The organism is Neobacillus niacini NBRC 15566, assembly GCF_001591505.1.
Lineage (GTDB): Bacteria > Bacillota > Bacilli > Bacillales > Cytobacillaceae > Neobacillus > Neobacillus niacini.
The window spans coordinates 1-57,671 of sequence record NZ_BCVA01000027.1; the positions used below are offsets into that span (position 1 = coordinate 1).

The 57,671-nt window shown below is 37.7% G+C and carries 62 protein-coding genes and 1 other annotated feature (1 of these 63 running past the window's edge); of the genes, 14 read left to right on the top strand and 48 right to left on the bottom strand.

The features are described from left to right. Positions 1 to 174: 174 nt before the first annotated feature. From metG to BANA01_RS18070, 5 genes are all read right to left on the bottom strand, one after another. Positions 175 to 1,809: a methionine--tRNA ligase gene (gene metG, locus BANA01_RS18055; RefSeq protein ID WP_063254229.1), complete on the bottom strand. Its 1,635-nt coding sequence runs from the start codon at positions 1,807 to 1,809 to the stop codon at positions 175 to 177. Positions 1,810 to 1,870: 61 nt separating this feature from the next. After that, positions 1,871 to 2,147 (bottom strand) — a binding site (T-box leader). A gap of 50 nt (positions 2,148 to 2,197) precedes the next feature. Next, positions 2,198 to 2,344 carry a hypothetical protein gene (locus BANA01_RS29605; RefSeq protein WP_157411826.1) on the bottom strand — a complete coding sequence of 49 codons (147 nt, stop codon included), beginning with the start codon at positions 2,342 to 2,344 and terminating at the stop codon, positions 2,198 to 2,200. An 84-nt stretch (positions 2,345 to 2,428) separates the two neighbouring features. Next, the gene (locus BANA01_RS18060; protein ID WP_034674377.1) at positions 2,429 to 2,863 is read right to left on the bottom strand and encodes a GNAT family N-acetyltransferase; all 435 of its coding nucleotides are present in this window, start codon (positions 2,861 to 2,863) and stop codon (positions 2,429 to 2,431) included. A gap of 21 nt (positions 2,864 to 2,884) precedes the next feature. Next, entirely contained in the window at positions 2,885 to 3,754 is an 870-nt protein-coding gene (locus BANA01_RS18065) for an NAD-dependent epimerase/dehydratase family protein (RefSeq protein WP_034674376.1), read from the bottom strand. Between the two features lie 133 nt (positions 3,755 to 3,887). Then, positions 3,888 to 4,172, bottom strand: coding sequence for a YggT family protein (locus BANA01_RS18070; RefSeq protein WP_034674374.1), 285 nt, complete (start codon positions 4,170 to 4,172; stop codon positions 3,888 to 3,890). Between the two features lie 323 nt (positions 4,173 to 4,495). Here BANA01_RS18070 and BANA01_RS18075 point away from each other — a divergent pair, with 323 nt between their 5' ends. Genes BANA01_RS18075 through BANA01_RS18085 form a run of 3 tightly spaced genes read left to right on the top strand, consistent with a single transcriptional unit; the run spans position 4,496 to position 8,042 of the window. Then, complete coding sequence (locus BANA01_RS18075; protein ID WP_034674372.1) at positions 4,496 to 5,245, top strand: DeoR/GlpR family DNA-binding transcription regulator; 750 nt, start codon at positions 4,496 to 4,498, stop codon at positions 5,243 to 5,245. Then, positions 5,242 to 6,168 (top strand): 1-phosphofructokinase, encoded by a 927-nt coding sequence (gene pfkB / locus BANA01_RS18080; RefSeq protein WP_034674371.1) that lies wholly within the window; start codon positions 5,242 to 5,244, stop codon positions 6,166 to 6,168. The genes BANA01_RS18075 and pfkB overlap by 4 nt, the downstream gene beginning before the upstream one ends. A 2-nt stretch (positions 6,169 to 6,170) precedes the next feature. Further along, complete coding sequence (locus BANA01_RS18085) at positions 6,171 to 8,042, top strand: PTS fructose transporter subunit IIABC (RefSeq protein ID WP_034674369.1); 1,872 nt, start codon at positions 6,171 to 6,173, stop codon at positions 8,040 to 8,042. Positions 8,043 to 8,094: 52 nt separating this feature from the next. Here BANA01_RS18085 and BANA01_RS18090 read toward each other — a convergent pair whose 3' ends face one another. The 3 genes from BANA01_RS18090 to BANA01_RS18105 form a co-directional block, all read right to left on the bottom strand. After that, positions 8,095 to 8,910 (bottom strand): Cof-type HAD-IIB family hydrolase, encoded by an 816-nt coding sequence (locus BANA01_RS18090; RefSeq protein ID WP_034674367.1) that lies wholly within the window; start codon positions 8,908 to 8,910, stop codon positions 8,095 to 8,097. Between the two features lie 116 nt (positions 8,911 to 9,026). After that, the gene (locus BANA01_RS18095; protein WP_235847175.1) at positions 9,027 to 9,407 is read right to left on the bottom strand and encodes a hypothetical protein; all 381 of its coding nucleotides are present in this window, start codon (positions 9,405 to 9,407) and stop codon (positions 9,027 to 9,029) included. A gap of 931 nt (positions 9,408 to 10,338) precedes the next feature. Beyond that, positions 10,339 to 10,527: a hypothetical protein gene (locus tag BANA01_RS18105; RefSeq protein ID WP_034674365.1), complete on the bottom strand. Its 189-nt coding sequence runs from the start codon at positions 10,525 to 10,527 to the stop codon at positions 10,339 to 10,341. Between the two features lie 139 nt (positions 10,528 to 10,666). Here BANA01_RS18105 and BANA01_RS18110 point away from each other — a divergent pair, with 139 nt between their 5' ends. Then, a complete protein-coding gene (locus BANA01_RS18110) occupies positions 10,667 to 10,873 on the top strand; it encodes a zinc ribbon domain-containing protein (RefSeq protein ID WP_034674363.1) in 207 nt (68 codons plus the stop codon). Positions 10,874 to 10,899: 26 nt separating this feature from the next. Further along, positions 10,900 to 11,169 (top strand): DUF3949 domain-containing protein, encoded by a 270-nt coding sequence (locus BANA01_RS18115; RefSeq protein WP_034674361.1) that lies wholly within the window; start codon positions 10,900 to 10,902, stop codon positions 11,167 to 11,169. 66 nt (positions 11,170 to 11,235) lie between these two features. On the opposite strand, the gene BANA01_RS18120 is transcribed toward BANA01_RS18115, so the two are convergent. After that, on the bottom strand, positions 11,236 to 11,643 hold the full coding sequence (locus BANA01_RS18120; RefSeq protein ID WP_034674358.1) for an NUDIX hydrolase: 408 nt from the start codon (positions 11,641 to 11,643) through the stop codon (positions 11,236 to 11,238). Positions 11,644 to 11,741: 98 nt separating this feature from the next. On the opposite strand from BANA01_RS18120, the gene BANA01_RS29610 reads away from it, so the two are divergent. Further along, positions 11,742 to 11,891 (top strand): hypothetical protein, encoded by a 150-nt coding sequence (locus BANA01_RS29610; protein WP_157411828.1) that lies wholly within the window; start codon positions 11,742 to 11,744, stop codon positions 11,889 to 11,891. Positions 11,892 to 11,977: 86 nt separating this feature from the next. Here the strand turns inward: BANA01_RS29610 and BANA01_RS18125 are convergent, their stop codons facing one another. The 8 genes from BANA01_RS18125 to BANA01_RS18160 form a co-directional block, all read right to left on the bottom strand. After that, a complete protein-coding gene (locus BANA01_RS18125; protein ID WP_052106334.1) occupies positions 11,978 to 13,246 on the bottom strand; it encodes an anaerobic sulfatase maturase in 1,269 nt (422 codons plus the stop codon). Positions 13,247 to 13,314: 68 nt separating this feature from the next. Next, entirely contained in the window at positions 13,315 to 14,691 is a 1,377-nt protein-coding gene (locus tag BANA01_RS18130; protein ID WP_034674357.1) for a sulfatase family protein, read from the bottom strand. A gap of 37 nt (positions 14,692 to 14,728) precedes the next feature. Then, the gene (locus tag BANA01_RS18135; RefSeq protein WP_034674355.1) at positions 14,729 to 15,553 is read right to left on the bottom strand and encodes a carbohydrate ABC transporter permease; all 825 of its coding nucleotides are present in this window, start codon (positions 15,551 to 15,553) and stop codon (positions 14,729 to 14,731) included. Further along, positions 15,553 to 16,518, bottom strand: a complete 966-nt coding sequence (locus BANA01_RS18140; protein ID WP_034674353.1) for a carbohydrate ABC transporter permease — start codon at positions 16,516 to 16,518, stop codon at positions 15,553 to 15,555. Before BANA01_RS18140 ends, BANA01_RS18135 begins: the two co-directional genes overlap by 1 nt. Positions 16,519 to 16,529: 11 nt before the next feature. After that, entirely contained in the window at positions 16,530 to 18,023 is a 1,494-nt protein-coding gene (locus tag BANA01_RS18145) for an ABC transporter substrate-binding protein (RefSeq protein ID WP_052106333.1), read from the bottom strand. Positions 18,024 to 18,213: 190 nt separating this feature from the next. Then, positions 18,214 to 20,103 carry a beta-N-acetylhexosaminidase gene (locus BANA01_RS18150; protein ID WP_034674351.1) on the bottom strand — a complete coding sequence of 630 codons (1,890 nt, stop codon included), beginning with the start codon at positions 20,101 to 20,103 and terminating at the stop codon, positions 18,214 to 18,216. Between the two features lie 79 nt (positions 20,104 to 20,182). After that, positions 20,183 to 23,554 carry a discoidin domain-containing protein gene (locus tag BANA01_RS18155; RefSeq protein WP_052106332.1) on the bottom strand — a complete coding sequence of 1,124 codons (3,372 nt, stop codon included), beginning with the start codon at positions 23,552 to 23,554 and terminating at the stop codon, positions 20,183 to 20,185. A 163-nt stretch (positions 23,555 to 23,717) separates the two neighbouring features. After that, positions 23,718 to 24,563 carry an AraC family transcriptional regulator gene (locus tag BANA01_RS18160; protein WP_052106331.1) on the bottom strand — a complete coding sequence of 282 codons (846 nt, stop codon included), beginning with the start codon at positions 24,561 to 24,563 and terminating at the stop codon, positions 23,718 to 23,720. A gap of 365 nt (positions 24,564 to 24,928) precedes the next feature. Here BANA01_RS18160 and BANA01_RS18165 point away from each other — a divergent pair, with 365 nt between their 5' ends. The 3 genes from BANA01_RS18165 (at position 24,929) to BANA01_RS18175 (ending at position 27,603) form a co-directional block, all read left to right on the top strand. Next, the gene (locus tag BANA01_RS18165; RefSeq protein ID WP_034674350.1) at positions 24,929 to 26,182 is read left to right on the top strand and encodes a dicarboxylate/amino acid:cation symporter; all 1,254 of its coding nucleotides are present in this window, start codon (positions 24,929 to 24,931) and stop codon (positions 26,180 to 26,182) included. A gap of 236 nt (positions 26,183 to 26,418) precedes the next feature. Next, positions 26,419 to 27,042, top strand: a complete 624-nt coding sequence (locus BANA01_RS18170) for a chromate transporter (RefSeq protein ID WP_034674348.1) — start codon at positions 26,419 to 26,421, stop codon at positions 27,040 to 27,042. 18 nt (positions 27,043 to 27,060) lie between these two features. Then, on the top strand, positions 27,061 to 27,603 hold the full coding sequence (locus BANA01_RS18175) for a chromate transporter (protein ID WP_034674346.1): 543 nt from the start codon (positions 27,061 to 27,063) through the stop codon (positions 27,601 to 27,603). A 475-nt stretch (positions 27,604 to 28,078) separates the two neighbouring features. Here BANA01_RS18175 and BANA01_RS18180 read toward each other — a convergent pair whose 3' ends face one another. The 6 genes from BANA01_RS18180 to BANA01_RS18210 form a co-directional block, all read right to left on the bottom strand. Next, positions 28,079 to 28,792, bottom strand: a complete 714-nt coding sequence (locus BANA01_RS18180; protein WP_034674344.1) for a response regulator — start codon at positions 28,790 to 28,792, stop codon at positions 28,079 to 28,081. After that, positions 28,785 to 30,395: a DcuS/MalK family sensor histidine kinase gene (gene dcuS / locus BANA01_RS18185; RefSeq protein WP_034674343.1), complete on the bottom strand. Its 1,611-nt coding sequence runs from the start codon at positions 30,393 to 30,395 to the stop codon at positions 28,785 to 28,787. Before dcuS ends, BANA01_RS18180 begins: the two co-directional genes overlap by 8 nt. Before the next feature lie 160 nt (positions 30,396 to 30,555). Next, complete coding sequence (locus BANA01_RS18190; protein ID WP_034674341.1) at positions 30,556 to 31,083, bottom strand: DUF3231 family protein; 528 nt, start codon at positions 31,081 to 31,083, stop codon at positions 30,556 to 30,558. Positions 31,084 to 31,173: 90 nt separating this feature from the next. Further along, positions 31,174 to 31,794: an FMN-binding negative transcriptional regulator gene (locus tag BANA01_RS18195; RefSeq protein ID WP_034674339.1), complete on the bottom strand. Its 621-nt coding sequence runs from the start codon at positions 31,792 to 31,794 to the stop codon at positions 31,174 to 31,176. A 140-nt stretch (positions 31,795 to 31,934) separates the two neighbouring features. Then, a complete protein-coding gene (locus BANA01_RS18200; protein WP_063254230.1) occupies positions 31,935 to 32,867 on the bottom strand; it encodes an LCP family glycopolymer transferase in 933 nt (310 codons plus the stop codon). Between the two features lie 977 nt (positions 32,868 to 33,844). Then, the gene (locus BANA01_RS18210) at positions 33,845 to 34,555 is read right to left on the bottom strand and encodes a CAP domain-containing protein (protein WP_063254232.1); all 711 of its coding nucleotides are present in this window, start codon (positions 34,553 to 34,555) and stop codon (positions 33,845 to 33,847) included. A gap of 391 nt (positions 34,556 to 34,946) precedes the next feature. On the opposite strand from BANA01_RS18210, the gene BANA01_RS18215 reads away from it, so the two are divergent. Next, positions 34,947 to 35,807 carry an AraC family transcriptional regulator gene (locus tag BANA01_RS18215; protein WP_034673074.1) on the top strand — a complete coding sequence of 287 codons (861 nt, stop codon included), beginning with the start codon at positions 34,947 to 34,949 and terminating at the stop codon, positions 35,805 to 35,807. A gap of 147 nt (positions 35,808 to 35,954) precedes the next feature. Then, positions 35,955 to 36,146, top strand: a complete 192-nt coding sequence (locus BANA01_RS29975; RefSeq protein ID WP_169803719.1) for a helix-turn-helix domain-containing protein — start codon at positions 35,955 to 35,957, stop codon at positions 36,144 to 36,146. A 201-nt stretch (positions 36,147 to 36,347) separates the two neighbouring features. Here the strand turns inward: BANA01_RS29975 and BANA01_RS18220 are convergent, their stop codons facing one another. The 6 genes from BANA01_RS18220 to BANA01_RS18245 form a co-directional block, all read right to left on the bottom strand. Continuing rightward, complete coding sequence (locus BANA01_RS18220; protein WP_235847176.1) at positions 36,348 to 37,619, bottom strand: FtsW/RodA/SpoVE family cell cycle protein; 1,272 nt, start codon at positions 37,617 to 37,619, stop codon at positions 36,348 to 36,350. Between the two features lie 7 nt (positions 37,620 to 37,626). After that, positions 37,627 to 38,034 carry a PadR family transcriptional regulator gene (locus BANA01_RS18225; protein WP_063254233.1) on the bottom strand — a complete coding sequence of 136 codons (408 nt, stop codon included), beginning with the start codon at positions 38,032 to 38,034 and terminating at the stop codon, positions 37,627 to 37,629. Between the two features lie 2 nt (positions 38,035 to 38,036). Next, positions 38,037 to 38,561, bottom strand: a complete 525-nt coding sequence (locus BANA01_RS18230; RefSeq protein ID WP_082799588.1) for a sigma-70 family RNA polymerase sigma factor — start codon at positions 38,559 to 38,561, stop codon at positions 38,037 to 38,039. A gap of 283 nt (positions 38,562 to 38,844) precedes the next feature. Beyond that, positions 38,845 to 40,041: an MFS transporter gene (locus tag BANA01_RS18235; protein WP_063254235.1), complete on the bottom strand. Its 1,197-nt coding sequence runs from the start codon at positions 40,039 to 40,041 to the stop codon at positions 38,845 to 38,847. 191 nt (positions 40,042 to 40,232) lie between these two features. Then, positions 40,233 to 40,625, bottom strand: coding sequence for a VOC family protein (locus tag BANA01_RS18240; RefSeq protein ID WP_063254236.1), 393 nt, complete (start codon positions 40,623 to 40,625; stop codon positions 40,233 to 40,235). Positions 40,626 to 40,707: 82 nt separating this feature from the next. After that, positions 40,708 to 40,995 (bottom strand): putative quinol monooxygenase, encoded by a 288-nt coding sequence (locus BANA01_RS18245; protein ID WP_063254237.1) that lies wholly within the window; start codon positions 40,993 to 40,995, stop codon positions 40,708 to 40,710. A 323-nt stretch (positions 40,996 to 41,318) separates the two neighbouring features. Here BANA01_RS18245 and BANA01_RS30660 point away from each other — a divergent pair, with 323 nt between their 5' ends. Next, complete coding sequence (locus BANA01_RS30660; protein WP_268875097.1) at positions 41,319 to 41,441, top strand: hypothetical protein; 123 nt, start codon at positions 41,319 to 41,321, stop codon at positions 41,439 to 41,441. A gap of 151 nt (positions 41,442 to 41,592) precedes the next feature. Here the strand turns inward: BANA01_RS30660 and BANA01_RS18250 are convergent, their stop codons facing one another. Together BANA01_RS18250 and BANA01_RS18255 are read right to left on the bottom strand one after the other, a co-directional pair. Next, on the bottom strand, positions 41,593 to 42,402 hold the full coding sequence (locus BANA01_RS18250; protein WP_063254238.1) for an inositol monophosphatase family protein: 810 nt from the start codon (positions 42,400 to 42,402) through the stop codon (positions 41,593 to 41,595). 26 nt (positions 42,403 to 42,428) lie between these two features. Further along, a complete protein-coding gene (locus BANA01_RS18255) occupies positions 42,429 to 42,929 on the bottom strand; it encodes a YbaK/EbsC family protein (RefSeq protein ID WP_063254239.1) in 501 nt (166 codons plus the stop codon). Positions 42,930 to 43,072: 143 nt separating this feature from the next. On the opposite strand from BANA01_RS18255, the gene BANA01_RS18260 reads away from it, so the two are divergent. Then, positions 43,073 to 43,297, top strand: coding sequence for a winged helix-turn-helix transcriptional regulator (locus BANA01_RS18260; protein ID WP_268875098.1), 225 nt, complete (start codon positions 43,073 to 43,075; stop codon positions 43,295 to 43,297). 262 nt (positions 43,298 to 43,559) lie between these two features. On the opposite strand, the gene BANA01_RS18265 is transcribed toward BANA01_RS18260, so the two are convergent. Beyond that, positions 43,560 to 44,624, bottom strand: coding sequence for a Gfo/Idh/MocA family protein (locus tag BANA01_RS18265; RefSeq protein WP_063254241.1), 1,065 nt, complete (start codon positions 44,622 to 44,624; stop codon positions 43,560 to 43,562). 296 nt (positions 44,625 to 44,920) lie between these two features. Between BANA01_RS18265 and BANA01_RS18270 the strand changes: the two genes are divergently transcribed. Beyond that, the gene (locus BANA01_RS18270; protein ID WP_063254242.1) at positions 44,921 to 45,682 is read left to right on the top strand and encodes an IclR family transcriptional regulator; all 762 of its coding nucleotides are present in this window, start codon (positions 44,921 to 44,923) and stop codon (positions 45,680 to 45,682) included. A gap of 58 nt (positions 45,683 to 45,740) precedes the next feature. Here the strand turns inward: BANA01_RS18270 and BANA01_RS18275 are convergent, their stop codons facing one another. From BANA01_RS18275 to rpiA, 16 genes are all read right to left on the bottom strand, one after another. Beyond that, complete coding sequence (locus BANA01_RS18275; RefSeq protein ID WP_063254243.1) at positions 45,741 to 46,373, bottom strand: FMN-dependent NADH-azoreductase; 633 nt, start codon at positions 46,371 to 46,373, stop codon at positions 45,741 to 45,743. A 271-nt stretch (positions 46,374 to 46,644) separates the two neighbouring features. Then, complete coding sequence (locus tag BANA01_RS18280) at positions 46,645 to 46,878, bottom strand: PAS domain S-box protein (protein ID WP_063254244.1); 234 nt, start codon at positions 46,876 to 46,878, stop codon at positions 46,645 to 46,647. A gap of 51 nt (positions 46,879 to 46,929) precedes the next feature. Beyond that, positions 46,930 to 47,400 carry a CBO0543 family protein gene (locus tag BANA01_RS18285; protein WP_063254245.1) on the bottom strand — a complete coding sequence of 157 codons (471 nt, stop codon included), beginning with the start codon at positions 47,398 to 47,400 and terminating at the stop codon, positions 46,930 to 46,932. A gap of 158 nt (positions 47,401 to 47,558) precedes the next feature. After that, positions 47,559 to 48,170 (bottom strand): NAD(P)H:quinone oxidoreductase, encoded by a 612-nt coding sequence (wrbA, locus tag BANA01_RS18290; RefSeq protein WP_063254254.1) that lies wholly within the window; start codon positions 48,168 to 48,170, stop codon positions 47,559 to 47,561. A gap of 101 nt (positions 48,171 to 48,271) precedes the next feature. Continuing rightward, entirely contained in the window at positions 48,272 to 48,694 is a 423-nt protein-coding gene (locus BANA01_RS18295) for a DoxX family protein (protein ID WP_063254246.1), read from the bottom strand. Between the two features lie 26 nt (positions 48,695 to 48,720). Continuing rightward, entirely contained in the window at positions 48,721 to 49,335 is a 615-nt protein-coding gene (locus BANA01_RS18300; RefSeq protein WP_063254247.1) for an alpha/beta hydrolase, read from the bottom strand. Between the two features lie 20 nt (positions 49,336 to 49,355). Next, the gene (locus BANA01_RS18305) at positions 49,356 to 50,294 is read right to left on the bottom strand and encodes a ring-cleaving dioxygenase (protein ID WP_063254248.1); all 939 of its coding nucleotides are present in this window, start codon (positions 50,292 to 50,294) and stop codon (positions 49,356 to 49,358) included. Positions 50,295 to 50,381: 87 nt separating this feature from the next. Then, the gene (locus BANA01_RS18310) at positions 50,382 to 50,780 is read right to left on the bottom strand and encodes a DoxX family protein (protein WP_063254249.1); all 399 of its coding nucleotides are present in this window, start codon (positions 50,778 to 50,780) and stop codon (positions 50,382 to 50,384) included. Positions 50,781 to 50,833: 53 nt separating this feature from the next. Then, a complete protein-coding gene (locus BANA01_RS18315) occupies positions 50,834 to 51,259 on the bottom strand; it encodes a MarR family winged helix-turn-helix transcriptional regulator (protein WP_063254250.1) in 426 nt (141 codons plus the stop codon). An 86-nt stretch (positions 51,260 to 51,345) separates the two neighbouring features. Continuing rightward, positions 51,346 to 51,750 carry a transcriptional regulator SpxA gene (gene spxA, locus BANA01_RS18320; protein ID WP_063254251.1) on the bottom strand — a complete coding sequence of 135 codons (405 nt, stop codon included), beginning with the start codon at positions 51,748 to 51,750 and terminating at the stop codon, positions 51,346 to 51,348. 357 nt (positions 51,751 to 52,107) lie between these two features. Continuing rightward, positions 52,108 to 52,347 (bottom strand): spore germination protein, encoded by a 240-nt coding sequence (locus BANA01_RS18325; protein ID WP_063254252.1) that lies wholly within the window; start codon positions 52,345 to 52,347, stop codon positions 52,108 to 52,110. A 337-nt stretch (positions 52,348 to 52,684) separates the two neighbouring features. After that, positions 52,685 to 53,725 (bottom strand): pirin family protein, encoded by a 1,041-nt coding sequence (locus BANA01_RS18330; RefSeq protein ID WP_235847177.1) that lies wholly within the window; start codon positions 53,723 to 53,725, stop codon positions 52,685 to 52,687. Between the two features lie 320 nt (positions 53,726 to 54,045). Continuing rightward, complete coding sequence (locus BANA01_RS18335; protein ID WP_034675800.1) at positions 54,046 to 55,023, bottom strand: ring-cleaving dioxygenase; 978 nt, start codon at positions 55,021 to 55,023, stop codon at positions 54,046 to 54,048. A gap of 19 nt (positions 55,024 to 55,042) precedes the next feature. Next, on the bottom strand, positions 55,043 to 56,011 hold the full coding sequence (locus tag BANA01_RS18340) for a ring-cleaving dioxygenase (protein WP_034675803.1): 969 nt from the start codon (positions 56,009 to 56,011) through the stop codon (positions 55,043 to 55,045). Between the two features lie 505 nt (positions 56,012 to 56,516). Beyond that, positions 56,517 to 57,299: an SDR family oxidoreductase gene (locus BANA01_RS18345; RefSeq protein ID WP_034675806.1), complete on the bottom strand. Its 783-nt coding sequence runs from the start codon at positions 57,297 to 57,299 to the stop codon at positions 56,517 to 56,519. 135 nt (positions 57,300 to 57,434) lie between these two features. Then, positions 57,435 to 57,671: the final stretch of a ribose-5-phosphate isomerase RpiA gene (gene rpiA / locus BANA01_RS18350; RefSeq protein WP_034675809.1), read on the bottom strand. Its footprint extends 432 nt past the window's final position; the window shows 237 of its 669 coding nt (coding positions 433-669); its start codon lies off the right edge, out of view; its stop codon occupies positions 57,435 to 57,437.

Sequence of the window (57,671 nt, forward strand, 5' to 3'; positions counted from 1 at the left end):
ATGATTTTCGGTCATCATGAAACCCTCATGATGACCACTTTTCACTTTTTGGATGATTTTCGGGCCTCATGGGACCTTCATGATAACCACTTTTCACTTTTTCGATGATTTTCGGGCTTCATGAAACCTTCATGATGACCACTTTTCAGATGACTTTCGGTCATCACAGAACCTTTAAACAGTTTGTTTATTTAACCTCTCTAGCTCTACTTCAATTCTGCTAGGATCTATACGTTCAAATAACGGTTCAACGTCGGAAAGAACGATTGGTTTAACTAAAAAAGGTTTCCAGTTTGTCTCTGAAATATTGAGCAGATTCTTAACCTTTTCGCTTGAAAACGGAAGAAACGGTGTTAAGATATGAGCAATGTTAGCAATTAAATAAATGCAATCGGCCAGTGTTTGCTTGCAAGACTCTTCGTTTTCGTGAATCTGCTTCCACGGCTGTTGTTCATCAAAGTATTTATTTGAAAACCGCACCAGCTCAAATACTTTTTCCAACCCTTGTTTGAAGGATGCCTCTTCAATTAGCTGCCCAGTTACCTCATACAGAGCATTCACTTTATCCTGTACGACAGAAGATATCGTCTTTTCTGGTAAAACCCCATCAAACGATTTTGCAATAAACTTCAATGTTCGATTTACTAAGTTTCCATACGCCCCTAATAATTCACTGTTATGACTATAAATAAATTCCTTCCAGGAAAAATCAGCGTCCCGGCTCTCGGGTGCGTTAATCGTTAGAAAATATCGGATAGAATCAGGATCATACCTATCTAAAATATCAGGTACCCATACAGCCCAATTTCTGCTGGTTGATAATTTCTTTTTTTCCAAGGTCAAATACTCATTGGAAACGATATGTGTCGGTAATGGTTCCTTTCCAAGTCCAGCCAGGATTCCCGGCCAAATAAGGGAGTGGAATGGAATATTATCCTTTCCGTGAACGTAATAGGATCTAGCAGAAGCCTCCCAAAACAATGAATCATCTTTGCCAGATTCCTTTGCCCAAAGCTTGCTGGCGGTATAGTATCCAGAAACAGCCTCAATCCAAACATAGATTTTCTTTTCCTCATATCCAGCAACAGGCACACTTACTCCAATAGGCAAATCCCGCGAAACGGCTCGATCCTGCAAACCTTCCTTTAAATATCTCTTTGTAAGCGAAACAGCATTCTCTCGCCAAAGCTTGTTAGTCTCCGCTGTTTGTACATAGTTCTCCAACTGACCTTGGAATGAGCTTAAGGCAAAATAGAAATGCTCTGTGAAGCGTGTAGTAGGCGGATGTCCACATAGTTTGCACCTGCTATTCAACAACTCAAAAGGTTCTAAAATAGTCGAACAATGATCGCATTGGTCCCCTCGAGATGGCTCTTTGCATACAGGGCAGGTTCCTTCTACATAACGTTCCGGCAAGAATTGAGCGCATTCCTCGCAATAAGTTTGCTCAATTTCTTTTTTATAGACATGCCCTTTATCAAGCAGCTCTAAAAAAATCTCCTGAACCAATTTGTGGTGATGTTCGGTATCGGTACGTGTATAGCAATTATATGAAAACCCTAATTTTGAAAAACAATCTTGGAATTCCTGGTGATATCGGTCTGTAATAACTTGCGGCTGTACTCCCTCCTGCCTTGCGCGAATCGTAATAGGCGTTCCATTACAATCGCTGCCTGAAACATAAAGTACCTGTTCTCCCTTTAAACGATAATATCTTGCCAAAATATCCCCTGGCAGTAAACTCGAAATATGCCCTAAATGCAAGGAACCATTCGCATAGGCCCATGCCCCACCAATAAAAATACTCATTCAATAAAACCTCCTATTTTCTTTTGAAAAAACAAAAAAACCCCGACCTTAAACTTTAAAAGTTAAGGACGAGGTTTGATAATCCACGTGATACCACCTTATTTCGCAAATAGCTCACACTATTTGCCTTAGCAAGTACGGAGTACCCAAAATATACTCTTATACTGTGACATGGATAACGAGTGCCAAAACTCGTCGCAGCCTACTAATACCTTTCAGTATGTTCAGTACGAAGCTCAGAGACCATTGTTCAAATGAGTGTTTTTGCTTCTTTTCAGCTGCCGAAGCTCTCTGTGAAAAAACCATGTCATTTTACTTTTTCTCTTCTTTGCCTTTATTTGTTAAATTAACCATATAGTATTCGAATAATTTCTAAAAGTCAATTAAATCATTCTTCCGTACTACCCTGATCATTATTATGATAAATGGAACCACGCGCGTTACCTTCTGTAATCACACGGTCAATATCCAGATAAGGTTTCCCTCGTAATGCATCATTTGAAATAATGGTTGTATTCTCTTCATTATTATTCATTCAAACTACCTCCTAATTGAAATGAAATATTAATTTCTTTCTAGGAGTAGTTTGTGTTATTTCCTATAATTTACTACTTATCCTTTAAAGTGAAAAATAATAAAAATAATTAGTTTCCTTTTTAAAACCGATTTTTTCATAGAGGCTCTGTGCCGTTACATTATCATGACCTGTCTCTAACGCCACACCTTTTGCCCCGGTTTCCTCTGCAAATTCAATCGCCTTTTTTATTAACTTCTCCCCAAATCCCTTCTTGCGGGCAGACGCATTGACATATAAATCATTTAGTACCCATGAACGTTTCATACTAACTGAGGAAAAGGTCGGATATAGCTGAACAAAACCAACCGGATTGCTGTCTTCATAAGCAAGAAAAATGACTGATTCCTCGTTTACTAATCTTTCTTTTAAAAAAGACACTGCACCTTCAAGGTTTGATTCTTGCTTATAAAAGATTCGGTATGAATCAAACAGCTCCGCCAAAGAATGTAACTCATTTATTGTTGCTCTTTCTATCATCGTAGTTCCCCCTTTATTTTTCTATGAATAGTAACGAATTAAACCTGTTAAAAGACAATCTAACGATGTAAATCGAAAGCCCATTGATTCTGCAAGACTCGTATTGATTGACCATGATCCAGGCAAATTATAGGGAGATGGATTACCCTCTGCACTTACTATTGCTTTCTTGCCAAGTAGATTCTCAATAAGTTTGATTAATTCACTCAAACTGATATCTTCCTCAGAACCTGGATTAATTGGACCTTGGTAGTCGGACTTCGCCATACTTAATAAAAAGGCTGCTGCTTCGCCTGAATCAATAAAACTATATCGAAAGTCTGGATGTTCAATAAACATCGTTTTTCCTTCTTTTACATGCTCCACATGGAAGTGTAAACGATTCGTATAATCGTCTTTTCCAATTATAATCGGAAAGCGTACAGCAACAACTGGGAACTCAGCATTCTGAAAAAGAATGGCTTCGGCAGCCCGTTTTGCTTCTTGATAACCAACATACCCTATGTACTCTCTCCTAGTTTTTAAAAACGGGGTAAATTCTAAAGGGTTAAATCCCCCTTCTTTATGATTCGTTCCAAAATCATAAGCTGCCTGACTGGATGTAAAGATATACTTTTTAACTTTTCCCTTTAGTGCTTTCAGTGTATCAAGAGCTTCTTGTGAGGAATAGCAGGTTTGATCAAATACAACATCCCATTTTTTATCCCTAAAAGCCTTTTCTAATGACCCCGCATCTTGGCGGTCAATCCTCAATCGAGTAACTTGATTACCAAAGGTATCAGCTGTCAAACCTCTTGTTGCAATCGTAACCTTGACCCTATCATCGATTAATAATTGGACCAGCCTCTTTCCAACAAATTGCGTTCCCCCAAGTATTAACGCCGATTTCATCCTAATCTCCCCTTTTTGTCTTTCTATCTTTAAGTTTAACTTAATTTACCAATTAAGTGATACTGAAAAAACAGCAATAGGGCTTTACTTACGAAGAAAAGTAAGTAAAGCCCTATATGTAAGACATGTTTAATTAAAATGCACCAACCATGATTAACAATTGGCGAAGACCTTCTAAAGCAAATCTCCCGATAAAGCTATATGCAAAAATAGCAACGATTGGTGAAAAATCAATCATACCTAGCGGCGGGATAAACTTCCTAAAGATAGATAAGTAAGGATTAACCAGTCTCCCAACCAGTGTCCCTATTTTGGATGTTTGGAATTGCGGGAACCAGGAGCCAAAAATATTAATCAAAATTAACCAATAATAAATATCATAGATATAATTTGCTATTACTAAAATATTTGTGCCCAAATTTATTCTTCCTATCTATAAATTTTTTTCGATACCGCTACTTTACTTATACGTATTATACTCAATAAGGTTTCAAATATATCTATATTTTTAACTAAATCGTTATTATTTCTCATGAGTGTGTTTTTAGTAAACTATCAGAAACATTTACATTCATATTGGAAACACTATTTGTTACAAGGACGCTAAAAACGCGTCCTTTTTAATTTGGTGTTTTTTGAATGAAAAAGAACGTTATTGAATTTTTTTGATTGATTTTAATTGTTTTTAATTGTACAATGAAAATAGAAAAAGCCATGAAAGCGTTTTAGGAGGCAGGTATGATGTTAGAGCCAGAACGCCATCAAATTATATTAGAAGCATTGAAAGTAAAAAATTCTGTTAAACTTCAAGAACTTGTTGAATTAACAAATTCATCTGAGTCAACGATTCGAAGAGATCTTATACAGTTAGAACAAGGTAAATTTCTCAAACGAGTTCACGGGGGTGCTGCAAGGCTCCAAGGGAAACTCCAAGAACCAAGTATGACAGAGAAATCTTCCAAAAACCTTCAAGCAAAACGCCAAATCGCTCAATATGCTGGAGGGTTAGTGAACGAAGGTGACTGTATTTATTTGGATGCAGGTTCAACTATATATGAAATGATTCCTTTTCTTCCAGATAATATTGTGGTTGTCACAAACGGTCTATCACATGCAAGTGAACTTCTAGAAAAAAATATAAAGACTTTTTTAATAGGCGGTTTTGCCAAACCAACCACTAAAGCCATGATTGGGCGTGGAGCATTAGATAGTCTTGAACACTATCGATTCGATAAATGCTTTATGGGAGTGAACGGGATTCATTCACAATTCGGTTATACAACTCCCGACCCTGAAGAAGCAATGGTGAAACAACTAGCAATTTCCTTATCGAGTGAAGCCTATGTAGTAGCAGATGAATCCAAGTTCTCGGAAGTTGCCTTTGCAAAAATTACCGACCTTCATCTAGCAACGATTATTACAAATGAATTAGACCCAGATACAAAGGACCAATACCATAGTAAGACTAAAATTAAGGTGGTTACATCATGATTTATACGGTTACGTTAAACCCATCACTTGATTACATCGTAGAAGTAGATCAGGTAACACTTGGTGAGTTAAACCGAACAAAAAATGAAACCAAATTTCCAGGCGGCAAAGGAATCAATGTTTCTCAAGTGTTAAAAAGATTAGATGTTGATAGTCACGCTCTAGGATTTATTGGCGGTTTTACCGGCAGTTATATTGAAGGTTTCTTAAAATCACAAGGAATTCACACCGACTTCGTATTAGTTGATGAAGATACAAGAATAAATGTAAAAATCAAGTCTGATACAGAAACAGAAATTAATGCAAAAGGACCCAACATTACAATAGATAACTTAGAAGCCTTAAAGGCAAAAATTCGCCAACTGACAAGCGAAGATACTCTTGTACTTGCTGGCAGCATTCCATCCACTATGCCAAAGAGTACGTATGAAGAGCTTGTTAAACTATGTAATGAAAATGGTACAAAGTTCGTTGTCGACGCGGAAGGTGAATTACTTAAGAAGGTGCTTCCACTAAACCCCTTCTTAATCAAACCAAATCACCATGAACTAGGTGAGCTATTTAATACCGTTATCAACTCTTGTGAAGAGGTCATTCCGTATGCGAAGGAACTTGTAAAACAAGGAGCTCAAAACGTGATTGTATCCCTAGCTGATAAAGGAGCTGTTCTCATCAATAAGGACATTGCCTTAATTGCCACTAGTCCAAAAGGCGATGTAAAGAGCTCAGTGGGTGCAGGAGATTCCATGGTAGCTGGTTTTATTGCAACCTATGAAAAAACAAAATCGATAGAAGAAGCTTTCCGTTTTAGTATCGCTGCCGGCAGTGCGACGGCATTTTCAATCGGATTATGCACACGTGAAAAAATGGAAGGCTTGCTCCCTCAAGTTAAAATAGAAAAGTCAAACCTAAGAGGAGAATGACGATGAGAATTACAGAGTTATTAACCAAAGAAACCATCAACCTTTCAATAAATAGTACAACAAAGACCGATGCCATTGAAGAATTGGTAAGTGTTTTAGACAATGCAGGTAAGTTAAACGATCGCTCTGAGTATAAAAAAGCTATTATTAAAAGAGAAGAACAAAGCACTACAGGGATTGGCGAAGGTATTGCCATCCCCCATGCAAAGACAAACGCTGTTAAACATGCAGCGATTGCGTTCGGTAGATCAACTGCTGGTGTAAACTATGAATCTCTTGACGGTCAGCCTTCTCACCTCTTCTTTATGATTGCAGCTACTGAAGGAGCAAATAATACTCATTTAGAAGCACTTTCTCGTCTTTCAACGATTCTTTTAAAAGATGAGGTACGTAAACAGCTTTTAGAAGCTAATAGTGCGGATGAAGTTTTAACCATCATTAATTCACATGACCAAGAAGAAAAAGAAGAAGAACAATCCATGGCTGGCAAGAAACAATTTATTGTTGCTGTAACAGCATGTCCTACTGGTATTGCCCATACTTATATGTCTGCCGATTCGTTAAAAGCAAAAGCAGCAGAGATGGGTGTTGATATTAAAGTTGAAACGAACGGTTCTGGCGGTGCAAAAAATGTTCTTACAGCAGAAGAAATCGAAAATGCTGTTGCTGTTATTGTTGCTGCGGACACAAAAGTGGAAATGAATCGTTTCAATGGCAAGCATGTATTAGAAACACCCGTTGCTGATGGGATACGTAAACCAAAGGAATTAATTGAAAGAGCATTAAAGCAGGACGCTCCTATCTATAGTGGCAGCGGAAAATCCAATCAGGAAAGCGAACAAACTGGAAGAGGCATCGGTTCTACTATTTATAAACACTTAATGAACGGTGTTTCCAACATGCTTCCGTTTGTTGTTGGCGGCGGTATCTTAATCGCTATCAGCTTTATGTTCGGTATTAATGCAGCAAATCCAGATGATCCAACCTATCATCCAATCGCTGAAGCACTAATGACCATTGGCGGCGGAAATGCATTTGCCTTAATGGTTCCAATTCTAGCTGGATTTATTGCCATGAGTATTGCAGACCGTCCTGGTTTTGCAGCAGGTATGGTTGGAGGAATGATGGCTACAAGCGGCGGCGCAGGCTTCTTAGGCGGACTTGTTGCAGGTTTCCTAGCTGGATATTTAGTGGTTGGTTTGAAAAAGGTATTGTCTGGTATGCCTGCATCCTTAGAAGGAATTAAAACCATTCTTTTATATCCGTTACTAGGTATCGCTTTAACCGGATTTATCATGTTGTTTGTTGTCAATAAACCTGTAGGTGCATTAAATACAGCCATTTCTGAGTGGTTATCAGGTTTAGGTACAGGGAATGCTGTCTTACTTGGTATTATATTAGGATTAATGATGTCATTTGATATGGGTGGTCCAGTTAACAAAGCTGCCTATGTGTTTGGAACAGGATTGTTAGCAAATGGAGTTTATGCGCCAATGGCTGCCATCATGGCTGCTGGTATGGTTCCTCCATTAGCTATTGCAATTGCAACTACATTGTTTAAAAATAAATTTAACAAACAAGACCGGGAAGCAGGAAAAGTAAACTATATTATGGGCTTATCCTTTATTACAGAAGGTGCGATTCCATTTGCGGCAGCTGATCCACTTCGCGTAATTCCTTCCGTCATGGCAGGTTCTGCCATTGCTGGGGGTCTATCGATGATGTTTAATATTGGTCTTCGTGCCCCACACGGCGGAGTATTTGTAATGCCTCTAGTAGACGGCAACTGGTTAATGTATTTATTAGCAGTTGTGATTGGTGCTATTGTGTCTGCATTATTAATGGGCTTCTTGAAAAAACCAGTAACAAAATAGAACAAAAAAAAGCCTAATTCCCCTACTCTATGGGAAATTAGGCCTTTTCTTACTATACTAGTATTTCGGTATGGAGTTTAAGCAAATGACGAACAGCATGTGCAAAGCCATCTTCATCGTTTGATTTTGTAACGATGTCCGCTTTTTGCTGTACATGAAGCGGAGCATTTGCCATGGCAACAGAAGTGCTTGCTACCTCGAACATAGCAAGATCATTACCGCCGTCTCCAAAAGCGATAATTTCATCAAACTCGAGATTCATCATTTTCTGATAGCGCAATAATGCTTTGCCTTTATGTGCTTCGTTTGAAGTAATTTCAACATTATTAGGAAATGAAGAAGCCATTGAAATATCGAACTTATTTCCGAGGGCCATCTTAACTACTTCCACTTTTTCTAGTTCATCAACGTGTGTCAGAGCAATTAATTTATAAATTTTCAACTGATCTTTTTCAAGAATTTCATCGTAATTGAATTCTTCAAATAGAGTATTGAGTTCTTCTTTACTTTTTTTATGCAGCGGGGGTAAAGTAGATGGAAATCCTCCATAATTGGTATAGACTAATATGCCAACACCTAATCCCTTTAATATTGAGAAAATTTCTTTATATGTTTCTAGCGGTATCGTCGCCTCATATAATAATTCTCTTGTTGGCGAGAATAATACAGATCCATTAACACAAAAGATAGGAATCTGTAAATTTTCTAACGCTTTTATTTTAAAAACATCAGCAAAAGCACGACCTGTGTTTAATATTACCTCATGACCTTCTTCAAGTAATTCATTCATGGTTTGCAGGTTAGCTTCAGATATATTATGTTCAGAATTTAACAAAGTACCGTCTAAATCAATTGAGTAACATTTCATCGTGTACTCTTCCTCTCCCCTATCTTTCTTAAAGACTACTATATCAGATATTCAATAAATAAAAAAAGTTTAATTCTGGAAGCAAAAGCCCAAGGACTTTAAGCATTAGAATGTCCCTAAGCTTTTGCATTTTCTCTTTCCTTTAAAATATCTTGAATGATTTCCATATGAAAAGCAGCCCATGCTTTTTCGCGAAAATGGATAATCACACTGGCAGCAAGGGCAATAATGTAAACGAGACTAAACCCTGCCCACAGCCATTTTCCCTCATGAAATAAGTAGGTAGATAATTGCTTTGAAAACAAGAGCAACAACCACGGAGCTGAAGAAACCAGAATTGGTATTATTCCCGACCCGTTATATTCTTTGATCATTCGGTAATGAATCAATTGCAAGGTATGGCTATCGAGCGACTTGTAAAGAGTTTGGATTTCTTCAATTTCTTGATATTCCATCATATGGTTAATGGCATTGCCATTTTGTAACGTTCTTTTCAAGCGTAGATAAACCTTGTGAGCATCCCCTTTTGTAGAAAACAACACAGCGCATCCCCTCCACTGTATAGATTTCCATGAGGACTATGTTTTTATTAAATATTTTAATCAAGCGCTTGATTCGTTTTTAAAAAGAAATAGTTTTTTCCGACTACTTATTTTATTCTTTGGATTGGAAACAGGCATTAAAAAGTTCATGTTTGTGTACGTACGGTAGTGGTTGAACAGATTACATATAATGCATTTTAGTGGATAGTATAAGAAAGGTGAAATCTGAGAAAAAAAGGGATGATGTAAGCAGTGAAAATAAAAGTTCAAAATTTACTTAATATTTCTATGGTCTTACTATCATGGTTAACCCTGCCCCTATTAGGGACACGTAACATAAAAAGATTTCTACCTGCCTCACTCCTCATCTTCCTGGTAGAAATGCTTCATGCAAGATATGGGAAAAAACATAGATGGTGGGTGTTCTATAACAAAACCAAATCACCTTTTTTTGGGGAATTACCTTTTCAAATTGGTCCGTTTTTAGCAGTCTCTTTGTGGTTTTTGAAGTGGACATACGGAAACTTTATGCAATTTATTTTACTAAATGGAATTTCAACCGCTAACTTTACATTTCTAGTCACCTATTTTTCAAAGAAATTCAGGTATTATAGATTGGTTCAAATTAACAACTTCCAATTTTTCCTTTACTTCTTTTCAAAGGCATTTTTACTGTATTGGTTTCAGTACCTTATTGAATTAAGGCGTGAAAAAAATCTTTTCAATGATGAAGAAAGTACGAATAGGAACGGGAGCAATCGTAGAAAAAGCGAATAGAAATCATAAAAAAATGGCTCAGTATTGAACTAAGCCATTTATTTTTATTGCAAAAATATTCGGTAGAAAACTCGTAAGTTAAATATGTGTCTTTTTGGTAAAAGAGATATTACTCTCCTTCGTTAACAACAATTTTATATCCTTCCTGCTTAGGACCATCTTCGTAAACTTCTCGTGATACGATGTAAAAGGTTTCCTCTTTATCGTCAGTGATTACCATCTCACTTGGACTTTTATCAACCGCTGCCGCGTCAAGGCTAAAATAACCCATACCTAACATTGAAACATCAAATGCCACTTTCATCCCTCTTTTCTAGTTTTATTGCATTTTACCTTTTTTCATGAGAGGGTACAAGCTAAAATATTTGATTATTATGAAACATTTCGGCTTCCCTTTCCGTAAATATATGGAAGTGTTCATGACAGGGGGGATTGTAATGAGCGAAAAAGGTTGTATAAAATGTGGTTCTAGAGATACGGGCCAAAAAGAAGTTGCCATGACTGGGACGGGTTTATCAAAAATATTTGATGTTCAACACAACACATTTATCGTTATCTTCTGTAAAAAGTGCGGGTACTCCGAATTCTATAATAAGAAATCATCCACTTCTTCCAATATTCTAGATTTATTTTTCGGGGGATGATAGAAATTTATTAGGGGGAAGTTTAGATGAGCGAAGTGTTATTGATCATTGTGGGCGGATACATTCTATTATCTTTGATTTTAATCCCTTTTCAATACCGTTATGTAGAGCAAATGGAAAAAATGCGGAAAGCGAACGAGAAGAAGGGTATTAGCCAAGGTGAAATGATGGAAAATATGAAATTCGAAGAACAAGTATTACATGCTAATGTACAGGGAAGTATGATTTTCTTCCTTGCGAATATTTTAGCCACAATTGTCTATAAAATGAAACATCGTCAAAAAATAGATCGATAAATTTCTTCTCAAACCAAAGCGGCACCAAGAAAAGGTGCCGCTTTGGTTATATGTATTTTCTTGTGACTAAAAACCAACATAAAAAGGATGCATATTTTCATCTAAACAATATTCAATTCGTTGCCTAAAGTTATTCCAGGTGACCATTTCTAATGCTTCTTCTAGTTTGTAAAAACCTACTTCTAGACTCTCTGGACTGGTTGTTAATTCCCCGCCAACAGGCTTCCCCAAAAACAATGTGTTACAAATCGACCCATCTATATTTTGAAAGATTCCGCAAAACTTAAGCACCTCAATGTCGATCCCTGATTCTTCTTTTGTTTCCCTGACGACGGCGTCCATTAAGGATTCCCCTTCTTCCACCTGACCCCCAGGCATTTCCCAGCCTCTCCGTGGTCCTTTGATTAATAAAATTTCATTCTTCTCATTTACTACAATTGCAGCCGCTGAAACAATATGTTTTGGTACTGCCATCTTTTCTCACCCTCTCTGGCTCTATAAATACAATCTAATCAATAACGTTGAATTTGTCATTTACTTTTCAACCATACTATTACATGGAGGTGTAAATAATGCCAAAAAACAAACCAATTGAATTTACAGGAAAGGTTCTAAATCAAAGGAATCAACTAACGGGTCCCGATGATGCGGGTAAGGCGGGTTATCCAGAACGCCCGAAGAATGTTACGATTCAGGATCCAAACAGTAAAGGGAAACAGTAAAATTTTTTATAATCAAACGTTTGATTAGGTCTTGTATGCCCTTATATACCAATGTTAAACAATTAATCAAACGTTTGATTAGTATTTTAAACCTCTTGTTTTAAGCTTAAGGTAACGCAGCACTGCTTATACTTTTTCCCGCTTCCACATGGACAATGGTCATTACGCTGAGGCAGTTTCCCTTTAAAATAACGCTCCACATTCTGCTGGAATAAGCGTGCCCTTACTTTATCCCCAAGTTTGCTCATACGTTCATCTGCGTACCCATAAACCTGTTTGTAACTAGCACAGAAATAATCCACCTCTGATGTCATTAGGTCATCGCTCCATTTTCGATTTCGAGGACAGCCTCCGTGACAGAGTTTTTTCCATTCGCAGGATTTACACGGCTCTGGTAATGTCGGCTTCATTTTTAAAAACTTTTCATATAAAGGATGTGATAAAATTTCCTCAATCGAATGTGTGGCTACGTTCCCAATCTTCCAATCCGAATCAATGAAAAAATCACATGGAAATGCATCGCCATTTTGCTCCAGAATAATTGTTTGCGGGCACGAAGCACGGTGAATGCATAAACCAGGATCCCGGTTCACATAAACATTCAACATTTCATCAAAAAATCGGATGGATGTCCGTGGTTCCCCGTTGTTATACCAATAGTCAAACGCCTTACAAAGAAATTCACCATATTCTTCAGGTGTTATTTCATAATTGCCTGGAAAGTCCACCTCTTGAGAGCGAAAGTCCATACACGGAATAAACTGAACAAATGGAAATCCTTCAGACTCATAGAAGTTTAGAAGCTCAGCAGCCTTCGCCACATTCCCTTTATGTACGACAGTTAAAACATTAAAATCCACCTGTTGTTTCCTCAGATGATTGATTCCACGCATTACTCGGTCAAAGCTGCCCTGACCCCTTGATGTAATCCTCCTTGCGTCGTGTATCTCTTTCGGACCGTCAAGGCTGACTCCAATTAGAAAATTATACTTCTTAAAAAAATCAGCCCACTCATCATTAATTAACGTTCCATTGGTCTGAAGTGTATTTGAAATCATCGTATGTTTAGGTGCATGTTTAGCTTGAAGTGTGACCACTTCTTTGAAGAAATCTAATCCAGCAAGAAGTGGCTCCCCTCCCTGCCAGGCAAAAGTAGCAGCTCCATTAGACATTTCCATGTATTCTTTAATAAATTTTTCCAAAATACCAGAATCAATTCGATTAATCTTTGGGCCCGGTTTTCCTCCACAGGTACTATAATAACAATAATCGCAAGCCAAATTGCAATCTTCTGATACAGTCTTCCACATCACACTGATATTCCGCTGCAATGCTGTTAAACAGCTGCTGGTCATTGGCCTGTCCCCCTTAGGTAATATAACGAAAATGAGAAGCCCTGACTCCTATCAGGGCATATTTACACTTATTTAAATTCCTTAGCGTGGAATGGTCCGCCTTCTCTCATTACAGTCCATAATGGATCAACATCAAACTCCATCGTGGACATCATGTCATCATGCCATTCGTTTAGCAGATAGACCGCCTCTTTACAAATATCTCGCATTTCCGCCGCCAGGTTATTCTGTTCATACGGATCTTCTTTCAAGTTAAACAGCATTTCTTTCGGGAACCCATTATGTCCATCGTGATAGGACCTTATATAAAGCCAGTCCTCAAAACGAACACTTCGTTGCACAACGTGAGCACATTGTGAAAGAACTAAATAATCCCGCCCTTTATACTCACCCGTAAGTATACTGTCAGCAAAGCTTTGTCCATCCCATGATTCTGCCTTTGGTGCCCCAAGTAGATTTGCAAGTGTTGGGGCGAGGTCAATATGATAATGCAGCCCCTCGTCTATCCTTCCCTTCAGCCCTTTAGGCCATCGGATAATCATGGGTATATGACAAGTACCTTGATCAGCTGTTCCATGCTCGGAATAGATACCTAACTCACCAAGATTTTCACCATGGTCCGCACTGATTAAAATAGCGGTGTCTTCCATAATTCCAAGCTCTTCCAATTTACGGAGCACCCTTCCTACATGATCATCCATGTAGCGGATTGCACAATCATAATTATCGATAATAAAGCGGAGATCATTATAATTTTCAATAGGTTTCGCATGGCGAGGCCATCTGAAATAATGGGATTTTGCCAATGAATTCATATGGTTAATACTGTGCTGGCAATCCCTATCCTTATGCTTCTGAAAAACTTCTTCAGTGAGCCAATCCGGCAGCGGGGTATCGGCAAATGGATGACCGTATTCTTCTGGAGTTCTATAAGGAGTATGTGGATCCCAAAAGTTTAAATGTAGAAACCAATCTTCTGCCCCTCGATTATCCTCCAGCCATTTGAGTGCAACTGGAAGGACCTTATCAGCAGATTCATGACCATTTGTTCCTACATTAAATACCTCGTTAAACCCTGCATTGAACTTCCAGGCAGAATGTCTTTCTGCAAATGTACTAATAGTAGCTGTTTTATATCCAAGCTGCCGCAATGAACCTGGCAGACTTTCACGATTTAATCGATCGGAAAAGTCCCGGCTGGATCCTTCGTGCCTCATATCAGCTGCCGTTCCACCATGGCCGACTACTCCATTGTGGATCCCAAATTTCCCGGACATTAAGGCTGAACGTGACGGTAAACAAGGAGCATCCGTGCAATAATAATTTGTAAATACGACACCTTCATTCGCAACCAAATCAATATTTGGTGACGTTTCGCGATGGTACCCATAGCAACCCAAATGATCGGGACGCAGCGAGTCTAAATCCAAATAGAGAATTCTCATATGTTAAACAACCTGCCTTTGATGTATTTACTTAAACTTAACCCTTAACAGATCCCGCAATTCCATCTACAAAATAACGCTGCAGCAATAAAAAGATAACGATAATAGGAAGAATAGCAATCGTTCCACCAGCGGCAATTCCAGTCCAGTCGACGATATTTTCACCACGAAGCGCATATAATCCCACTGAAAGCGGTCGTGCGTCTGGTTCGTTCAAAGTTAAAATCAGCGGCAACAAGAATGAGTTCCAAGACCAAATGAATTGCATAATGACAACACTGCCGACAACTGGTTTAGATAATGGCAGCATGACTGTGAAGAAGGTTCTAAAAAAACCAGAGCCATCCATTACTGCAGCTTCCTCTAATTCCTTTGGAATCTTAGCGAAGAAGGTAGCAAATAACAAGATGAAAATAATATGATTTCCGCCAGACTCTGCCAGAATTACTCCCAATCTAGTATTCATTAAACCCATTGCTTTAATTAAGTCATAGATTGGAATAATCGCAAATTCCATTGGAACAAACATACTGGCAATTAGTAGTAGATATACAACCTTTTTACCTTTGAAATCATATCTTCCTAAGGCGTACCCACATGTAGCGGTAGTAAATAAAACAATCACAATCGTCCCTACCGTTATCACTACACTATTGATAAAATACTGCTCAAAGTTCGCTTCATTCCAAGCACGAATGATATTTTCAAATGTAAAGCTTTCAGGAATTAGCGATAAACCATTTGTAAAAAATTCATTTTGTGATTTAAATGAAGCTGATACCATCCATAAGAAAGGGTAGATCCAGATTAAACAAAATACAGACATTATGACATAAAAGATGGATTTTCTAAAAATCACCATTACTGGTTACCCCCTTTCATCCTTTTCGTCACTATGGATTGGATGATAGCAATAATAATTATTGTTACGGCAAAGAAAAGACCAGCCGCTGACGCGTAACCTAACTGCGGAAGACCCATTTCACTTGTAAACGCATATCGGTAAATATAAGTAGACACTACGTCTGTTGCAAAGAATGGACCACCGTTTGTCATGGTTTTAATTAAATCAAATGCTTTTAATGAGTTCACAACATTTAGCAATAAAATAATTGTTCCGATTGGTATTAATAGTGGAACAGTGATATGGAAAAACTTCCGAGTCCCTGAGGCACCGTCTACATCCGCTGCTTCATAAAGGTCCTTTGGAATGGATTGCAAGCCTGCAAGCCAATAAATTAAATTTACACCAAGGTTTTTCCAGACAGATATTAAAATTACAGTAAACATTGACCAAGTAGCATCACCTAACCAGTTGATTGGCTGATCAAGAATACCCAGCTTAAAAAGTGAATCGTTTACGGCACCATCACTCCCCCAGATAAATACCATGATAATCCCCACAATGGAAGTTGTCGTAACAACCGGAAGGAAGATAAAGGTACGGAAAAGATTAGAGGCTTTAAGTCCTGGACGATGGAGTATGACTGCCAGCACTAAGGCAATAATTAAGTGGAAAGGTACGGTACCCAGCATAAATTTGAAACTATTTTTAAACGCATTCCAAAAGTATGGATCTTTTGCCACATTGATAAAGTTTTGCATTCCTACGAATGTTGAGTCAGGCGTTAAGCCTGACCAATCCAACATTGCGTAATACCAGCTGGCCATAATCGGCCAGCCTTGAAACATTGCAAATAATAATAAGGTTGGGGCTAAAAATAGCCAACACCACACTTCGTTTTTCATCGTTCGTTTTTTCCTAGGTTTTCTCTTTTCGGTGGCTCGAGTTGCGGTTGTCGTTATGGAACTAACGGTATTTTTCATTGACTAATCCCCTATTTTCTTACCGCTTTGTAATCTTCAGCTAAATAATCTTTATCAGCGCTCCAGTTTGAGAATTTGAAATCATCCTCGCTTACCTTCGCACCTTCGGCTTTAGCTGCCTCAATCGCCTGGTCTAAAGAGTTATCTATATTCGTAGACAGTAGTTTAAGTTGATCCTTTGGATCCTTTAATGCACCAGAGATTAAACCTTGAAGAATATCTCCCAATCCCGGCTGTGGATCTTTGTATTTCGCAAATACTGCTGATGATTCAGGATTTCTAATTTCAACACTTGGCACTAAACGAGAATTCTCCATAGCAAGTTCATAGTATTGCTTGAACTCAGGAATTTCTGCAGCTGTCTCGTTAACATCCTTTAACATGGTAAATCTGTCACCATTTTTAACGAGTACAGATTGATATTCTTTACTGAAGTATTCTTTTAAATATAAAGCTGCCTCTTCTGGGTGTTTCGTAGTTTTAGACATTCCTAACCAAGGCTGGAAGTTAGGACGTGGCAGATATCCCTCACGTCCGCTATCTGGAACAGGAGGTGCCATTACCCCAAAGTCTAAATCTGGATTTTCTTTTTTCCAAACTCCAATGGACCACTCACCTTGAATTATGAATCCTGCTTGGCCTTGACCAAATAAAGCACGTGCTTCTGGAGCAGCAATACCCATGGTCTTAGGATGGTAACTGCCGTCTTCTTGCATGCCTTTGAATAAGTCCATTACTTCAAGAACTGGTTTAGAATCATAGCTGGCTTTGCCTGTCACTAAAGAGATTGGTGAGTGTGGATTTAGACCGCTGCCTCCCTGGGCTGACCAGTCAAGCACTGGATTTTTCCATCGTACAATGGTTTTACCACCCTCGATAATACCGTATGCTTTCCCATCAGAAGCTTTTGTAATCTTTTTCGCAGCTTCACGGAATTCACTATATGTCTTTGGAGGATTTTCTGGATTTAACCCTGCTTCCTTAAATAACTTTTTATTGTAAAAAATCATTGTATTTGGCAGTGATAAATAAGCTGGAATACTATAAATCTTGCCATCCTGCATGGTTGCTCCATCTACAAAAACACCATCCATAAAGCGGCTTTTAAATTCATCATCTAAATATGGATCCAGGGGCTGGAACATATCTCCTGCTATAGCAGTACTTAGTTTCATGCCATTGGGGATTGGGAACAAGTCAGGTGCATCACCCGATTTAATGGCGGTTGTAATCGTGTTCTGGAACTGATCAACGGTTAAAAGGGTATACTCAATTTTAATATTTGGATATTTTGCTTCGAAATCTTTGATAAATTGATCACGATATGCTTTTTCACTGTCCGCCCAATCCATAACACGTAAGGTAATTTGTTCGTTACTAGAATCCTTAGAATCTTTATTATCCTTTTCTTTTTCCTTGGTCGCAGAGCTGGCGCAAGCAGACAGTAATTGTAAAATTAATACGAAAACAAGCACATTTTTCCAAACTCTTAATTTCTTTTTCACAATATTTCCCCCTTTTTCTCTTACGTTTTAATTTCCTATAAACACCTTGAACCATTACTATTACTCACCCTATATAGCGTTTTCATAACAATTTGTCTTGGTTGGTTTTAATATTACAAAATTTCCTAAGCTTGAACCATGTAGAGATGATTCTTCTTTTTGTATATTTGATACTTTTCTGAAAGCGTTTTTAAATCCCTGCTAAGGTCGATGCGGTTGCAATCGTGTGCCATAGATTTGCACTAATCGCCTTTCTCTCCCCCTCGTGTTGTCGGCCATCAAAAAAGAGTACCTCTTCTTCTAGTTCTTCTATTCTAGTTATTTTTCCATCCAGAAAGGCTTGAATTCTTAGCATTGCAGAGTTAACTCGCTGTACTAGACCGCCTATCCGGAGATCAAAAACATCGAGGCCGTATATTTTATTTTCCTCTAACCATTGAGAATGGTAGACTTTTATAAATTGCTCTATTCTCTCTTTTAGTTTAGGTAAAATAACATTGTTTAAATTTCTTAGAGATTCATAATCCTTCAAATGATAAGCGTTTCGTATGTGTATTCCTACATTACATTTAATTTCCAGTACCATGCTTAAATGGTATTGTGTCTGAAACACGTTTTCCCAATGAGGATTCTCTTTGACGCATTTTTCAAAAAAGGCTGCACAATTTTTAAAATGCTTGGCGTATGTTTCTGTTAATACGTGCTTTTCAAATAAGCCGCACAAAATGTCTTGATATAAAAGATATTTTGGAGGATTAATCGAATGCGTTTCTGGATTTTTATTGTCAGGCACAAGCATTGGCATATCCAAATTCATAAAGTCCTCATATCTTCCCCCTACACATGTAGTAAAACGCTCTTGAAGATAGCCCGTCTCGCTTTTTCCTGAATAACAAAGCTCTGCCCAAAGCTGCAGGGTTGGCAGAATCGAGTAAATGCTGGCTTCGGCTCCATTATCTCCCCAGGCTGTTAAGATTACTTCTTTAATTCCATTCTCGACACAACTTTTATGCGCCATCTCCCCAATATACCTGCTAAATTGATTATTAGGAGAAAAGCCCATCCATTTCCATGCCCCGCCTGCAAATATAATCCGGTCACTCAGCTGCTTGTGCTTTTTAAGCATGCCTTCATATAATTCCGGTTTCACAGAATAATAATCCCAATATACCAACGAGATATCCTTGGGAATCATTTCAATTACTTCCGGTTTGATTGGGCTATTCACATCATAATATTCACCTGCACTTGCAAGGCGGAAAAACATATCACTCCACATCATAGGCTCATAGCCATATTTTCTCGCAATCTCCATTACACGGTTAAAATGCTTTAACATTAGAGCTGGTCTATCATGATATCCATGTTTATCAAGATACTTCCCAAGCCCCATCATATGAGCCTCATCCATGCCAATATTAATCCGCCTGCTGGTCAAATTCTCTGACATCGTTAGGAACATCGCTTCAATCAACTGATAGGTTTTCTCTTCGTCAATTAGCAGAATATCATCGCAATCTACTATATCGGAAAAAGCAGACCATTTGAGTGCTCCACCTAAATGGGCTAATGTTTGGATACAAGGAACCAGTTCAATGCCAAACATCCTGGCATACCTGTCCATATCCTTCATTTCCTGACTCGTGTAACGGCCGCGCATATAGCCGAAATACGGATAATTCTTTATTTCGTAGGTATCCTCGGTATATAGCTGGACAGAGGTATAGCCCATCAGCGCCAAGTGTTGAATTAACCGTTGGAAAGCCTCTGTTTTTAATACCGCATTTCTTGAGCAGTCAATCATTACACCGAGGCTTTCATAGACAGGACTTTCCTGCTTTTCAAAACCCTCGCCATTTCTCATTCCTTCAATCAACAATCCAAATGCGCGAAAAAGCAGGTGCTCTTCACGATATTGGATTGAGGCTTGGATTTTATCATATATAATATGAATATCGGAATCTCTTTTATTGAAAAATACAGGGATTCCATCATCCGAAAGCTGGATTTGTAATAAAGGTATAAGCTCAGTTACTGCAGAAATTTGCTGATTGGATAATCCCAACAATTTTACTTTCATGTTAAACCTCCTAAAATTAGAAAGAGAAGCTTTAGAAATGAATCTTCAGCTTCTCTTTCCAGTCAATATCTATTCCTTATTAATTTTGCTCCTTAATAAATAGAAGATCATCAAGAAGCAAGGCTGCAAATGATTCATGAATGTGTTTTCCTGATTGTGCGTGTATTTCGTTTTCAAGCGAGTTTAATGTGTTTAGGAAGGATGATTGATTCGTATAACCCTCTTGGGCTTTTCTTACCTTTACAAGCAGACTATTAAGAATGCCGTTTTGGTCAATAAACCCTTTTTCAAATCCCATAGTCAGTACATCATCAAGAAGGGAGATATGAACTCCTACATCCAAAATAAATTCTGTTGTCGTTACATTTCCTGCCTTGTCGACTGCTCTGACAGAGATAACATGTTTGCCAGCTGCTAGTGTTAGTGGGTCCAATGTTGTTTTAGCTTCAAGTATCTGTCCATCCATTTTAATGCTGAATTCTTCCACACCACTTAAATTATCGGTAACAGCAAAGTCTATAACAGCAGACTCTGTTTGAAGTACCTGTAGTGTACCTTTAGAAGTGATCTCTGGTCCTGTCAAATCAATTTTTACTTCTGTAGATTTTACTCCTTCTCTGTTTCCATTTTTGTCAGTACTGAAATATCGTAAGGAATGAACACCTTCTTCAGAAATGGCAATGATTGACCCCACATAGAAAGGACCATTATCTAAACTGTAGAAAGTTTGTTCAACACCCTTTCCTTCGTCCGTTGCCGTCAGGATTACAGTTTGTGGTTGATTTTTCCAGCCAGCAGCTGCATTGTCAATTGTAACAGGCGCTGTTAAATCTACATCGACAGGAAGACCATAGACTTCTACTTCTACATAATGATTCCAAACATTTCCGTAACTGCCATTAGACCAAAGACGAACATAACGGCCTTGAACGGGTTCAAAGTTCATTATTTTCCCGGTTGCGGCCTCCGCATATTCTGAATCCGTCCCTATTCCCTGCTTTGCACTATTATCCAGATCATTATTGAAGACTGTCGTAACTCCGCTGGAGAAGTCTGCAGTATTGGAAATTTGTACAATGACATCTTTATAAGTTCTTCCGTCGCCATAAAAGTGCCATAGCTTGATACTGTTTAACTCATAAATATCCCCAAGATCAAGCTTTAAATATTGAAGTCCCTGACCGAGTCCAGCAAACTGACTTGAGTTGTTTGATAGTCCATCCGTAATCCGCGCAGGATTTTGTAAGATACCACCAGACACAGATGTCTTTCCTAATGCTACATTCGTTGGAGTCATGCTCATACCGTAGACTTTCACTTCTACATAATGGTTAAAAGCATTATGATTATTTCCATTTGACCAGAAGCGGACATAACGTCCTTCCACAGGCTGAAATATGATTTCCTTGCCGACCGCCGTCTCGACATACTCTGAATCCGTTCCTACACCAAATCCTGCGCTATTGTCATTGTCATTATTAAATACTGTCGTTACACCGCTCGAAAAGTCAGGTGTATTCGAAACCTGTACAACGACATCTTTGTAGGTGCGTGCTGTTCCAAAATAATGCCATAATTTCATACGATTTAAGGTAAATGTTCCGCCAAGATCAAATTGTATATATTGCAATCCTTTGTCCAAAGCGGTGGTTTGAGTCGGATCATTAGACATTCCATCTGTTGCCAGCAATGAATTTTGAATATAGCTGCCGGATATCGGTGATTTCCCAAAGGCTAGATTATTCAAATCATCATTCACAGGCGGTGCTTCTTTCATTGCTTGTAATTCAAAGGCACCCCGGTCCGGTGCTTCGAAATAAAGGGGATTGCCCCAATAATCCCTGCCGCCATTTTCAAATAGCACTGCACCTGTATTAATAGCTGGTGAATAAGCTTTTAATTGATATCCCGCTAAATCATCCAACCCTGTCGACTTACCAGGATTTATAAATTCAGGATTAGCTGTAATCATCTTAGAATCTGGAATGATAGAGCTAGTTGGAATATTGTTCCCGTAAAATACATTGCTATCATAGGTCCAGGTAGCTTTTTTCTGATAACCTCCTGTGCCAAGATTATAGAAAATATTGTTTTTAAAAATCGCCTCGCCGTCACCAGCCGGAGCATTACCATTGTCATCAATTAGCATCGTATTATTAATCCCCGGTCCAACATAGAAAACATTATTATAAAACTGCATATTTTCGTAGTTGCTGCCGCTGCATACCGTTATCGTTTGGTAATGGTCATTCTGACTGATGTTGTACCGGAAGATACCATCAGATACAGAGCCATTTTGTTCATTCTGACAGATTAGTACGGTGCCGCCCTCATTATCGTGACTATAGTTGTACTGAAAAATAATCCCTTTTGTTCCATTGTCATAATCAAATGACATACCATCTTTTATTGTCTTACCTCCTGATACCTCGTTAAACTGATAAACCGTGTAATCACCATTATAGGTCCACATTCCGGCATTATAATCTACCTTTTTTTCGTTATAGCCATGAACCCGATTGTACTCAACAAGGGCATGTGTCGTAATATGAGGGACAATCCCATCACCACTTACATGTAAAACCTCATTCCCACGAATCACTACGTTTGTAGCTGGTGTCCACGGAATGGTTGGGTCAACAACCGGACCTCCTTGCTGTTCGCGATGGTTCCATGCGGAATTGACCATAATTCCTGTACGAGTGACATTTTCAATCTTATTATTTTCGATTAGGACACCATCGAACTTCGTCACACGATGTGGCTTTGCCTCCTGATTACGTCTTACCAATACATTAATTCCTCCACTGCCATATACCCCTTTTTTATGGAGGCCGTTAATGTCATGAATATAAAGATTATGAAGATGGATACCGCTTAATACGGCAATATTCTCCAAGTCCGTTGTTCCGCCTGCCTTATAATCCTCACCGATAATTTCAACACCACTTCTAACATCTGTTCCCTGTTCCGATGTTGAGTTTGTAATTTCGATATTACCAATACTCCAATGTTCTTGGTTATACAATCCAATTACATAAGGGACTCCCTGACCCTCAATTAAAGGTTTTGCCCCTGTACCGTACATATCCAGGACAATCGGTTTTCCTTGCGTACCAGAACCGAGCGGGTGCAAGGAACCTTTCCATCTTTCCCCGGACTTTAATAAAATTCTATCCCCAGGTGAAAAGGTAGATGCGTTTACTTTTTCTAGAGATTTCCAGGGTGTTTGTTCTGATCGTCCATCATTTGAGTCATTACCGTTTGTAGCGTCTACATAAAAGGTTCTGGTTTCATCGGCATTCCCATTGGTTTCATTCACATTGTTGAAATCGTTTGCAAAGGCATTACCATTTAACAATGTTGAAAAACATAGTAAGAACAGTACAACCTTATATGCGATTTTCTTCAAATCCATCCCTCTTCCCATAGTCTTTAGCTCTGAACCCATGAACCGATTGTAAGTGTGTTGTTCTCCCTACCTTCCTTCTAATTTACTTGTTTATAAAACCAACACTCTTCTATCCTTAGGAATAAAAAAAATCCTAACGACAGGTATTACGAAACGGTAACAAGAAAGGCTTTCGCTAATTGGTTACAATGATAGTAAATTTCTAGGAATCAGACCATGTAGGGATGAAGCCTCTTTTTGTATTTTTGATACTTTTCCGGTAGTGACTTGGCGAGGTCTTATAGGCACTTCGAAAAGTATGATTAAAGTGGGATGCATCGCAAAAACCGCAATTTAGGGATATTTCTTCAATTGTAAGTTCGGTTGCTTCAAGCAGCCTTCTTGATTGCAGTAATCGAAGTTTTTTTACCATTTTCATGGGGGTAAGTCCATAGATTTCCTTAAAGGCACGGCTAAAGTAAACCGGATTCATGTGATAAATTTTCGCTAAATCCTCGCGTGTAATATTTTCTGCTAAATGCTCTTCTATGTATTGAAGAACATTATTAAAACGGTCGGTAATATAATCTTCATTCGGGGAGCGGCGCCCTCCCATCTTTGAGCTCTCGATGATTTCATGTATTAAAGAAAATGCAAGAAAACTAGATTGAACGGTTCTATATTCATTTGTCTCCTGCAGCCAAATCACTCGCAATTCATCAAACATTTTTTCATAAAGAACTGGGTCCCGAACTTTAACAACTTTCCCAAGTGGGTAAAGACTAAAAAAGTCAACTTCCTCCATAACCTTTAAGTCAATGTTAAACAGATAGTGGATGCCATCGGTTTTGGATATCACATTAAATGGCATGTTTGGCCTGTGGACCATGATATCACCAGTTTGAGCAATATACTCTTTTCCATCAAGGGTTGTGATGACCTCACCTTTTTTTATATAGGCAATGGTGCAACAAGATTGAATGTAATCAAAAATTACCCTTTTTTTATATTGGATTTTCTTAACATCAAATAATGTTATTTTAAGTTGATCACTTACACTAAATGACATGGGAAGCCTCCTTTAACCCGCTGTGATTTGAAAAACTCTATATTTGAATAATACATAATTTGATATGTGATTTAAAAAGAGTGTTTAAGTTGCTTACAGCCGAAAGTCTATCTTTTAATTTTACAATCTCTTTTTTCCTTCTGCTGACATTCTCCATTACAGCAATTCAGGTATTACCATTCAACTGCTTTAACAGTAGTTAAAACGATTTTTCATGGAACCTCCCCCCTATTATCTTACTTACTTTAATTACAAAACAATTTAAAAAGTATTATAAACTATTTTAGTTGTTCACAAAATTGTAATATATTGATAATTCAATAAAATGATATCGTTTTCAAAAATTATGAATAGGAGGCATGTAGATGAAAATTAATTTTAAGAGTCTCACCACACAGGTAATTCTGGGAATTCTTCTTGGTATTTCAGTCGGGTTTGTTTTTCCTGAGATTGGCTCACAACTAAAGGTGATTGCAGATATTTTTATTAAACTAGTAAAAATGGTGATTGCTCCAATTATTTTCCTTACCATTGTTATTGGAATTGCAGGTATGGGAGATTTAAAGAAAGTTGGAAAAATCGGCGGGAAGGCATTGCTTTATTTTGAAATTGTATCTACCATCGCACTAGCCATCGGAATTATTGTCGCCAATATAATCAAGGCAGGAAAAGGGATTGACGCAGAGGCAGGCAAAGGCGATATCTCCCAATACACAGAAAAGGCAGCCGAAACTAGTCACGGGTTTATGGAATTTGTCGTATCCATCATTCCTGACAGCTTTATCGGTGCTTTTGCAAATGGGGAATTATTACCGGTACTTCTATTAGCGATCTTGTTCGGGGCTTCTTTAGCACATTTGGGCAAAGACGGAAAACCTGTTTTAGAGTTTTTTGAAAAAACAGCTGAGGTATTCTTTGGAATTGTTAATATCATTATGAAAGTTTCTCCATTTGCTGCATTTGGTGCTATGGCCTACACGATTGGAGAATTTGGAGTTGAATCACTATTCTACCTTGGCAAATTAATGGGCTCCGTTTATATAACAATGGCCTTATTTATTGTTTTTGTTCTAGGCGGTATTGCTAAATTATTTGGTTTCAGTATCTTCAAATTCATAGCCTTTATTAAAGAAGAAATCCTTTTGGTTGTCGGAACTTCATCCTCTGAAGCCGCTCTGCCAAAAATGATGGAAAAGCTTGAAAAATACGGATGTTCAAAGTCTGTAGTAGGATTGGTGCTTCCAACTGGTTATTCCTTTAACCTTGATGGAACTTCTATATATCTCTCAATGGCCGCATTATTCATCGCTCAGGCATACGGGGTCGACCTTAGTATTTGGCAGCAAATCACACTTCTTACCATCCTAATGTTGACTTCAAAAGGAGCGGCAGGTGTCACAGGGTCTGGTTTCGTAACACTTGCAGCCACTCTAGCTGTATTCCCTTCTATACCTGTAGAAGGAATGGCGCTTATCCTTGGAGTTGACCGTTTCATGTCAGAAGCACGCGCCATCACAAACCTAATCGGAAACGGAGTAGCCACCGTCGTCATCTCCAAAACAGAAGGCGAATTCAAACCACTCCAAGAGATCTCCAACAAAAAACAAATCACAGCCTAAACCTACAAAATGTGAGCCGCCCGGCTCACATTTTTTTATTCCCCTCACTGTCCGCCTGAGGTGGACAGTGTCCACGAGTGGTGCCTGTCACCAAATTAACCAAATTAACCAAATTACTATCACCAAATTACATTTGTTGCCATTTACCCATCTTCTTTCTTTTGGTACCTTTATATATGGTGCAATATACATAGAAGGGCACGCTTTCTTAAGTTTTATATGGGAGAAGGATTTTTATGACTGTTGAATGGAAATTGGTATGGAGGATTTTTTGGACGTTTTTTAAGATCAGTCCTGTTACGTTTGGCGGGGGATTTGCGATGATTCCCTTAATCATAAAAGAGATTGTAGAAAAGAGAAAATGGTTAACAACAGAAGAGATTACGGATGTCATTGCCTTATCTCAAACAGTTCCAGGTGCGGTGGCCGTGAATTCAGCAACCTTTATCGGGCATAAAATTGGCGGGATTAGAGGAGCTTTTGCCGCTATGATTGGCGTTTCGCTTCCAACTTTTTTAATTGTACTTTCTTTAGGTATCTCGTATTTTTACATAGATGACAATCCAAAGCTAGAAGCAGCCTTTGTATCCATCCGCGTTACGATTGTAGCGATCATTGTGTATGCCGCTATTAAAATAGCAAAAACAGCTATATTTGATAAGACCACATTTTTTATAATGGCCGCTGGTGTACCAGCATTGTTTTTTATCCATCCCATTGTTGCCATCCTTCTTGGGGCTATTACGGGATACATCATTGTTTCCATTAAGACGAAATTAGGCTATATGATTGAAATGAAGAAGAGTAAAGAAGAAGACCCAGCCAATGACCCTGAATATTACATGGGTGCGGGTATTTAGAAAAAGGTGGTGAACGGAATGGTGTTGTTACAGCTTTTTCAAACCTTTTTTATAATGGGATTTGTCTCATTCGGCGGTGGTTATGCGATGATCCCTATTATTGAATCAGCGATAACAAAGTATGGATGGATGTCTTCTGAACAGTTGACGAATATTATTGCAATTGCCGGAATGTCTCCAGGACCTATTGCTGCCAATAGTGCCATTCTCATCGGATATACAGCGGCAGGCATAAGCGGTGCGTTTGTATCTACTTTCGCCATTTTATTTCCTTCGTTAATCTTGGTAATTTGTGTTGCCGGTTTTTTTGTAAGGTTGCACCATAACCCAGTGGTTGAGAAAATGTTTTATGGCTTAAAACCTTTAGTAACGAGTTTAATTATCTTTGCAGCCATTAAATTTGCATTAGCCAATAACCTGGTTTCCATCAATCTATCCTTCCGTTCGATTAGCTTAGTCATCATCTTTGGACTATCCCTATTTGCTTTATTAAAACTCCGTTGGAATCCAGTTTATGTTTTACTACTTTCAGGTTTGGTTGGTGTAACCCTCTATTCTTGATAATTAAAAAAGTGCGACTGCCACTTTAGATTGTCGAGAAAGGGAATTTTTATTTTTTCTGAGTCTGAAAAAGCCAATTTTTATTAAGTATTGTACATGCTACTGATTGAGTACAAATTAGAGGCTCTGGTAGAAAGATTCGTCCTCATTCCAGAGGCTTGAGGACAAATCGGAAGCTCTGGCAGAAGATTCGTCCTCAATCTAGGGTCTTGAGGACAAATCGAAAGCTCTGACAGAAAGATTTGTCCTCAATCCAGGGCCTTGAGGACAAATCGGAAGCTCTGACAGAAAGATTCGTCCTCAATCCGGGGGATTGAGGACAAATCGGAAGCTCTGGCAACAGGATTTGTCCTCAATCCGGGGCCTTGAGTACAATCGTACGCCCCATCTATATAAGAAAACCGCCGCACATTGTTAAATAAAAGTGGCCGTCGAGGACATTCTCGACAGCCTGAAAGTGGCGATTGCCACTTTTTTATAGATACATAGATACTTGATTTAATTTGTCCTTTTTAAATGTGTAAAAATAAACCGGTCTGCCAATTCCGTAGGTTAACGACTCTTCAAGAATTCCTATCTGGGTTAGATATTTCAAATATTTTCGTACAGACACTCTGGAAATATATGTACTTTCTGCAATGTCGTCCGTTGAAAAAATGGTTCCTTCCTTTGATATAATCACATTAATAATATTCTGCAGCGTGCTTTGAGTTAATCCTTTAGGCAAAGTCTGTGTTAAATCCTCTGAAGGCCTCTGTTCACCATGAAGAATTCTTTCATCTAAATCTTCCTGCTTAAGTACTTGTTTTTCTTCAAATAAGGCAGATTTATTTTTATATTTCTCCATTGCCTGACTAAACCGCTCAAACTCAAATGGTTTGATTAAATAATCTGCTACTCCAAGCCTTAAGGCTTTCTGAATTTTTTCTGTATCTGCTGCCGCTGTGATGAGAATGACATCGACCGCTATCTTACTCTCCCTGATAGATTGAAGCAGTTCGAGCCCATTCATACCGGGCATATAGACATCAAGTAAAAGGAGGTCAACCTGTTCTTTTTCTAGAAACTCTTGGGCGTCCTTCACGTTATGAACAATGCCAGCTAAACTAAATCCACTTATCTCTTTAAGATAGCGTTTGTTAAATTCGGCTACCATTGGATCATCTTCGACTATCAGAACCTTAATCATGACTTTCCCCCTTAACCTCATATGGAATGGTTATATGAATCTCTGTTCCAAGCAACGATTTAGAATCAATGGTCATTTCTCCGCCTAAGTTTTCAATGCTTTTTGTCACGAGATAAAGGCCATAACCACGATTTTCTCCTTTTGTGGAATACCCTTTTTCAAGTACGTTCCTTTGAATCTCATTAGGAATTCCGGGTCCTGAATCCATTACCTCCATTGTTAAAAACTTTCCCGAATACTGTAGGTTAACATCTAGTGTTTTATCGATAGAATCTGCCATAGCCTCTATCGCATTATCTATTAAATTACCAAGAATGGTGATTAGCTCATGGGTCATTTTAGGGCTCGCCGGCTCAGGGATGACCGAATGAACTTCAATGTTAAACGCCACTCGTTCTTCCCTCGCATAACTTAATTTCCCCATAAGAAAACCAGCTAGTGCAGGGTCTTTAATAGATTGTGCCATGTTTCCAAGCTCTTGGTTGTGGTGACCGACTATCGCTCGAATATAATCAGATAATTCATCGTAACATTTCATTTGTACCATCCCTAGAATTACATGCAGACGATTCATAAATTCATGGGACTGGGCACGGAGTGCTTCCGCATAGGTTTTTACACCCGTTAATTGCTCGGCCAATTGATTAACATCGGTCTTATCCCTGAAGGTTGATATGGCCCCAACCACCTCGCCCTTTACAATAAGTGGAACTCGATTCACTAGGATGGAAACTCCGTTAATGATTTGTTCCTCATCCAGTTCAGGTTTTCCCTTTTCCAAAACTTGATCTAGTCTGGTTGACTGCAGAAACTCATGGACCTTCATTCCAACCGGGTCCTTCGAAAGCCCCGCCTTTTTAAAAATTTGTCTTGCTGATCGATTAACCAGTGTAATGGTTTGTTCATTATCAACCGCAATGATCCCCTCATGCACAGATTGAAGCATGGTACTACGTTCCACAAAAATTTTGGCGATCGCAAAAGGCTCAAGACCAAATAGGATTCTTTTAATATACTTCGCTAGTAAAACAGCACCAATGATACCTACAAGTAAACCTAATATGGTAACCGTAAGAATACTCCGATGGCTTTTTCCTAGAGCGGCTTTTACACTTTCCAATGCAATCCCGACTGCAGCCACACCAATCTGCTCACCAATCACATTGTAGATGGGTGTAAAGGCTCTTAAGGATTTACCTAAGGTCCCATTGGAGCTTGACACATACTCTCTCCCTTTGAGTGCTTCCTTTTCATCACCGCCTACAAAATGTTTCCCGATTTGATCTGGATTCGGATGCGACTTGCGTATCCCATTCATATCCATAACCACTATAAACATCATATCAGTAGCAGCTTGAATATCTTTCGTATAATCCTGAATCTCATTTGTCTTGCGTCCGTCCTCCAACGCTTCGATGACAATATGCGAGGTTGCAATTGACCTTGAAACCATCCTCGCCTTCTCTTCCTGATGTTTTTGTATATTTTCACTAACCGTATTACTAATCAATAAATCTGTAATCATTAATGATACAAGTACTACTAAACAAACGAAGAAAATGATGACTGTGCTTAATTTAAACTTAAAACGCTGAGTATGCACATCATAACCCCCACTTTTAACTCTATCTATTATTTTAGCAATATTTGCATTAGTAGGGAAAAGTTAAATTATTTTGCTAGCAATGACGGTACCCCTTAAGCCTTTTTTAAAATAAAAAAGCCGCATTTACTTTCTGCGACTTAAAAATACTGTTTACAATCTATGCTTTATAATAAGGAGGAATACGAAGCCACTCATGGCGATCTAAATACTGTTTTACAGTTAAACCAGCTGCTGTTTTCCTCAACATAATTTTTGAAAAAATTAAACCAACATCGGCCCGAATTGATTCAGTAAGACCTCTTGAAGCATAATTAACCCCCATAGTAAGATTATAGGACATTAAATTAGCTAATTCTTCATCATTTAATTTAGCACCCTCGGGGATAGTCTTAAAATCACCAACTGGTTTTTCAGGTGTTGTTTGAGGAAAGGGGACCCCTTCTTTCCTAAGAAACTCTTTAAGCTCATCTCTAATCGGAATATGAACGGTTTCCTTTATATCTTTTAACAGTTGTTTTAATTCCGGATCTTGAGCAGTATTGATGCCGATTTCTTCATTACGCATGGTCGTTTCAGTACCTAATAGAAAAAACCATAGATTTGAAACCTCCATCACATTTAAAGGTCTCTTTTCGCCATCCATAAATGGTTGAAAAATATCTTGGATTAGTTCAAATACTTTCATAGTAGAAAATCCCACCAAACTGTATTTTTTATGATGGTAGCTTTTCCATTTATTAGTTAAATTATGCTAAGCGAAAAACAGAACACACGGTCAACCCTTACTATTTTTAATATTTCTCTTCATCAGTTGTGCAATATGTATATCATTTTGATCTGTACTTTTTTCTAATTCCTTAATAATTAGTTCTTGCCTTGCTGTTGGATGATTTTGACTTAATTTGGCTTTCCCTTCAATCTTTTTAATATTGATCTTAAAACCGACAATCCCCTGACTCATGCCCATAATAAAATTTTCATCAACATTCTCTAATTGATAGGAGCTATCTGGTTTTTCATATTTATTTACCATGTCTATCAATGATTCAAATACTTCCTTCTCTTCTTCGACAATCTCCAACTCCCCATAAACGTGTATAGCAAGATAATTCCAAGTTGGTACTGCTTCGTTGGTCTCATACCATGATGGTGAAATATAGCAGTGCGGACCTTGAAAGATTACAAGAACATTCTGTCCCACACAATCCTTCCACTGCTGGTTCTGCCTGGCAAAATGGCCATATAAAAAACCTTCTTCTTTATTCAACTGAAGTGGCAGATGAGTCGCGTAAGGTTCTCCATTATGCTGCGAAAACAAGGTAGCAAAGCTATTTTTTTCAATAATATCATAGATGACTTCATCATTATTAATCGTAAAATGTTTTGGTATATACATATCTTTCATCTCCATTTAAAAGGTATTTAAACTATTTCTATTTCGGATAATAAAAACCTTCTTTTATAAAGTTGACGATTCAGGTGAGAACTAGAAAAGGACTGGGTATGATACCGCCAGTCCTTTAATTGCTTATAAAATCAGCTATCACTATTCATTTCTAATTGGGCTTTCAATTCATCCTGTATACGCCGTTGTTCTGCTATTGTAACAATTCCATAATAGATATTATCAATCAATTTTCCGTCTGATTGAATGGTCAGCTGCTCAATATTTTTTCCAGCACCTTTATAATTCTTTTGAATGTTAACCATTTCCTTAAAGGTAAGATTCGTTTTGACATTGCTGCCAATTGCTTGAAAGAGATCTGGCGCTTTCGATAAGCTAGAAATGCTTGCACCCTCTTTGATTACGGCTTGAATCACCTGGCGTTGACGTTCCTGACGGCCAAAATCTCCATTCGGATCATCGTATCGCATTCGGATAAAAGCTAATGCCTCCTCACCATTCAGATGAATCTGACCAACAGGAAAATTAATTTTCTCTACGCTAAAAGCAAGATCATTTTCGACTTCAATTCCGCCAACGGTATCTACAATATCTTTAAAACCTTCCATATTAATTTTCACATAATAATCAATGGGAATATCAAGGAAGTGCTCCACCGTATCTACCGCCATTGGAACACCGCCAAATGCAAAGGCGTGGTTGATTTTATCTTCTTTCCCCTTACCGACAATCTCTGTCATTGTATCTCTTGGGATACTCAGCATTTTTACAGAATTATTGTTTGGGTTCACTGATAACACAATCATCGTGTCAGAACGTCCACTATCTCCTTCACGCTCATCAACACCAAGCATTAAAACAGAAAACGGTTCTTTCTTTTTTAATGCTTCAGGCTGCTTCTCTTTACTTTGCTTGTCTTCGAGCGGTTCATGCATAGTTGCTACTGCTTTATTAAAAGAATTATAGATTGTAAATCCGTAAAGGCCACCAGCAATCAGTATAATAAATAATAACAACCCTATTATATTTCGCCATTTGAGCCTTCTTCTTTTTTTCCTTTTCATTTCATGGTCTCCTAATCAAAATCAGCATTTTAATGATAGGTTACCAGAGGGTTGTTTCAAAGGAATTACAGGGACATGTCGATTTATTGTTATTTACTTTACGTATTTCGACATTAAATTATGAAAATAAAGTAAATGTCTTTAAATACTGAGATTTCCCCATAATTATTCAAATATTTAGATCCATTATTGGAGTAAGCAAATTTTATGGCTCTGATTGTAGATAAATAGAAAATAGTGCAGATCCTAATCGACAAAATATTTTCTAGGAAATAAGCTAATTTTCCTATGATAGAGAGGCAGAACGAAATTTTAATTAAACGTTTATTTAGTATACTTTCGCATATTTTGTCTAATAACTTCTGAAAAGTCAAACCAGCCTGTTTATTTTCTATTTTTCGCCTTCATCAACTTCGTAATTATGTGGAGCACAATTCACACAGTAAAATTCACCATTAACCCACTCACCCGAAGTATCCTCAGCATACTGCATACATTTCGAGCACAAATAAAAGCGCATAATAAAACCCCTATTCTTTTAATACCCTGTTCCTTGAATAAAGGTACCTCCGCATATTGTACTGTGATCGCTGTTCCTTTAAGGAAAATACTGCCGGGTATTAATTTATTAATATTTTTAGAAAGTTGCTTCACTACTATCATAATCCTAATTCCTTTGAGCACCTATTGGGACAATATTTAGTTACTTTTAGACTGTTACTCTTTTCCAGACCTTGATGTAGAGGGTGATTTATGCGATTAGTTTCAGGCCTAAAGGATGAAAAATCAGATGAAAAGTTGGGAAAACTTTCACAATTCACATAAAACTATCTGTCTCACAAATAAAGGAAGCCAGTTGCGTTCAACGAACTTCTTTCTCTAAATTAAGTTATTGAAAGTTTACTGTTTACGCAAAAATGGCCTGAGGGAAAGTACCCCCAAGCCATTCAAATTATAAAAATTTCTGATTAGTCGACTTATCTGCCAATAAACTCCTGCGTCCAATAATTACCTTGTGAGACGTAGCCAACACCAATATAGTTGAAGTTCGGGCTAAGAATGTTCTTGCGGTGACCCTCACTATTCATCCATCCTTTGACTACTTCCTCTGGAGTTCGCTGTCCCATAGCAATATTCTCACCGGCGTAACGATACGAAATTCCATACTGTTTCATCATGTCAAAAGGAGAACCGTATGTTGGGCTTGTATGGCTAAAGTAGCCATTTGCAGACATATCTCTAGATTTTTCACGTGCCATTTTGCTAAGTGTTACATCAACTTTAAGCGCAGCTAAACCATTTTTGGCACGCTCTTGATTGGTTAGGTCCACCACCTTTTGTTCATAAGCACTTAAAGCACTTGTGGTTTGTGTTGTTGTGGCGGGTTGTGTTTCTGTCACAGGCTGTTGCTGCTCTGGTTGTGGAGCTGTTGTCTGAACAGGCTGCTTTATTGGTGCTGGTTGTTGTGGTTGTGTCTGGACTTGCTGCTTTTCGGGCATTGTGATACCAAAACTAGCAAGATATTTTTCTATTATGCTATTAATCTCATTTATATTTGTTCCTTGGTACACATAGACCTTTTCCTGCACTACAGGTGTATTCGTAGCAGCTTCTGCTTTATTTAATGTTGGATTGGCCATCACAACTGCAGCAGCAGCCGCCATCGTTAAAAGGACCTTTTTATTCATATCAAAACCTCCTAAGATTATTTTCCATTTTTCACAGGTTCATCGTATCATACAATTTTTGTAATATTTCAGGAAGGATTTTACAAGCATAAACTCTAATAATATCTTATTGATACCCTTTTATGCTTTTTATACTAGCAGTACAAGCTTTTAAAGATACTTATTAACCACCTTTAAAATTTCCACTTTTAGGAGTTATCACCAATAATTGATATAAAAAAGAAGATTGACAATGTTTTAATAGCTGAGGATTTTTAACAAATATTGCAATAAGTTATCATTACTAACGAATTTATTAAAAGGTGATCAGACGACATCTGTTAAAATAGAGCAGAAAATGACAGGTTTTTGAATTCTGCAGTTGTTACTATTTACATAAGGAGTGAGACATATGGGTTGGGTAGAATCATTACAGAACGCAATAGATTATATGGAGAATCATTTACTTGATGATATTACAATCGAAAGGATAGCAAAGCAAGCGAATGTGTCAGAGTTCCACTTTCAGCGTATTTTTTCAGTATTAACAGACATCACAGTCGGTGAATATCTTCGTCGCAGGCGTCTAACACTGGCAGCACAAGAGCTTTCTTCGACTGAAAGCAAAATTATTGATGTCGCCCTAAAATATGGCTACGACACTCCTGAATCTTTTTCAAAAGCTTTCCGCAAGCAGCATGGTATCACACCCAGTCAAGCACGTAATTTTACAGGAAAGCTGAAATCTTATAACCGCCTGACCATTCAGGTGAATTTGAAAGGAGCAGAACCAATGAATTACAAAATTGTAGAAAAAGAGCGTTTTAAGGTTGTCGGTGTAAAGCGGGAGTTTTCCTGTGAGAATGGAGAGAACTTAGCGGGGATTCCTAAAATGTGGGATGATGTCCATGTTGATGGTACTAACGACTTATTGTTTGATTTGAATAATGGTCAGATTGAAGGTGTCCTTGGGGTATGTGTCGATAAACGAAATTCTGGCTCTCCATTAATGGATTATTGGATTGGTACTGACCATACAGGTGAGACGCCTGAGGGTCTTATGGAACTTGAGATACCCGCTTCTAAGTGGGGAGTATTTGAAGTCCACGGCCCTATGCCGGATGCTATGCAAAATACTTGGAAACAAATCATCTCGGAATGGTTTCCATCCAGTCATTATCAGCATGCAGGGACACCAGATTTGGAGGTTTATTCCAATGGAAATCCTTCAAGCCCTGATTATTATTCAGAAATTTGGATTCCGTTGAAATAAAAGCACTCAATTTCACCGTAATAAGGGCATCCCTTCTTAAAGGGAACATTCGCATAAGAACGTAATGGAGCAGCAAAAGCAGTCCAACACTAAACGTAAAGCCGCCATTCGTGGCAGCTTTACAATCTATTAATCCACTACCTCTGAATGGAATCTTCAAACGTTTATACTAAACAAAATATAACAGGTATGATCAATCGCCTGCACCAGGCAAATTTAGTTGCTTTATTTGCTGATCCTGTAGATAAAAGACGTACACGTGTAAGGGTGACCAAAGAAGGACATCAAATTTATCAGCAATTAAGTTCCTCACGAAATGAATTTAAAAGCACATTATAATATTTACATTGACCAAGAAATATTGATATTAAGTCATTTACTAAGTTGGCTCGTGGAGCACTTAAAAGAAGGCTAATTTTTCATTTTAGTGTAAGCTCGTATATAATCGCTTTTTACAAAAAAAATGAGTGACAAATTTATATACAATCTGACACTCATTTAAGTTATATTTATAATTTTTCATAAAGGAATCCGCTTTTATTAGCTCTTCCATACCAAATCTTTCCGGCGGTAAACACTTAACACTGCCCCAATTAATATCGCATTAAGCAATGTTGGCATTAAACCGTAACTAATGAACGGCAATGACATGGAAGTCATAGGAAATAATCCCAGTGTCATACCAATATTACTAACTAGCTGGATACCGTAAAGGGCAACCCCGCCGATAAGAAGCAGTTGTCCATAAGAATCTTTAATTTTTGGTTGGATTACAATCATTCTAGCCGCAAACAGCAGGAGAATCATGACAAGCAATACGCCAAAAATCCAGCCATAGTAGTAGGTAAAGCTGACAAATACAAAATTCGTATGTGCCTCTGGTATGAACTCTCTTGCACCAGACTGTCCAAACCAACCAGCTTTTGACATGATCTCCTTTATTTGAAGTATGATGAACCCTTCCGTGTCGGCATACTTCTCTGGATTAACAAACGCCAGCAGTCTTACAATCTGGTAAGGCTTAATAAATGGCCAAACCAATAAGGCCGTCAACAAAATGGTTCCAAGTGTACCAGCAGAGATCATCCACTTAACCCTTTTACTGAATTTGCTCCACCAAAGCATCACGAATACCATCATAGAATATAGGTAGATGGTGGAAAAACTCGGTAAGGCCAGAAAGAGCAGGATGGGGCTAAGAAACAATAATAGAAATTGCCAAACTCTTACTTTTCCATTATTGAAAAATGAAGCCCAAGCTAGATAGAAGAACGGCAATGCCATTAGACTTTCAATGGTAACCGGTCCAAGTTTTAATAGCTTCAGGCCATTTATCATAGTGTTCGAGAAAAATGCCAAGATGAATAGAAGCAACATTCCGATTGTGTAAAAAAGCCAGCCGTGCTTCTTCCACTTTCGGTAATCACCCAGCATGACGCCTATTGTTGCAGCGAATCCTATAAAGGCAATGAGAAACTTAGAAATGATAAAGTAGTAACCGTCTTTCATATAACCGAGAGAGAACATCGGCAGAAAGCTTAATCCCATCGCAGCAGCTAAAAGAAGTAGCAGCCACCAATCCACCTTTGGACGATGCAGCTTGTTCATCTGGATTCCTAATTTAGTTGGACTTCCCATCTGTTCTACAGCTTTTTCTTCTGCTTCACTTTCTGATAATCCTTTTTCCACCCAGTTCCTTTTTGCTTCCTTTAAATGATAATTTAATTCGTTTGCAACATAATTTTTGGCTTCCTTTGACCGGATTTGTTCGGTAACCTGATTTAAGAAAATCTGTTTAATATTATTTGTCACAGAACACTCACCCCTCTAATAGTTCCTTTAAGATCAATCGGTGTTTTGTTCGTTTTTTTTCTGTTTTGTTCAATAATTTCCTGCCTTTATCCTTTAACCAATAATATTTAGCACCTGCGTCATCCCAATTGGTTTCGATGCAGCCAGACTGCTCTAAACGATGTAACAGGGTATACAAAAAACCTTCGTTCTTTTCGAATTTCTGAATTCCCCGTCCCCGAAGCAGCCCTGTTAATTCATGTCCTGTTTTTTCATGAACAAGAAGCTGCATGACTGCCAGCAGAATTTCCTCATCACTTTCTTGCTGTTGGTTAATTTTTTTGTGCACTGCGTGTTGATGATGGTCAGAAAAATGTAAGTCTGCAAATGTTTTCTTATCCATTACTCTCTTAAGGTTTTTTAAACGATCCTCCACCGTTATTCCTCCAATCGTTCTTTTAGAAGCTCTTTAGCCCGTCGTAATCTTGTTTTAACCGTATTAACACCTGTTTCGGTTACTGCAGCAATTTCCTTGATTGGCAGTTCTTCATAATAGAAGAGGTAGATTACCTCCCGATATTTAATCGGAAGTTTCATTATGGCAGAGATTAATTCATCATCCTCTTCCCTTTGAATCACAGTCTGCTCTACTAGTTCCTTTTTCGTACCGTTAATCGGCAATTCCTCGCCTGCTATGACCACGTTCTTTTGGTACCAACTTCTATGGAAATCTTTACAATGATTAATGGCAATCCGCCACAACCATGTTCTCAATTTTGCTTTCCCGCTATATGTATGGAGATTTTTATAGCATTTAACAAAGATATCCTGAGTCAGATCCTCTGCAATTGCTTTATTATTTACATAGGAATACGCCAGCTGAAGAATCTCTTGTCCATACTGATTCATGATCTCATCAATGATGAGTTCTTTATCTTCTATGGCTGTTCCATCGATTATCATTTCTTCCACTACTTTCACCCCTTCCTATACTTAGACGACGTAACCGTTTAGGAAGTTTTTGAAATTTTTTCAAAAAAAAAGAAGCCTAGAATAAGTTAACCTTATCCTAAAGCTTCTATAGTATCCATTATTATGATGGATGGTATTTTTTACGATTTTTTTTGGGCTTTCCTTACGTAACAAAACCATGTCATAAGGTAACACATTTAAAATAAATTGGAGTTATCACCAATTAATTTGGATTCTAACCAATCCATAAAACGAAAATAAGTAACTTAAATCACTAGCTCGCCTGCAGGATATTGTTTTCTGTATGTTTCTTTTTTCCATGAAGTATATAGTACAAAAAGATGCTCGCAAATACCACCGCTGCTAAGGTTAAATACAAGCCGCGAAAACTAGTGATAGGAATGATAAATCCTAATAAAAAAGGGCCAACGCCTACTCCTAAATCCAAAAACACAAAAAAGGTTGAGGTAGCAAGCCCCACTCGGTGCCGTGGTGATTCCTTTATGGCAATAGCTTGACAGCAAGAATTCATGGTTCCATACCCAAGACCAATTAGCGCTCCTGCTAAAAGGAGAATGAATCCATGGTTGGCTTGACTAAGAGTGACTAATCCGATCACAAATAATAGGAATGCAGGATATATCACAATGTTATCCCCTTTTTTATCTAAAAGCCGTCCGGTAAATGGTCTTGAAATCAGGATGAAGACAGCATAGATGAGAAAGAAGAAACTTGCGACCTCCATTAAATTTATTTCTTTAGCGTAGGAAGTCATAAACGAGAGTATGCCTGAGTATGCAAAACCCATAATTGCAATTATGATTGCGATAGGAACAGCCTTTATTTCGAAAAAATCTTTCAACTTAAAGCCTTTCATCGCCTCAATCTGTTCTTTTGTGATATGTCCTTCAGGAATATGCACAAATAATAGGATAATCGTACTTATGAGGGAGAAAAGTGTACAAACTGCAAATATGATCGTAAAACTTCCTTGTTGGCTGATAAAAAGACCTAGGAAGGGGCCAACTGCCATTGCAAGGGTTATACTTAATGAAAAATAGCTTATTCCTTCTCCTCGACGTTCACTTGGAATAATATCTGTAATAACTGTTGATATGACTGTGGTAAACAACCCAAATGCTGCTCCATGAATAAAACGAATTAATAATAATACGTTCATGTTTCCTACAAAAAAATAGAACAACATCATAATCAAAAATAAAAATAATCCGCCATAAAGCATCTTTTTACGCCCAATGACTTCAATATATTTTCCAGCAAAAATACGTGAAACTAGTGCACCTACTACAAAGATACTAGACGCAAAACCCGCCATGCTTTGTGAAGCGTTAAATTCTTCAATTGCATAAACGGTTAAAGTTGTAATTAATAAATAAAAGGTCAAACTCCCAAAAAATGTGGATAGCGACATGATAATAAAATCTTTTGTCCATAATTTCGATGTATTCATCTCTATGCCCCCTATTTCGTCCCTCATATGGTATCACTTATCAAATTTCCCCTATGACCCAGTTGGTTCTTGAACCGGTTACTCCCTTGCTTGGGCACTGGCTGCCGACTCCAGCCACTATCGTTTCTATAAGAGGTTGATGGACGTGCTGCGGGGCGTCAAAGTTCCATTGATTTGTTCTTTCCCCTAACTTAACTTTTCATATGTAGGGATTCAGGATTCATTTCCATAAACTCCAGCCAATTTCCATCTGGGTCTAGTACCCAGAATTGGTGGTTCAAAGCCCTGCCTTGCGAAATTTCATCTTCTAAAGCAACTCCCCTTTTTTTCAATTGATCCGCTGTTTCATAAATATCATCGACCTCGAAACAAATATGGTCTGCTCTGTTCTTTACTCCCTCGGTACCTCCGTAAAATAATTCAATGAAACACCCATCAGCCACTTTTACATAGACAATCCACGGTTCACCATTTGGATGATTTAATTCAAACGCTTTCATAAAACCAAGCTTATTACAATAAAAATCCAATGAGCGTTCCATATCTACTACATGAAATCCTTTGTGATTAATCCCTTTAATCATCGTTTATCCCACCATTTGTTTTATTTTTTTTTACTTAATGAGCCTCTGACTTTTCTTATTAAGACTAATAAATTGGACTTCATTATTTCACTTCTTTATAATGGTTTATTTCTGTGCTTTCTCTCAATTTCCTCAGTTCTGGAACAAATTTCATGATATGTTCACTTTTATTGTGAAGGTTGATAACCTCTTCATTTTCCCATTCTTCAATCGTTGTAAGGATGGATGGATCATTGATATCTTCATGAAGAGTATACATAATACAACCTTTTTCTTTTCTGGTTTCGGTCACAACTTTACGAGCAAGAATTAAATATTCTTCAACATTTACCCCTGATTTAAGTTTTGCCTTACAAACTACTCGAATCATTTTTTAGCTCCTTGTTTTCGTATGGATTGTTGTTATTGCACCATAGTCTATGCCCATATTACTTAAAATGTCGGCACATCTTTATCTGTTATTATCTAATTTCTGGTATATTCATATTTTTTAATATCAAAAGAACCATTAACCGCATTATGATACATGTGTATCACAATAAGATTAACTCAAGTTTACAGATGTTTAATTACCCTGTCAATCTATTGGTTTTCATCAATATTATTAACCCATTATTATCCCCTAACATATTACCCTATCTGTACTTCATATCTTATAAATGGAACAAAACCATTTATAAAGGAGGCATTAGTATGATGGTGAAGTTGATTTCGGTCAAATGGTATGCCTCCACTTTACCCAAATCAATGTTCACCCATGGATTCGGGCAAGTAAACCGCAAATCAACAATCAAGGTTAACAAAGCCTTCTGTTAGTAAATTATAAAGTTGAAAAAGTTTAAACTTTACAATTAGCAAAAAAACCTCGGCAACTGGGCTGATTGTCCACAACCCCAGTTGCCGAGATTTTTTAGTTAATTTTATAGCATACAATGGTAGTAATTATACCCCTATACAAATCTCCTGCTTACTTCTTCCCTTTTTTCAAATAATCATGAATGATTTCTTTCTGGATAGCAGGATGGCATGTCAATGTAGATTCATTCATCAGCATGTTAACGGAATTCCCATCCAAATTTGTAGAAACCGCCCCCACTTCATTGGCGATAATCATTCCTCCAGCTATATCCCATGGGGCAAGTTTCTTGGTCAAATAACCATCGACAATGCCTTCTGCAACGTAAGCAAGTGCTAAAGCGGCACAGCAATAGGATCTTACCCCGCGAATTTTTTCCACTAACAGTTGCATGACAATTTCATCGATTACATCATTATCACATAACAAATAATGATTAAAATCGAGAATCGATTCTTCAAGCGTAAGATTTGGAGCTAATTCAGGTAATCCTTCATCATTTTTATAGGCGCCCTTCCCCCTCATAGCTGTGTAAAGATTACCACCCATACAATCATAGACCAAACCAATCTCACCAATTCCGTTATAAAAAATCCCAATCGAAATGGCGAAATTTCTTTTTTGCTTTACAAAGTTCATCGTGCCATCAATAGGATCCACAATCCAGATGACACCGTCTAATGTTTTTAAATCCTCACCATAGCCTTCTTCACTAAATAAATAATGATCTGGAAACGTACGCTTTATATTTTTTGCTAGAAAATATTCTATTTCTCTATCAACTGCTGTAACGAGATCCTTCGGATTTGATTTTGTCTCAACAATCAATGGACCATTTATTTTCTGGCGGATTAATTCTCCTGCCTCTAATATCCATTCTTTAGCTTGACGATAGATAACTTCACGTCTTTCTTCTTTCATGTTATACCTCGCAAATATTACTCTTTTTAACTAACCTTCTCTTCTTGCTCAGTCTCTTCCCACCCTTTACAAACATCCACCCATTCTTTTGCGTATGAATAGCGATAAATCTCTTCATTTGATAATTCAATCGCTGAATTGGTGCTGCCACATGCTGGGAAAAGGGTATCGAACCTTTTCATGGAAACATCAAGGTAAACATCTAGTTCATTTTTTAATCCAAAAGGGCAAACCCCGCCGATTGCATGACCGGTCTGCTCGAGCACTTCTTCCGGAGTCAGCATTCTGGCCTTGAACCCAAAGGTATGACGAAATTTCTTATTATCAATTTTCGCATCTCCGGCAGCGACAATCAAAAGGGCTTTTTCCCCTTCACCTCTAAAAGATAATGTTTTTGCAATGCGGGCCGGAATAACTCCTATTGTTTCCGCTGCTAAATCCACTGTTGCACTTGATGTGTCAAATTCCATCACATCTTGTTCTCTATCCCATTGCCTGAAATGGGCTTTTACACTTTCGATTGACATCCTGTCCATCCTTTCGTAATGGTTATTATGGAAAATAATAACACACTTTAGTGAGGAAAAGCGAAAAGTTGCTCACCCCCCATCATACCTATAGTTCCTAAGAGACCACTCAATGAAGACTATCCTATATCTCTACTTCGTATATACCAGATTTAAGTAAAAGAGTTTTAAATCAACGGATGGAAGAGCTTAAGGACTGTGGAATTGTGTTAAGAAAGGTTCTTGCCGATCGTCCTGTACGGACTGAATATTCGTTAACAAAAAAAGGTTCAGGACTTCGACAGTCTCTTCAAGCTTTTGAGGAATGGGCGGAGAAATGGCTGTTAAATAAAGACCTTTCTAATTTACTAGTAAAATTACCACATTAAAAGGCAGCGGATTGCTGCCTTTTTTGCTTTAATTCCTTAATCGTTTGTATTAACGAAATTATTTCAAATATTGGTCCCTTGAACCCTAGCTTTCGCCGTTTAAGGGAATGATTCTCGAAGTATTGCTCCCTCTAACCTTTATATTCTTCATTCAAGGGAACGATTCTCTCAATATTGTTCCCTTGCCCCCTCATTTTTGCTGTCCAAGGGAACAATTCCATTTTTCAATGCACACACTTTGACATACTTTTTCTATTACTTGTTAAAAATCCACCATGTTTACAGGCTGACCTGTACGTGCAGATTGATAAATGGCAGAAATAATTTTTAATGGTTTTAATCCTTCTTCCCCATTCACAAGTGGTTCCCTATCTTCTTTAACAGCGTTGATCATATCAATAAACTGTAAACGGTGGGAACTACCATCAAGTGCCGCTGGGTTGCCAGATGCAGCATTAAGGTCTCCCCTATTAGGACTTTTCATTTCAGCTAAGTTGATAGCTTCTGTTTCATTCTTAGAATTTCGTAGATAATGCTTGATTAACTGATCATTCTCAATCACAGCTGTACCATTTGTTCCGATAATCTCCAAGCGGGCTGACAGACCTGGATAGGCAGCTGTTGTCCCTACAATGGTTCCTAACCCGCCATGTTTAAATTTCACCGTAGCAACAGCCACATCCTCCACTTCAATTCCTTCATGAGCTAATATGGCTGTATGTGCATATACACTTTCCACTTCTCCCATAAAGTACTGGAATAAGTCTATCGTATGAATGGCCTGATTGATTAATACACCGCCGCCATCCATTTTCAATGTTCCCCTCCACTTACTAGTATCATAGTAACTTTGAGGCCGGTACCAGTTCACAGAGGATTGCCCGAGGACCATTTTTCCAAATCTCCCTGAATCGATATCTGCTTTTACCTTAACTGATGATGGATCAAATCGATGTTGTGAAATAACACTTAATTTAACATGGTGCTCACGGCATACATCAATCATTTGCTGTGCTTTCTCAAGGGAAATATCCATTGGTTTTTCAACGATTACATGCTTTCCTGCCCGAGCAGCCTCTATCGCCATATCAGCATGAGTTCCGCTGGGTGTAATAATCGATACAATATCAATCTCTTTCCTCTTTAGCATTTCTTGATAATTTGTATACCAATCTGTACCGGTCTTTTCTGCAAGTGCTTTTGCCTTTTGTTCACTTCGGGAATATACAGCAACGACTTTTGCACCTTCAATTGCTGATATTTGCTCATAATGAGTAGTACTAATAAGTCCAGTTCCGACAATAGCAAATCCGAATTCTCTTTTCATCCCTGCCGGTCTCCTCTCTTACACTAAAAAATCTTTTATATTCAAAAAACAAATATCTTAATACTAGCAACAGAATAACCGCATTGTGGTACAGAGGTATCGTAATGTGGTTATTTTAAGTATAATTAATTCCAACACTAACGTCAATTATGCTTTCCTAATAATCTGCATCATTAAAAATTTTCGTGTATGTCTAATTTGGGTTCTAATTAGTTTTTCCTCACACAATATTTGAAATTATGGAGATTCTAGTTTTAAATTAATAGAAGCGGCATAACAGAAAGGGAGTATTTTTCTTGAACAATATTCAAGACCAAAATAAAACATCGGGTATCCAGGTTATTACCCGTGCAGCTAAAATACTGCGAACGTTAAGAGAGCACCCAAAAGGATTAAGTCTTACACAGATATCAAAAGAAGTAGATTTAGCTAGATCAACCGTCCAAAGAATTGTTGCTGCATTAGAGCAAGAAAACCTAGTTACTGCGGCTTCTGCTAACAGCGGGTTTCGCCTTGGCCCTGAGATTGCGAGGCTTGCTAGCGCTGTAAATAGTGATTTGAGAGAAGAATTGAGACCATTTTTGATCCAGTTATCTAATAGGATTAATGAAACGGTCGACCTCTCTATTTTAGATAACGGTAAGGTGCTGTTTGTTGATCAAATCATCGCGGCACATCCACTGCAGGCAACCTCACAGCCTGGCGCGTCATTTCCTTTGCATTGCACAGCAAATGGAAAAGCCATTCTCGCTTCATTGCCTATAAATGAAGTTGAAAACCTATTGCCGGAACAACTTAAACGGTACACGGATAAAACCATTACAAAACGTGATGAGTTATTAAAGGAGTTAGAAACGGTCCGAAATGAGGGAGTTGCTTTTTCAAGAGAAGAGCATATTGAAGGTATTTGTGCAGTGGGAGCCGTTGTAGTAGACCGATTGGGAAATCGGAGTGCAGTCTCGATCCCGCTCCCATCTACACGTTTTTATGGGAATGAGGAAAAGCTTGTTACTTCCCTCATCAAAACATGTCAAAATATTAATCAACACTTCAATTAAAAGACAAAAAGAAAGGCGCTGGAAGATCCAAGCGCCTTTTACTTTGTTTACTTCATTATTAAACAGCTACTGCTGATAATTTCTTTGCAGCTTCTTTTACTTTTTCTAGGCCTTCAGCAATAATCGTTTCAGCTTGAGCTGGCATTGCATTATGACCTTCAATAATTACTTCTTCAACAATTTCCATACCGAATACGCCGCCTACTACGTTCTTGATATAAGTAGCCGCCATTTCCATTGGTGCTGCTTCCGGTGTTGAATATACACCGCCGCGTGCACTTAAGATTACCGCCTTTTTATCTGTCATCAATTGTACAAGTTGGCCATTTTCGTCGTATTTAAAAGTGAAACCAGCTTGGTATACATAATCAATGAAGGTTTGTAACGGTGCTGGGATTGTTAAGTTCCATAATGGGAATGCAAATACAACTAAGTCAGCTGCTGTAAGAGCGTCCATTGCTTTTTGTTTTGCAGCAAGAAGACGTTTTTCTAAGTCCGTCATTTCTTCGCCTGATTCAAGTTTGCCGAAAGCGTTGAATAAGTCTTGACCAAAGTACGGCATATCCTCAGCAAATACATCGAAAGTTGTGACATTCACACCTTCTAAGTTCTCCATAAAAGTTTCATACATTTTGCTTGAAACAGCTTCTGAAGCTGGACGATTATTTGCTTTAACTACTAAAACATTCATTTATATAATTCTCCTTTTTATCTTGGGATTTATTATTTTTAAATTATATATCTCGAATTAATAATATATTAATCTAGTATTTTTGTCAATTAAACTAGCATAGTATATTTTTCCTGTTTTAGATATATTGTCTAATAAAAAAGTCGGATAAATTATAATTCTATCTGACTAATGATGGTTATTTTAAATTGACTTTTTCAAAACTTAATTATTTTCAAATAATATCCTTTCCTCTCAAAAAAGCATTTCGGATAACATTTTCACCTTCTCGCTATTTATTTAAAAAGGCTTCGTGTTGATCTTTCGTCATATTATGCAAGGATGGCGGTTGAAACTTTCCTTTTAATTCCTCAAACGTTCTCTCTAGTATTTCTGTAAAAGTTGGATTTGCTTGAAGAATCACTCCGTCTTGACCAACTAAAAAAAACACATCATTGGTATCCTGCCACATTAGTTCAAATGCTTTTTCCCCAATTTTCGGATTATCTAAGATTAAACTAATCATTTTATTCTCTCCCTTTACTTCTATTCACCTTTGATTTATCTCTCTATAAATTTATGCACTCTTTACTTTATCCAATTTTTTTAAAAACCCAACTAAACCTCTTATAGTAAACAAAGTAAAATTTACACTTGCAAAAGTATGAAATGGTGACCATTTCTTCCATTTGAATAACCTTGTATTCTTTTCAAAGAACCATTGACCAATACTCATGGGAACACTAAATAGTAAGCTTTTCAAAAGAATTTTACCGATCTTATCGTTATAAGACAGCTTAACCCAAATAACACTTAAAAGTGGAAAGAATAATAATGTATAAATGATGTTAGTCCTAAAAATCTTTGGAAAAGGACGGACTGGATATTCTAGTCTTTTAGTACCAATAACATAAGCGTCTATTAGGTAAGCAAGAACTCCCTTTGAGAAAAAAATAACAAGATTTTCTCTCATTTTTGGCCCTTTAAATAAGAATGGGAGGAAAACAACGCACAAAGATGTGAGTAAATTCAACAGTTTCTTTTCCATACAATAACTCCTTCGATAGAAAAATTTCGCAACAGTGACATCCTACCTATTATTTCTTTAGGTATTATTTACTATTCCTTCGAGTTTAAAATTATTTTCTACGTAATTAAAAAAACTAATCGGAAGGATCCGATTAGCTTTTTTAGTTAATAAAGATTTTATTGGTTCGCCTTTTTTACCCATTCTGCAACGGTAACCGTACGCTTTGCTTGGTGCTTTACAGCTGCTTCAACATCATCAATCATTTTTCCATCCTGACCAACAGTCACACTTGTTCCATATGGGTTACCGCCAGCTCCAAATGTAACAGGATCTGTATAACCAGGAGCAGCAATAATTGCACCCCAATGCATCATAGATGTATATAATGAAAGAAGGGTAGCTTCTTGACCGCCATGTGGATTTTGTGCAGAAGTCATTGCGCTGACTACTTTGTTTACGGTTTTACCAGTTGCCCAAAGTCCTCCCTGGATATCAAGAAATTGCTTCATTTGTGAAGGCATGTTTCCAAATCGAGTCGGAACACTGAAAATGATGGCATCTGCCCATTCAATATCGTCCCCTGTTGCAATTGGAACATTTTTTGTTGCTTCTACTGTGTTTTTCCATACTTCATTTCTCTCAATAATAGAATCGGGAGCTAATTCCTGTACTTTTAATACTTTAACCTCAGCACCAGCTTCTTTTGCACCTTCTTCAGCCCACTTTGCTAATTGATAATTGGTGCCACCCATACTGTAAAAAATTACTGCCAATTTTACATTTGTCATACTTTTTTCCTCCTTTTCAGGTGTATTCCCAAATAATCTAGACAAGAAACCCATTCGTAACACCTCCTATTATCTCTTTGTTTTAAAATTATCATTCACTACTAAGCAGCTCTTTTTATCTCTTTTGACTCCCTTTGAAAAATCAATTGACTAACTGATAATAGCTTGCTTCCATTAATGACAAGATATACCGCAATAGCTAAGAATGCTAAGTCTAATTCGTAACCGGCCATTTGACCGTTTCCTAATAAACCAATTGCTAGTTTTACTTTTATTGTTGCTCCAATCATTAATAAGGCAAACAAAGCCGCAACTAATCTTGTTGCTAATCCAACGATTAATAGGATCCCACCAATAATTTCGAGTAAAGCAACTCCATATGCCATAACTCCTGGTAAGCCAAGGCTTTCAAACCAGCCTGCTATGTTCTCTATTCCACCTTGAAACTTTACAACTCCATGAATAAAAAATATTGCTCCTAATGTAACGCGTAATATAAGTGCTCCAATTTCATTTTTAAACATTTTCGTTTTTCCCCCGTTTAGTTATATTATTTAGTAATAAAATGTTTTTGATACCAAGACGCTGCTGCTTCTACTTCTTGTTTAGTTAATTGATGGCCTTTATTTTCCCAATGGAGTTCAACTTGCGCATTTGCCTTTTCTAATAAGGATTGAAGTTCAGATGATTCCATAGGAGAGCAAATTGGATCATTTGTCCCCGCAGCAATAAATACTGATTTCCCTGTTAAATCAGGAAGGTCAATTCCTTTACGCGGCACCATTGGATGATGAAGAATCGCTCCCTTTAATGCATGTTGATAGTGAAATAATAAACTCCCCGCAATATTTGCCCCATTTGAGTAGCCGATTGCAAGTATATTATTGCGGTCAAAATCATAGTTTTCCGCTGCTTCATCTAGAAACTCGTTCAATTCTTTTGTTCTAAAAATCAGATCTTCCTCATCAAAGACACCTTCAGCTAATCTGCGGAAAAACCGAGGCATTCCATTTTCTAATACATTTCCACGAACGCTTAATACATTTGCCTCATCATCAATCATTCCCGCAAGAGGCAGCAGGTCTAATTCATTGCCTCCAGTACCATGAAGCAGTAACAATGTTGGTTTGGTTGGATTTTGTCCCTTATTAAAAATATGTTTCATTATTTATCTCCCCCTTATATTCAATTTAATTCTCTCACTTTAATTGGCAGCAACCCACGTTCAATTTGGTCTCTATGTGGTTCATACTGTGCAGGAAGCATTAATTTCTCTCCCATCGTTTCTTGTGATTCATCATGAGCAAAGCCTGGAGGATCTGTTGCAATTTCAAATAATATTTCTCCGTGTTCTCTAAAATAAATCGCATTAAAATAGTTTCGATCTCGTACTGAAGTGACGCCATACCCATTCGCAGCAACATACTTTTGCCATTCCAATTGATCTTGATCATCACTTGCCCGCCAAGCGATATGATGTACGGTTCCCACACCCATTTGCCCGCGTCCAATCGGAGTTAATTTTAAATCAATGACATTTCCGATATCAGCTGAAGAACGGTAACGTGCAAAATCTCCTTCTTTACCTACGAGTTCAAGTCCCATAACATTTTCTAACAAATCTGCCGTTTTATTAGGCTGGCTGGATAATAGAGTGGCTCCCCCAAACCCTTTGATGGCAACTTCCGGTGTTACCCCGCTAAAGTTCCAATGATTAAGTTCGCCTTCTGCTCTTTCAACCATTTCAAGGTGAAGTCCGTGCGGATCATCAAATTCCAAATATTGCTCCCCGAATCGCTCCATTTTTGTAAAAGGCACTTTGAACTTTTCTAATCTATTTTCCCAAAATGCAAGGGCACCTTTAGGAACAACGTATGAGGTAACTCCTACTTGACCATCACCGATCATACCTTGTCGGGCTCCAGCCCAAGGAAAGAATGTGATGATTGTTCCAGGTTTTCCTCCTTCATCTCCAAAATAAAGGTGATACGTGCCAGGATCATCGAAGTTTACCGTTTGTTTTACTAAGCGTAGCCCTAAAATACCTGCATAAAAATCAATATTCTCCTGTGGATGACCAACAATAGCAGTGATATGATGAATTCCCATTGTTTTCTTACTCATTTTGAAACACCCCTTTTTGTATTATGATGTCTATTAACTAGTTAATATATAATATTTGTAAATCAATATTCTCTAATTCGAGATATTTTAGAATAAAAAAGCATCCAATGCATATTGTCCAGGTCCAATTAATGCTACTCCAATGACCACGGCAATGATTGTCAAATTATATTCATATCCATTTTGTGTGGACCAATAACCATTTGGAGCATGAACCTTAACGATTGCCATAACCATTGTACCCGCAATCATGATGCCTGCAAGAGGAGTAAGAATTCCTAAAGTAAACAACAATCCGCCAATTACTTCTGCTAACCCTGCCATGAGAGCCATCATCACACCTGGTTTTAAACCAAGGGATTCCATCCAGCCTCCTGTACCCTTTAAGCCGTAGCCTCCAAACCAGCCAAACAATTTCTGGGCGCCATGAGCCATGAACGACAAACCAATCACTAGTCTAATAATTAATAACCCTATACTCATCATTTTAGTTCCTCCTATTTATTTATCTCGAATCTGAGATATTAATATAAAAAAATTTATTTCGCTTTCTTAATAATTTTGTTTAACAAATTGACCATTTCCTCATGCTCATGATCAGTCAAATCTCCAAAAAAGGAATCTACCATCTCTTGATATTTCGGCATTATGTTTTCCATCATTTCCTTTCCTTCAGCCGTTAAGGTAATATGGATAACCCGCCTGTCTTCTCTACAATCATTTCTTTTTATTATTCCTTTTTGTTCAAGTTTATCAATCACATACGTCATCGAGCCGCTTGAAATTAAGATTCTATTTCCAATCTGCTGAATCGTTTGTTTTCCTTGGTAGAAAAGTACCTCTAAAACAGAAAACTCAGTAATACTAAGTTTATTTTGGGACATTTCATCTCTTATTCGTTCCTGAATTGCTTTTGAGGTTTGCATTAACAGCAAAAATGGCTGATTTGTACATTTCCTTTCCATGATTTAGACCTCCTATTTAAATACACTGAATTAATATATCTCGAATTAGAGATAATGTCAATAGATGTTTACTATCTATATATCCACTATTGAACTTCTTCAAAAAAGCTATACTCTTCATCAAGTTGGAGTAGACGCATTTTACGCGGCAAAAAACTCCGTATCTCTTCTTCGTTAAAACCTACTTGTAATCTTTTTTCATCAAGAATTAAAGGTTTTCTTAATAGCCCAGGATGCTCTTCAATAAGTGTATACAATTCTCGAAGTGAAATAGTATCGATATTTACATTTAACTTTTTGAAAGTTTTTGACTTTGTTGAAATAATTTCATCGGTGCCATCTTCTGTGTAACGAAGGATATCCTTAATCTCATCTACTGATAGCTTTTCAGAAAGAATGTTTCTTTCTTTATAAGGAATTTGATTTTGATCAAACCATGCCTTTGCTCTTCGGCATGAAGTACAACTAGGTGATAAGTATAAAGTTACCATTATTCACACTCCCCTGATGTTTATTAATCCGTTTGACTTCTATCAATTAGCTATCCTTTTATCTTAAATCAACGTATCTCAAATTACGATATCTCGAATTAAATATATTTTTATTATATATCATCTTCTACAATTGTCAACAGAAAATCATAAAGTAATAATACGTTGCCGTATGGCACAAGGTATTTTCATTTTGTGCGGCTCCTATGTTTCAATAATCTATATATGTGAAAAAGCATACTCAATGAGTATGCTCAACCTTTATAAACACTCTCACATACCCCAGGTTTTGGTTCATAAGTTCAGAGAATAGATTATCAGTCCTAGCTAGATCCCTAGAATGAAGTTGATGAACCATCATTGGCTACTGTTTGGTGAAGATGGATTTTCAGTTTGACCTTGATCACTGATATCGGAATCTTGGGTCACCGTAATAATCAGCGATTTAGCAGGTGAAAAATCTCCCATTGAAAAATTAGTACCATATAATTTCATGTTTGAAGTATGGCTGTTTTGCAATGTTCTTCCTATATTAATGTTTGCATTTTGTGTTATCCCATTTACGTGCAGGTTGTAAATATTAATTTTGTTAGACATAAGATCCTCCAATTAAAAGAAGATTTTAGTATATAATATGTTAAACAAGTATCATAAGAAATGGACAAACATGGAATTTAGTTCATAGTTTTTTCTAATCTTATTGAAAAAAAACAATGCAATAAATCATACCAGTCCAATTTTTATATTTTGACTATAAAAAAACAAATATCAAACACAATTTTTACATTGGTTTGATATTCGAATCACAATCATTCGCTTTTGTTGAAACTGTATGGTTTTTTGTAGGAACTGTACACTTTTTTGTTGAAGCTGTACGCTTTGTTGTTGAACCTGTATGGTTTTTAAAAGCAGTACCTTTCCTAATGAATAGTGGTTACCTTTTCTCAACTCTACCATCCGCATGGCGTGCGAATCTTCCAGACTCACGCTTATTCACAGGATCTGGACGATCCCACGGCCAGCCTCCGAATTGGGTATTTTGGTAATCCTTGAACGCTTCACGAATTTCCTGCTCGGTATTCATGACAAACGGTCCATAGGCTGCCACAGGTTCTTGTATCGGCTCACCCTCTAGGAGCAGCAAATAACTCTCAGATGATCCATTGGTAATCGTAATCTCCTGATCACCAGCAAGCTTTACACGATGGTACGTCTCAATTGCTGTTTCGTCAATATTTAGTTTTTCTCCCTGATAATAGTATAAATTTCTCGTCATGGTCGCTGAGACAGAAGGCAGGGTGTAGACTGCTTCCGACTCCATATGAATAACGTAAATGCCCACATGATGATTTTTATCGTTTGCCCAAGAAGCTGCGTTTGGTTCTAAACTAGACTGGCCCATCGCATTCCCTGAAACTAGTCTTACACTTGTTTTTTGTCCATTCGCAGCTGCCGATTGTACTTCCGGTATATCTTCAGCCCATAACATTTTATACTCAGGATCAGCAAATTTATCTTTTGCAGGCAGATTCAGCCAAATCTGAAAGAACTCAAGTGGATTGCCTTTGTCCTGGTTTACGAGAGGAAACATTTCGGTATGTTGGGCGCCCTTTCCTGCTGTCATCCATTGAACATCCCCATTCCCAAATCGTCCTACCGACCCATATGAATCAAAATGATCAATTAGACCTTCAAGAACGACAGTAACCGTCTCAAAACCTCTGTGGGGATGTACAGGGAATCCCGGAACCGTTTTACCATGATACATTCTAAAGCCATCACGCAATGTAAAATCTTCTCCAAGATTTCTACCTTCCAAAGAGACGTTCGGACCCTGCTCATCATTTCCTGGTGGATACGCATCTTTATGATGAACCGTCATAAGAAACGGATCTTCGGTCTCCCATGGAAATCCTAATTTTTGTATTTTTATGATTTTGCTCTTCACTTCTACCTCTCCTTTAAAAGCCTCCATGTTATGGTTGAAAAAGTTTACTATTTTTCCTTTGGCTCTGTTATTACTGAATGTTGATTTCACTATGTTTAGAAATACGTAAAATTCAGCCTAAATTGGGAAATACCCATATTCCCTTAAATATAAGGGAATTTTTTCCGCTTATTTTATCAAAATCTTTAGATTTTGTCTTATTTAGAGCTTTTAATCGGAATATCTCCATTTATATAGACTTCATAAGCTTCCTTTATATACATTAGCGGAAATTCTCCGCCTATCAATTCACATACCTATACCTACACGGTAAAATCAACCAATGGATAATAACATAGCCATTCCATCTATTCTTTAACGAATTCCTTCATACTTCTCACTGTATCAATTGGACGAACTAATTTTTCGATTTCTTCACGTTTTGGCTCTAAGAATGGAGGTAACGATAATTTTTCCCCAAGTGTTTCATAAGGTTCATCCCCCATAAAGCCAGGACCATCGGTAGCGAACTCAAATAAAATTTGCGGTGCAACTCTTGCGTACAAGGACTCAAAAAAGTGACGATTTACATAACCGGATGTTTGGAATCCAAAACTACTCATCCGTTCAATCCATTCCTCTAAAACAGCCCGATCCTCTACACGTAGAGCCGCATGGTGAACTGTACCATATCCTTGTCGGGCTTCAGGAAGAACCGCATTATATTCTACAATGACTGAGGCACCATTTCCGCCTTCCCCCACTTCAAATAAATGGAAGGATCCGTCTTGTGAAGTCTCCTTAAATAATAGAACTTTTTCCATCATTTCTTTAAAGTAATCAAAGTTCGCAATTCGAACAAAAACAGGACCTAAACCAGTAATGGCATATTCCAGTGGAATGGGACCTTTTTGCCATGGTGTACCAGCTTTCACGCCTTTATTGAATTCATCTGAAATCAATTGATATTGTTGATCATCAAAATCAACAAAAGAGAGTGTTTTCTTGCCAAATTGTTCTTTGATTCCAGTATGTTTGACTTCTAGGCGATCAAAACGTTTTACCCAATAGTCTAACGCCGCATCACTAGGTACACGGAACGATGTCTTTGAAATTTCATTTGTACCGTGAACGCCTTTCGGAATGCCGGGGAAATCAAAGAACGTCATGTCTGTGCCTGCGCTGCCTTTATCATCAGCAAAGAATAAATGATAGGTTTGAATATCATCTTGATTGACTGTTTTTTTAACTAATCGCATACCTAAAACATATGTGAAAAATTCATAGTTCTTTTCTGCACTGCTTGTAATGGCTGTTACATGATGTATTCCTTTTAAATGGTTCATGATCTATTCCTCCAAGTGTTTAATTTAAATTTAATGGACGTAATTTTTCTTCGATCTCTTTTCGTTTTGGTTCCAAAAATGATGGAAGTGATAGTTTTTCTCCCATTGTTTCCATTGGTTCATCTGTCGCAAATCCTGGGGTATCTGTTGATAACTCAAATAAGATTCCATTTGGTTCCCTAAAATATAATGCCTTGAAGTAATACCGCTCCACTTTCCCTGAATTCGGTAACCTGTATTCTTCCAAACGCGCTGCCCATTGATTATATTCTTCCTCATTCGGAACACGGAAGGCAACATGGTGAACACCACCACGTCCTAAGCGGGCTCTTGGCAAATCGGGTCTTGTTTCAATATGAACCTCAGCACCGCTGCCGCCTTCGCCAGTAGCATAAACCAATATATCAGGATGATCCCCGTCAAGTGACGGATAGGATCCGACAGAGCGAAAACCCATAACTTCTGTTAAAACACCAATCGTTGGTTCTGCTATTGCCACTGTGAGGGTTACAGGTCCTAAACCAATAATGGCATGTTCCAATGGAATGTCATCTCTTTTCCAAGGAACCCCTGCTCTCACACCTTTTTCACCGTTATCCGCTACTAGTATGCTGCTTGTCCCCTCAAAATCCCTGAAAGCCAATGTATCACGATTTGCTCTTTTTTGAATCTCATCATGTTCAACACCATATTGTTTAAAACGTTCTTTCCAAAATAACAATGACTCTGAATTTCTAACCCTAAGTGATACAGTAGAAATATCTGAAGTTCCCCTGTATGTCTGCCCAAGATGAGGTATGTCAAAGAACGTGACTTCCGTTCCTGGTGTTCCTTCACCGTCAGCATAGAAAAGATGATAGGATTCTGTATTATCTTGATTAACGGTTTTCTTAACCAATCTCATTCCTAAAATTTTAGTATAAAATTCATAATTTTTTTCCGCTTTTCCAGTTAATATGGATACATGATGTAGTCCTAAAAGTTCCATCTTATCATCACTCCTGTCATAATATTAATTTAATCCATTTGGTGCACGCACTTTTACGTATAGGATAGCTCCAACAATTATTATTTCTCCAAGTCGTGGTAATAGCCCAAAGCTAGTAAACAAATGTCTATCATCTTAAATCTTATTTATTTTATCTCGGATTCGAGATATTATTTTAAAAAAATAAACTTATCTTTTATTCCTTATTAGATGATTGTATTAATATAAGAAAGGGTAAATTATCGCATTTCCATTCCAAAAATCGAATAAAACTATCTCGAATTAAATTATCTCGAATACAAGATAATAATAATCCATTTAAATTATTTTGTCAATAACCTTTTATTTTATTTCTACGACACAATCCATTTTCAAAAATGATGTTACATGCCGGCCGAGCAAAATTAAAAGCAGTCCAATTCAATTCGTATGCATCCAATAATGACCTTATAAAAAAGACGAATCCAATTCAAATCATTGGAATCGTCTTTTTTGCATGAAAAAATTAATACTTATAGGATTGTCCGCCATCAATTGGAATAACTGCAGCGTTGATAAAACTTGATTGATTGGATAATAAGAAAGCTACTAAGTAACCAACTTCTTCTGGTCTTCCGAAACGCTTCATTGGATTTGGTTCCACGAAAGCTTTTCCAACCTCTTCCCAATTGACTGGGTCAATTTGTTTTAACGAGCCTTCAACCATAGGTGTCATAATGGCCCCAGGTGCAATGGCATTTACATTAATACCAAATTGACCATATTCAATTGCTGAGTTTCTGGTTAAACCAACTACACCATGTTTACTAGCTGCATATCCTGATTGATTTCCTACACCACGGATACCACCAACAGAAGCTGTATTAACAATAGAACCTGAACCTTGTTCTTTCATTACTTTTAAAACATGCTTCATTCCATAAAATACACCGTTTAGATTTACGTTTAATACTTTAGCGAACTCTTCGCTTCCAAATTCTTCGGTTAAATTTTGTTTTCCTTCAATTCCTGCATTATTGAAAAATCCGTCAATTCGGCCGTACTTTTCAACTGTTTGCGTAACATAATTCTGTACAGCTTCTTCATCTGCTACATTCGCAGAAATTAAAAGGACTTCTGCTTCAGGGGCAGCTTCTAAAACCAATTTTTTCGTTTCTTCTAGAGAATTAGTGTTTAAATCCACTAGTGTAAGTTTTGCTCCTTCTTTTGCAACTTGTAAAGTTGCAGCTCTACCTAAACCAGATCCTGCACCTGTAACTATAACTACTTTTTCTTCAAACCTTTTCATTTTTATCCAACCTCCTACTATTGTTTACCCTTAATGAAACCCGTTAAACGAAGTATCCCCAGGTGCTTTAAATAAGACAAAGGTCAATGATTCGATTATTCTTCCCCCAAGTGCATATACTGATTCTCCCTTGTTCTAGCTTCGGACTATCGTTGATAGCTTTTTATCTTTAATGGTAATAACTATATCTGCCATATCTACAAATAATCCGTTATCTACTACACCTGGTATGAGATTGAGGCTTTTCTCTAACTCTCTTGATTGTGTAATTTCTTGAAAGCTGCTATCTATAATATAGTTACCATTATCTGTTCGATAAGGAGTCCCATCCTTCATCCGCAGCTTTGGACTGCCTCCAAGTTTTCTAATATG

Excerpts from the sequence above, each read along its gene's own strand:
- metG (WP_063254229.1), bottom strand. The coding sequence starts at position 1,809 with ATGAGTATTTTTATTGGTGGGGCATGGGCCTATGCGAATGGTTCCTTG.
- BANA01_RS29605 (WP_157411826.1), bottom strand. The coding sequence starts at position 2,344 with ATGAATAATAATGAAGAGAATACAACCATTATTTCAAATGATGCATTA.
- BANA01_RS18060 (WP_034674377.1), bottom strand. The coding sequence starts at position 2,863 with ATGATAGAAAGAGCAACAATAAATGAGTTACATTCTTTGGCGGAGCTG.
- BANA01_RS18065 (WP_034674376.1), bottom strand. The coding sequence starts at position 3,754 with ATGAAATCGGCGTTAATACTTGGGGGAACGCAATTTGTTGGAAAGAGG.
- BANA01_RS18075 (WP_034674372.1), top strand. The coding sequence starts at position 4,496 with ATGTTAGAGCCAGAACGCCATCAAATTATATTAGAAGCATTGAAAGTA.
- pfkB (WP_034674371.1), top strand. The coding sequence starts at position 5,242 with ATGATTTATACGGTTACGTTAAACCCATCACTTGATTACATCGTAGAA.
- BANA01_RS18085 (WP_034674369.1), top strand. The coding sequence starts at position 6,171 with ATGAGAATTACAGAGTTATTAACCAAAGAAACCATCAACCTTTCAATA.
- BANA01_RS18090 (WP_034674367.1), bottom strand. The coding sequence starts at position 8,910 with ATGAAATGTTACTCAATTGATTTAGACGGTACTTTGTTAAATTCTGAA.
- BANA01_RS18110 (WP_034674363.1), top strand. The coding sequence starts at position 10,667 with ATGAGCGAAAAAGGTTGTATAAAATGTGGTTCTAGAGATACGGGCCAA.
- BANA01_RS18115 (WP_034674361.1), top strand. The coding sequence starts at position 10,900 with ATGAGCGAAGTGTTATTGATCATTGTGGGCGGATACATTCTATTATCT.
- BANA01_RS18120 (WP_034674358.1), bottom strand. The coding sequence starts at position 11,643 with ATGGCAGTACCAAAACATATTGTTTCAGCGGCTGCAATTGTAGTAAAT.
- BANA01_RS29610 (WP_157411828.1), top strand. The coding sequence starts at position 11,742 with ATGCCAAAAAACAAACCAATTGAATTTACAGGAAAGGTTCTAAATCAA.
- BANA01_RS18125 (WP_052106334.1), bottom strand. The coding sequence starts at position 13,246 with ATGACCAGCAGCTGTTTAACAGCATTGCAGCGGAATATCAGTGTGATG.
- BANA01_RS18130 (WP_034674357.1), bottom strand. The coding sequence starts at position 14,691 with ATGAGAATTCTCTATTTGGATTTAGACTCGCTGCGTCCCGATCATTTG.
- BANA01_RS18135 (WP_034674355.1), bottom strand. The coding sequence starts at position 15,553 with ATGGTGATTTTTAGAAAATCCATCTTTTATGTCATAATGTCTGTATTT.
- BANA01_RS18140 (WP_034674353.1), bottom strand. The coding sequence starts at position 16,518 with ATGAAAAATACCGTTAGTTCCATAACGACAACCGCAACTCGAGCCACC.
- BANA01_RS18150 (WP_034674351.1), bottom strand. The coding sequence starts at position 20,103 with ATGAAAGTAAAATTGTTGGGATTATCCAATCAGCAAATTTCTGCAGTA.
- BANA01_RS18155 (WP_052106332.1), bottom strand. The coding sequence starts at position 23,554 with ATGGGTTCAGAGCTAAAGACTATGGGAAGAGGGATGGATTTGAAGAAA.
- BANA01_RS18160 (WP_052106331.1), bottom strand. The coding sequence starts at position 24,563 with ATGTCATTTAGTGTAAGTGATCAACTTAAAATAACATTATTTGATGTT.
- BANA01_RS18165 (WP_034674350.1), top strand. The coding sequence starts at position 24,929 with ATGAAAATTAATTTTAAGAGTCTCACCACACAGGTAATTCTGGGAATT.
- BANA01_RS18170 (WP_034674348.1), top strand. The coding sequence starts at position 26,419 with ATGACTGTTGAATGGAAATTGGTATGGAGGATTTTTTGGACGTTTTTT.
- BANA01_RS18175 (WP_034674346.1), top strand. The coding sequence starts at position 27,061 with ATGGTGTTGTTACAGCTTTTTCAAACCTTTTTTATAATGGGATTTGTC.
- BANA01_RS18180 (WP_034674344.1), bottom strand. The coding sequence starts at position 28,792 with ATGATTAAGGTTCTGATAGTCGAAGATGATCCAATGGTAGCCGAATTT.
- BANA01_RS18190 (WP_034674341.1), bottom strand. The coding sequence starts at position 31,083 with ATGAAAGTATTTGAACTAATCCAAGATATTTTTCAACCATTTATGGAT.
- BANA01_RS18195 (WP_034674339.1), bottom strand. The coding sequence starts at position 31,794 with ATGTATATACCAAAACATTTTACGATTAATAATGATGAAGTCATCTAT.
- BANA01_RS18200 (WP_063254230.1), bottom strand. The coding sequence starts at position 32,867 with ATGAAAAGGAAAAAAAGAAGAAGGCTCAAATGGCGAAATATAATAGGG.
- BANA01_RS18210 (WP_063254232.1), bottom strand. The coding sequence starts at position 34,555 with ATGAATAAAAAGGTCCTTTTAACGATGGCGGCTGCTGCTGCAGTTGTG.
- BANA01_RS18215 (WP_034673074.1), top strand. The coding sequence starts at position 34,947 with ATGGGTTGGGTAGAATCATTACAGAACGCAATAGATTATATGGAGAAT.
- BANA01_RS29975 (WP_169803719.1), top strand. The coding sequence starts at position 35,955 with ATGGAATCTTCAAACGTTTATACTAAACAAAATATAACAGGTATGATC.
- BANA01_RS18230 (WP_082799588.1), bottom strand. The coding sequence starts at position 38,561 with ATGATAATCGATGGAACAGCCATAGAAGATAAAGAACTCATCATTGAT.
- BANA01_RS18235 (WP_063254235.1), bottom strand. The coding sequence starts at position 40,041 with ATGAATACATCGAAATTATGGACAAAAGATTTTATTATCATGTCGCTA.
- BANA01_RS18240 (WP_063254236.1), bottom strand. The coding sequence starts at position 40,625 with ATGATTAAAGGGATTAATCACAAAGGATTTCATGTAGTAGATATGGAA.
- BANA01_RS18245 (WP_063254237.1), bottom strand. The coding sequence starts at position 40,995 with ATGATTCGAGTAGTTTGTAAGGCAAAACTTAAATCAGGGGTAAATGTT.
- BANA01_RS30660 (WP_268875097.1), top strand. The coding sequence starts at position 41,319 with ATGATGGTGAAGTTGATTTCGGTCAAATGGTATGCCTCCACTTTACCC.
- BANA01_RS18250 (WP_063254238.1), bottom strand. The coding sequence starts at position 42,402 with ATGAAAGAAGAAAGACGTGAAGTTATCTATCGTCAAGCTAAAGAATGG.
- BANA01_RS18255 (WP_063254239.1), bottom strand. The coding sequence starts at position 42,929 with ATGTCAATCGAAAGTGTAAAAGCCCATTTCAGGCAATGGGATAGAGAA.
- BANA01_RS18265 (WP_063254241.1), bottom strand. The coding sequence starts at position 44,624 with ATGAAAAGAGAATTCGGATTTGCTATTGTCGGAACTGGACTTATTAGT.
- BANA01_RS18275 (WP_063254243.1), bottom strand. The coding sequence starts at position 46,373 with ATGAATGTTTTAGTAGTTAAAGCAAATAATCGTCCAGCTTCAGAAGCT.
- BANA01_RS18280 (WP_063254244.1), bottom strand. The coding sequence starts at position 46,878 with ATGATTAGTTTAATCTTAGATAATCCGAAAATTGGGGAAAAAGCATTT.
- BANA01_RS18285 (WP_063254245.1), bottom strand. The coding sequence starts at position 47,400 with ATGGAAAAGAAACTGTTGAATTTACTCACATCTTTGTGCGTTGTTTTC.
- wrbA (WP_063254254.1), bottom strand. The coding sequence starts at position 48,170 with ATGACAAATGTAAAATTGGCAGTAATTTTTTACAGTATGGGTGGCACC.
- BANA01_RS18295 (WP_063254246.1), bottom strand. The coding sequence starts at position 48,694 with ATGTTTAAAAATGAAATTGGAGCACTTATATTACGCGTTACATTAGGA.
- BANA01_RS18300 (WP_063254247.1), bottom strand. The coding sequence starts at position 49,335 with ATGAAACATATTTTTAATAAGGGACAAAATCCAACCAAACCAACATTG.
- BANA01_RS18305 (WP_063254248.1), bottom strand. The coding sequence starts at position 50,294 with ATGAGTAAGAAAACAATGGGAATTCATCATATCACTGCTATTGTTGGT.
- BANA01_RS18310 (WP_063254249.1), bottom strand. The coding sequence starts at position 50,780 with ATGATGAGTATAGGGTTATTAATTATTAGACTAGTGATTGGTTTGTCG.
- BANA01_RS18315 (WP_063254250.1), bottom strand. The coding sequence starts at position 51,259 with ATGGAAAGGAAATGTACAAATCAGCCATTTTTGCTGTTAATGCAAACC.
- spxA (WP_063254251.1), bottom strand. The coding sequence starts at position 51,750 with ATGGTAACTTTATACTTATCACCTAGTTGTACTTCATGCCGAAGAGCA.
- BANA01_RS18325 (WP_063254252.1), bottom strand. The coding sequence starts at position 52,347 with ATGTCTAACAAAATTAATATTTACAACCTGCACGTAAATGGGATAACA.
- BANA01_RS18330 (WP_235847177.1), bottom strand. The coding sequence starts at position 53,725 with ATGGAGGCTTTTAAAGGAGAGGTAGAAGTGAAGAGCAAAATCATAAAA.
- BANA01_RS18335 (WP_034675800.1), bottom strand. The coding sequence starts at position 55,023 with ATGAACCATTTAAAAGGAATACATCATGTAACAGCCATTACAAGCAGT.
- BANA01_RS18340 (WP_034675803.1), bottom strand. The coding sequence starts at position 56,011 with ATGGAACTTTTAGGACTACATCATGTATCCATATTAACTGGAAAAGCG.
- BANA01_RS18345 (WP_034675806.1), bottom strand. The coding sequence starts at position 57,299 with ATGAAAAGGTTTGAAGAAAAAGTAGTTATAGTTACAGGTGCAGGATCT.